This is a genomic window from Bacteroidia bacterium (assembly GCA_019695265.1).
Classification (GTDB): domain Bacteria; phylum Bacteroidota; class Bacteroidia; order JAIBAJ01; family JAIBAJ01; genus JAIBAJ01.
The window spans coordinates 1-57,671 of the sequence record JAIBAJ010000006.1 but is presented as its reverse complement, the minus strand read 5'-3'; the positions used below and the strand labels follow the sequence as shown (position 1 = coordinate 57,671).

General features: G+C 38.5%; 56 protein-coding genes. 29 read left to right on the top strand and 27 right to left on the bottom strand.

The features are described from left to right. Positions 1-243 precede the first annotated feature (243 nt). The 6 genes from K1X82_02195 to K1X82_02170 all read left to right on the top strand — a co-directional run bounded on the left by K1X82_02195 (position 244) and on the right by K1X82_02170 (position 6,651). Positions 244-1,185: a glucosaminidase domain-containing protein gene (locus K1X82_02195; GenBank protein MBX7180896.1), complete on the top strand. Its 942-nt coding sequence runs from the start codon at positions 244-246 to the stop codon at positions 1,183-1,185. Then, the gene (locus K1X82_02190; protein MBX7180895.1) at positions 1,182-2,477 is read left to right on the top strand and encodes a hypothetical protein; all 1,296 of its coding nucleotides are present in this window, start codon (positions 1,182-1,184) and stop codon (positions 2,475-2,477) included. The genes K1X82_02195 and K1X82_02190 overlap by 4 nt, the downstream gene beginning before the upstream one ends. A gap of 387 nt (positions 2,478-2,864) precedes the next feature. Further along, positions 2,865-3,653: a CDP-diacylglycerol--serine O-phosphatidyltransferase gene (gene pssA, locus K1X82_02185; protein MBX7180894.1), complete on the top strand. Its 789-nt coding sequence runs from the start codon at positions 2,865-2,867 to the stop codon at positions 3,651-3,653. Positions 3,654-3,789: 136 nt separating this feature from the next. Continuing rightward, positions 3,790-4,839, top strand: a complete 1,050-nt coding sequence (queA, locus tag K1X82_02180) for a tRNA preQ1(34) S-adenosylmethionine ribosyltransferase-isomerase QueA (protein MBX7180893.1) — start codon at positions 3,790-3,792, stop codon at positions 4,837-4,839. Position 4,840: 1 nt separating this feature from the next. After that, positions 4,841-5,518, top strand: a complete 678-nt coding sequence (gene ispD / locus K1X82_02175) for a 2-C-methyl-D-erythritol 4-phosphate cytidylyltransferase (GenBank protein MBX7180892.1) — start codon at positions 4,841-4,843, stop codon at positions 5,516-5,518. Positions 5,519-5,655: 137 nt separating this feature from the next. Further along, positions 5,656-6,651, top strand: coding sequence for a D-alanyl-D-alanine carboxypeptidase (locus K1X82_02170; GenBank protein MBX7180891.1), 996 nt, complete (start codon positions 5,656-5,658; stop codon positions 6,649-6,651). 98 nt (positions 6,652-6,749) lie between these two features. On the opposite strand, the gene K1X82_02165 is transcribed toward K1X82_02170, so the two are convergent. The 13 genes from K1X82_02165 to murQ form a co-directional block, all read right to left on the bottom strand. Continuing rightward, positions 6,750-7,166: a DoxX family protein gene (locus tag K1X82_02165; protein MBX7180890.1), complete on the bottom strand. Its 417-nt coding sequence runs from the start codon at positions 7,164-7,166 to the stop codon at positions 6,750-6,752. Positions 7,167-7,169: 3 nt separating this feature from the next. Further along, entirely contained in the window at positions 7,170-8,915 is a 1,746-nt protein-coding gene (locus K1X82_02160; protein MBX7180889.1) for a tetratricopeptide repeat protein, read from the bottom strand. A 57-nt stretch (positions 8,916-8,972) separates the two neighbouring features. Continuing rightward, positions 8,973-9,731, bottom strand: a complete 759-nt coding sequence (locus K1X82_02155) for a hypothetical protein (GenBank protein ID MBX7180888.1) — start codon at positions 9,729-9,731, stop codon at positions 8,973-8,975. Between the two features lie 122 nt (positions 9,732-9,853). After that, a complete protein-coding gene (locus tag K1X82_02150) occupies positions 9,854-11,023 on the bottom strand; it encodes a transglycosylase SLT domain-containing protein (protein ID MBX7180887.1) in 1,170 nt (389 codons plus the stop codon). Between the two features lie 30 nt (positions 11,024-11,053). Continuing rightward, positions 11,054-12,136: an undecaprenyl/decaprenyl-phosphate alpha-N-acetylglucosaminyl 1-phosphate transferase gene (locus K1X82_02145; GenBank protein ID MBX7180886.1), complete on the bottom strand. Its 1,083-nt coding sequence runs from the start codon at positions 12,134-12,136 to the stop codon at positions 11,054-11,056. Between the two features lie 60 nt (positions 12,137-12,196). Then, positions 12,197-12,739, bottom strand: a complete 543-nt coding sequence (rfbC, locus tag K1X82_02140; GenBank protein MBX7180885.1) for a dTDP-4-dehydrorhamnose 3,5-epimerase — start codon at positions 12,737-12,739, stop codon at positions 12,197-12,199. A gap of 10 nt (positions 12,740-12,749) precedes the next feature. Then, entirely contained in the window at positions 12,750-15,275 is a 2,526-nt protein-coding gene (locus K1X82_02135; protein MBX7180884.1) for a polysaccharide biosynthesis tyrosine autokinase, read from the bottom strand. Next, entirely contained in the window at positions 15,276-16,019 is a 744-nt protein-coding gene (locus tag K1X82_02130; GenBank protein MBX7180883.1) for a polysaccharide biosynthesis/export family protein, read from the bottom strand. Positions 16,020-16,716: 697 nt separating this feature from the next. Next, positions 16,717-18,330, bottom strand: a complete 1,614-nt coding sequence (locus K1X82_02125) for a hypothetical protein (GenBank protein MBX7180882.1) — start codon at positions 18,328-18,330, stop codon at positions 16,717-16,719. Beyond that, complete coding sequence (locus K1X82_02120; GenBank protein MBX7180881.1) at positions 18,331-18,729, bottom strand: hypothetical protein; 399 nt, start codon at positions 18,727-18,729, stop codon at positions 18,331-18,333. Continuing rightward, positions 18,713-19,075 carry a DUF2304 domain-containing protein gene (locus K1X82_02115; protein ID MBX7180880.1) on the bottom strand — a complete coding sequence of 121 codons (363 nt, stop codon included), beginning with the start codon at positions 19,073-19,075 and terminating at the stop codon, positions 18,713-18,715. Before K1X82_02115 ends, K1X82_02120 begins: the two co-directional genes overlap by 17 nt. 1 nt (position 19,076) lies before the next feature. Then, positions 19,077-20,345 carry a T9SS type A sorting domain-containing protein gene (locus tag K1X82_02110; protein MBX7180879.1) on the bottom strand — a complete coding sequence of 423 codons (1,269 nt, stop codon included), beginning with the start codon at positions 20,343-20,345 and terminating at the stop codon, positions 19,077-19,079. A gap of 69 nt (positions 20,346-20,414) precedes the next feature. Further along, the gene (murQ, locus tag K1X82_02105; protein ID MBX7180878.1) at positions 20,415-21,230 is read right to left on the bottom strand and encodes an N-acetylmuramic acid 6-phosphate etherase; all 816 of its coding nucleotides are present in this window, start codon (positions 21,228-21,230) and stop codon (positions 20,415-20,417) included. 124 nt (positions 21,231-21,354) lie between these two features. On the opposite strand from murQ, the gene K1X82_02100 reads away from it, so the two are divergent. The 6 genes from K1X82_02100 (at position 21,355) to K1X82_02075 (ending at position 27,817) form a co-directional block, all read left to right on the top strand. Further along, positions 21,355-23,481 (top strand): enoyl-CoA hydratase/isomerase family protein, encoded by a 2,127-nt coding sequence (locus K1X82_02100; GenBank protein MBX7180877.1) that lies wholly within the window; start codon positions 21,355-21,357, stop codon positions 23,479-23,481. Positions 23,482-23,575: 94 nt separating this feature from the next. Next, the gene (locus tag K1X82_02095) at positions 23,576-24,976 is read left to right on the top strand and encodes a tetratricopeptide repeat protein (protein MBX7180876.1); all 1,401 of its coding nucleotides are present in this window, start codon (positions 23,576-23,578) and stop codon (positions 24,974-24,976) included. Next, positions 24,973-25,767, top strand: a complete 795-nt coding sequence (locus tag K1X82_02090) for a phosphosulfolactate synthase (GenBank protein ID MBX7180875.1) — start codon at positions 24,973-24,975, stop codon at positions 25,765-25,767. Before K1X82_02095 ends, K1X82_02090 begins: the two co-directional genes overlap by 4 nt. Before the next feature lie 6 nt (positions 25,768-25,773). After that, positions 25,774-26,091: a rhodanese-like domain-containing protein gene (locus K1X82_02085; protein ID MBX7180874.1), complete on the top strand. Its 318-nt coding sequence runs from the start codon at positions 25,774-25,776 to the stop codon at positions 26,089-26,091. Positions 26,092-26,097: 6 nt separating this feature from the next. Continuing rightward, positions 26,098-26,730: a DedA family protein gene (locus tag K1X82_02080; GenBank protein MBX7180873.1), complete on the top strand. Its 633-nt coding sequence runs from the start codon at positions 26,098-26,100 to the stop codon at positions 26,728-26,730. A gap of 55 nt (positions 26,731-26,785) precedes the next feature. Continuing rightward, positions 26,786-27,817: a rhodanese-related sulfurtransferase gene (locus K1X82_02075; GenBank protein ID MBX7180872.1), complete on the top strand. Its 1,032-nt coding sequence runs from the start codon at positions 26,786-26,788 to the stop codon at positions 27,815-27,817. Positions 27,818-27,829: 12 nt separating this feature from the next. Here K1X82_02075 and K1X82_02070 read toward each other — a convergent pair whose 3' ends face one another. Together K1X82_02070 and coaD are read right to left on the bottom strand one after the other, a co-directional pair. Beyond that, positions 27,830-29,233: a TlpA family protein disulfide reductase gene (locus K1X82_02070; protein ID MBX7180871.1), complete on the bottom strand. Its 1,404-nt coding sequence runs from the start codon at positions 29,231-29,233 to the stop codon at positions 27,830-27,832. A 38-nt stretch (positions 29,234-29,271) separates the two neighbouring features. Next, positions 29,272-29,754 (bottom strand): pantetheine-phosphate adenylyltransferase, encoded by a 483-nt coding sequence (gene coaD, locus K1X82_02065; protein MBX7180870.1) that lies wholly within the window; start codon positions 29,752-29,754, stop codon positions 29,272-29,274. 163 nt (positions 29,755-29,917) lie between these two features. Here coaD and K1X82_02060 point away from each other — a divergent pair, with 163 nt between their 5' ends. The 4 genes from K1X82_02060 to K1X82_02045 are packed head-to-tail and all read left to right on the top strand — an operon-like array spanning position 29,918 to position 33,327. Then, a complete protein-coding gene (locus tag K1X82_02060) occupies positions 29,918-31,414 on the top strand; it encodes an ABC transporter permease (GenBank protein ID MBX7180869.1) in 1,497 nt (498 codons plus the stop codon). A gap of 23 nt (positions 31,415-31,437) precedes the next feature. Beyond that, positions 31,438-32,742, top strand: a complete 1,305-nt coding sequence (locus tag K1X82_02055) for an ABC transporter permease (protein ID MBX7180868.1) — start codon at positions 31,438-31,440, stop codon at positions 32,740-32,742. A 22-nt stretch (positions 32,743-32,764) separates the two neighbouring features. Then, positions 32,765-33,082 carry a thioredoxin family protein gene (locus tag K1X82_02050; protein ID MBX7180867.1) on the top strand — a complete coding sequence of 106 codons (318 nt, stop codon included), beginning with the start codon at positions 32,765-32,767 and terminating at the stop codon, positions 33,080-33,082. Between the two features lie 2 nt (positions 33,083-33,084). Beyond that, entirely contained in the window at positions 33,085-33,327 is a 243-nt protein-coding gene (locus K1X82_02045; GenBank protein ID MBX7180866.1) for a hypothetical protein, read from the top strand. 28 nt (positions 33,328-33,355) lie between these two features. On the opposite strand, the gene K1X82_02040 is transcribed toward K1X82_02045, so the two are convergent. The 3 genes from K1X82_02040 to mnmA all read right to left on the bottom strand — a co-directional run bounded on the left by K1X82_02040 (position 33,356) and on the right by mnmA (position 36,101). Next, positions 33,356-33,904, bottom strand: coding sequence for a hypothetical protein (locus K1X82_02040; GenBank protein MBX7180865.1), 549 nt, complete (start codon positions 33,902-33,904; stop codon positions 33,356-33,358). A 365-nt stretch (positions 33,905-34,269) separates the two neighbouring features. Further along, entirely contained in the window at positions 34,270-34,989 is a 720-nt protein-coding gene (locus K1X82_02035) for a hypothetical protein (GenBank protein ID MBX7180864.1), read from the bottom strand. An 11-nt stretch (positions 34,990-35,000) separates the two neighbouring features. After that, positions 35,001-36,101 (bottom strand): tRNA 2-thiouridine(34) synthase MnmA, encoded by a 1,101-nt coding sequence (gene mnmA / locus K1X82_02030; GenBank protein ID MBX7180863.1) that lies wholly within the window; start codon positions 36,099-36,101, stop codon positions 35,001-35,003. A 283-nt stretch (positions 36,102-36,384) separates the two neighbouring features. Here mnmA and K1X82_02025 point away from each other — a divergent pair, with 283 nt between their 5' ends. Then, entirely contained in the window at positions 36,385-37,926 is a 1,542-nt protein-coding gene (locus K1X82_02025) for a glycine--tRNA ligase (protein ID MBX7180862.1), read from the top strand. Positions 37,927-38,197: 271 nt separating this feature from the next. On the opposite strand, the gene K1X82_02020 is transcribed toward K1X82_02025, so the two are convergent. The 7 genes from K1X82_02020 to K1X82_01990 form a co-directional block, all read right to left on the bottom strand. Then, on the bottom strand, positions 38,198-38,965 hold the full coding sequence (locus tag K1X82_02020; protein MBX7180861.1) for a LytTR family DNA-binding domain-containing protein: 768 nt from the start codon (positions 38,963-38,965) through the stop codon (positions 38,198-38,200). Continuing rightward, the gene (locus K1X82_02015) at positions 38,962-40,017 is read right to left on the bottom strand and encodes a histidine kinase (GenBank protein ID MBX7180860.1); all 1,056 of its coding nucleotides are present in this window, start codon (positions 40,015-40,017) and stop codon (positions 38,962-38,964) included. The genes K1X82_02020 and K1X82_02015 overlap by 4 nt, the downstream gene beginning before the upstream one ends. Before the next feature lie 18 nt (positions 40,018-40,035). After that, entirely contained in the window at positions 40,036-42,393 is a 2,358-nt protein-coding gene (locus tag K1X82_02010; protein ID MBX7180859.1) for a TonB-dependent receptor, read from the bottom strand. 127 nt (positions 42,394-42,520) lie between these two features. Beyond that, entirely contained in the window at positions 42,521-43,315 is a 795-nt protein-coding gene (locus K1X82_02005; protein ID MBX7180858.1) for a mycofactocin-coupled SDR family oxidoreductase, read from the bottom strand. Further along, positions 43,312-43,845, bottom strand: coding sequence for a hypothetical protein (locus K1X82_02000; protein MBX7180857.1), 534 nt, complete (start codon positions 43,843-43,845; stop codon positions 43,312-43,314). Before K1X82_02000 ends, K1X82_02005 begins: the two co-directional genes overlap by 4 nt. A gap of 11 nt (positions 43,846-43,856) precedes the next feature. Next, positions 43,857-44,603, bottom strand: coding sequence for a glycosyltransferase family 2 protein (locus K1X82_01995; protein ID MBX7180856.1), 747 nt, complete (start codon positions 44,601-44,603; stop codon positions 43,857-43,859). 163 nt (positions 44,604-44,766) lie between these two features. Next, entirely contained in the window at positions 44,767-45,513 is a 747-nt protein-coding gene (locus K1X82_01990; GenBank protein MBX7180855.1) for a hypothetical protein, read from the bottom strand. A gap of 188 nt (positions 45,514-45,701) precedes the next feature. Here K1X82_01990 and K1X82_01985 point away from each other — a divergent pair, with 188 nt between their 5' ends. From K1X82_01985 to K1X82_01970, 4 genes are all read left to right on the top strand, one after another. Further along, the gene (locus tag K1X82_01985; protein ID MBX7180854.1) at positions 45,702-46,550 is read left to right on the top strand and encodes an MBL fold metallo-hydrolase; all 849 of its coding nucleotides are present in this window, start codon (positions 45,702-45,704) and stop codon (positions 46,548-46,550) included. Positions 46,551-46,630: 80 nt separating this feature from the next. After that, positions 46,631-47,176, top strand: a complete 546-nt coding sequence (locus tag K1X82_01980) for a 30S ribosomal protein S16 (GenBank protein MBX7180853.1) — start codon at positions 46,631-46,633, stop codon at positions 47,174-47,176. Continuing rightward, positions 47,176-47,700: a ribosome maturation factor RimM gene (gene rimM / locus K1X82_01975; GenBank protein MBX7180852.1), complete on the top strand. Its 525-nt coding sequence runs from the start codon at positions 47,176-47,178 to the stop codon at positions 47,698-47,700. The genes K1X82_01980 and rimM overlap by 1 nt, the downstream gene beginning before the upstream one ends. A 42-nt stretch (positions 47,701-47,742) precedes the next feature. Then, positions 47,743-48,645: a DUF3108 domain-containing protein gene (locus K1X82_01970; protein MBX7180851.1), complete on the top strand. Its 903-nt coding sequence runs from the start codon at positions 47,743-47,745 to the stop codon at positions 48,643-48,645. 281 nt (positions 48,646-48,926) lie between these two features. On the opposite strand, the gene hppD is transcribed toward K1X82_01970, so the two are convergent. Next, positions 48,927-50,066, bottom strand: a complete 1,140-nt coding sequence (gene hppD / locus K1X82_01965; GenBank protein ID MBX7180850.1) for a 4-hydroxyphenylpyruvate dioxygenase — start codon at positions 50,064-50,066, stop codon at positions 48,927-48,929. Between the two features lie 264 nt (positions 50,067-50,330). Between hppD and K1X82_01960 the strand changes: the two genes are divergently transcribed. The 7 genes from K1X82_01960 (at position 50,331) to dapA (ending at position 56,167) form a co-directional block, all read left to right on the top strand. After that, positions 50,331-50,570, top strand: a complete 240-nt coding sequence (locus K1X82_01960; protein MBX7180849.1) for a hypothetical protein — start codon at positions 50,331-50,333, stop codon at positions 50,568-50,570. A gap of 1,523 nt (positions 50,571-52,093) precedes the next feature. Continuing rightward, positions 52,094-52,474 carry a diacylglycerol kinase family protein gene (locus K1X82_01955; protein ID MBX7180848.1) on the top strand — a complete coding sequence of 127 codons (381 nt, stop codon included), beginning with the start codon at positions 52,094-52,096 and terminating at the stop codon, positions 52,472-52,474. A 121-nt stretch (positions 52,475-52,595) separates the two neighbouring features. Continuing rightward, on the top strand, positions 52,596-53,150 hold the full coding sequence (locus K1X82_01950) for a SiaB family protein kinase (GenBank protein MBX7180847.1): 555 nt from the start codon (positions 52,596-52,598) through the stop codon (positions 53,148-53,150). A 5-nt stretch (positions 53,151-53,155) separates the two neighbouring features. Next, complete coding sequence (locus K1X82_01945; GenBank protein ID MBX7180846.1) at positions 53,156-53,536, top strand: DUF1987 domain-containing protein; 381 nt, start codon at positions 53,156-53,158, stop codon at positions 53,534-53,536. Between the two features lie 108 nt (positions 53,537-53,644). After that, the gene (serC, locus tag K1X82_01940; protein MBX7180845.1) at positions 53,645-54,718 is read left to right on the top strand and encodes a 3-phosphoserine/phosphohydroxythreonine transaminase; all 1,074 of its coding nucleotides are present in this window, start codon (positions 53,645-53,647) and stop codon (positions 54,716-54,718) included. A gap of 23 nt (positions 54,719-54,741) precedes the next feature. Further along, on the top strand, positions 54,742-55,296 hold the full coding sequence (locus K1X82_01935) for a hypothetical protein (GenBank protein MBX7180844.1): 555 nt from the start codon (positions 54,742-54,744) through the stop codon (positions 55,294-55,296). Next, entirely contained in the window at positions 55,289-56,167 is an 879-nt protein-coding gene (gene dapA, locus K1X82_01930) for a 4-hydroxy-tetrahydrodipicolinate synthase (protein ID MBX7180843.1), read from the top strand. The genes K1X82_01935 and dapA overlap by 8 nt, the downstream gene beginning before the upstream one ends. Positions 56,168-56,196: 29 nt before the next feature. Here dapA and K1X82_01925 read toward each other — a convergent pair whose 3' ends face one another. Further along, complete coding sequence (locus K1X82_01925) at positions 56,197-56,601, bottom strand: hypothetical protein (GenBank protein ID MBX7180842.1); 405 nt, start codon at positions 56,599-56,601, stop codon at positions 56,197-56,199. An 83-nt stretch (positions 56,602-56,684) separates the two neighbouring features. Here K1X82_01925 and K1X82_01920 point away from each other — a divergent pair, with 83 nt between their 5' ends. Continuing rightward, positions 56,685-57,092, top strand: coding sequence for a GxxExxY protein (locus K1X82_01920; protein MBX7180841.1), 408 nt, complete (start codon positions 56,685-56,687; stop codon positions 57,090-57,092). Positions 57,093-57,671: the final 579 nt, after the last annotated feature.

The following is a 57,671-nucleotide window of genomic DNA, read 5'->3' as shown; positions in this document are numbered from 1 at the left end:
TAAAAAAGGTGGGCGGAGGGGGCCCGCATACCAAGTATTTTAAAATAAATAGATTCTTAAACCTAAGAAACCGGCAGAAACAAATTTGAAAAGCTATTCATTTTCTGAAAAGTCATACATTCCAAAAACAACTTGAACCTTCAATTGCACATACATCATCATCCAATTCGGTAAACAAACTCTTGTTGGAAAATTGAAAACATTTTACCCAAAGCCTATATACTTCCTTTCTTTCTTAGCAAGATGGTTAATCGGTTCTTCCTTTTTATTCTACTCCATTGCATTGGTGTAACTGCCTTTTCCCAACAAACAATTACAGAACAGGAATATATTAATACCTATAAATCTATTGCCGTTCGGGAAATGCTCCAATATGGAATTCCGGCAAGCATAACACTCGCCCAGGGAATGTTGGAATCAGGCAATGGAAATAGCAAATTAGCACGTGAAGCAAAAAATCATTTCGGTATCAAATGCCATGGTGAATGGGAGGGACCAACCTATCACCAAGATGATGATGCTAAAAATGAATGCTTTAGAAAATATAAACAAGCTGAAGAAAGTTACGAAGACCATTCCCAATTTCTAAAAACAAGAGAAAGATATGCCAGCCTGTTTAAACTCGATCGAAAAAACTACAAAGCTTGGGCTAAGGGACTCAAAGACGCAGGTTATGCCACCAACCCCAAATACCCCGAATTACTCATCCGTATTATTGAACAATGGTCCTTGCACGAATTGGACCTTTTAGACCAAATACCCAATACCCCAGACCAAACTCCAATATTATCCGACACACCTGCCAAGACTAAAAATGAAAAAGCATCAATTGCTTCCCGACAAGTTTATATTATCAACAATATCAAAGCAATAAAAGTAAAAAGCGGTGATACCTACGAAGCCATAACTCAAGAATTCGGAATGGGAAACTGGGAAATACCTCGTTATAACGAATTTCCCAAAGAGAAAAAACCAATTGAAGGAGAAATTATATATTTACAACCTAAACGTAGAAAATCCAATGTTGGATGCCATTCTGTACTCAGCGGAGAAACCATTTGGGATATCGCTCAACACTATGGAATTAAGACTAAATTTCTACTTAAATGGAATCAATTGGATACCCGACAACCGCTACAAGCCGGACAAAAAATTAAGTTAAAAAAGAAAGCCTGTAAGCCATGACCGAAAAGAGAAGACGGAGAACACGTTGGGAAAAATTCAAAGACTTTTGGGTAGACCTTTGGGAATCACAATTTCCTGAAAAGAAATTTGAAGGACAACCCAAGCGTCGGCGCAAATCCAAAGGCATATCCGGCTTCTTGAATGAAATGTTGGAAGATGTTAAAAGCAAAGATGACTTCAAAGCTAATCTTACCAAAAAAAGGAAAACCAAAATTAGCTTTAGGGAAAGATTAAAACGCTATTGGGAAGATTCCTTTGGAAAAACCGATCTCAATCAACCTAAAAAACGATTCAACCTTTCTAAATGGTTCCAAAAACAAGTTGAATTTTACTCCGAAGAAAACCAACTCGATAAAAAATTCAAGGTTGAAAAAACCCCATTTAAAGAAAGGGTCAAAGAATTCATTGAAGGTGTTAAAACGCTTCGTTTTCGACGCGACCTGTGGAAATTCGACCTTTTGCCCATGGTTAATTCAACCATGATGATGGTTACTTCTTACCTGTTACTTTTCTTTGCTCAAGAAATATTAACAGGATTAATTGCAACACACTACAACTTAAAGCCCACTGTTTTTCTCTACGCCATTAAATATGCCAATTACTACGAGCCCGGCATATGGAACCTTTGGTCCGTTACCAGAACTTATTCCGCCGGTCCTATTTTCTGCTTGTTTGTCGGAATTTTCGCCTTCCTATTCTTTCAAATTTTACAAGGTATTCGAAAAGATTTTCGCCTTTTCCTGCTTTGGGTAGCTTGCAATTCTCTAATCATTTTCTATTCCAAAGTAATTTTTATCCCCATCACGAGTATCAGTGGTTTAGGCACCTGGCAAGGATTAGGAATTGTTGCTGCATGGTTTTATATCGGTACTGCCAATAAATTCATCATGGCTTTCCTTGCAGCGGCCTTGCTATTTTTAACCGGATTTATTTTCACTGAACCTATCCTTAAAATGGCCGGTTCCAGATTACAGGTATCCAACAACGATGAAAAGGCCCGTTCTATTAACCAATTGGCATTGGGCCCCATGCTTATCGGCACCTTCATCGTCTTCCTGGTAAACAGAGAATTTAACATCTTTCAAAACGTTTTCACCCTTTCATCCGGTTTATTTATGTTGTTAATCGCATACTTCAACTCATTGGGTACCAAAGGTGTAATTGCAGTTCACAAATCAACAGGCAAGCTCGAAAAATTCAATTATCTGTACCTCATTCTCATGCTATTAGCCATTTCAGGCTTTATTTACGTGACCATAGTTGGTATCAAAATCACATTCCGATTACTTTAAAACCAGTGTTTTCAAGGAATAATTTCCTTTTTAAGACAATTTTTAGGCGGGTACCTTCGCATACCTTTTTCATTTTAACCAACCTTACGTGGGCTCAGGTCCGGGCTATCCGTTACAAGTCCTCGCCGCCCTTGGCTATCGCCGCGGTCGTCTGTGGGCTTTCCACTTCTATCCCTACCCGAGGTGCAAAACCCAAAAAACGCACTCTGTCCTTTCAGTAAGAAGCGCCTGATGATTTCATATTAGGTTAAACTACCCACAAACTTCCAATAGTTGCACCAATCAACTGCTTCAGGGTATTTCCTGCAGGCGTAAAACAAAGCAAAGTATAGTTTTAAGAAACCTTTTGACCTTTAACCGGTTCAAATATGTATCTTCGCCCCCGCTTTGGGAATTCGCAATCACATACCCAATATTTTAACCTGTTGCAACTTGCTGTGTGGATGCATGGCTATTGTAAAGGCTTTTGACGGACAATTAGCCGACGCTGCTATCTATGTTTATGTAGCAGCAATTATCGACTTCTTCGACGGATTTGCCGCACGTTTACTCAATGCCTCCAGTCCAATAGGTAAAGAACTCGACTCCTTGGCCGATGTGGTTTCCTTTGGTGTTACTCCCAGCGTTATTGTTTATCACCTGCTTCAACAAAGCATGAATTTTAATTGGTCAAGCTATTACGTCTTTACCCAATTTCCTTTCATGAAGTATTTCCCTTTCATTATTGCTGCATTTTCAGCATTACGATTGGCAAAATTCAATATAGATCCCAGACAAGCGCTAGATTTTATCGGTGTACCTACACCGGCAAATGCATTATTAGTTTGTTCGTTTCCACTACTTTTACATTTCCACTTACCAACATTAATTAAATTCTCAGAAAAATTAATCTACGTAGATATTATCTACCACCCGGCCTTTTTATGCGGATTAAGCTTGGTTATGAGCATTTTACTGGTTAGTGAAATTCGATTATTTTCTTTAAAATTTAAGGATTTCGGCTGGAGAACCAATTTAAACAGGTATGTATTTCTTGCCGTAGCAGCAATCATGGTTGCCATTTTCCACTTTAATGCTACTCCAATAATTATTGTATTCTATATCATTTGGTCGGTAATTTGGTACAACCTGATTGACCCTCGATTAAACCCGGTTTCTACCACAAAATCGGAATAAATTAAAATATTCTTAGCCGGTCATAAAAATTGACCTTGTTTGCTTTTGGAATAATTATATCTTTGCAAACTTTTTTGGGGATAATATACTTCCTCACTAATTAAGCTTAACTCATTCATTATTAGCACCTAAGCGCATGAAGCTTTCTCAATTTCGCTACAAACTTCCACAAGAATTAATCGCAGAATATCCAGCCGAAAACCGTGACGAATGCCGTTTGATGGTTTTGGATCGCAAGAAAAAAACCATTGAACACAAGGTTTTTAAAGATATATTATCCTATTTTGACGATGGGGATGTGATGATTTTGAACAATACCCGTGTTTTTCCTGCCAGAATGTATGGTAACAAAGAAAAAACAGGGGCAAAAATTGAAGTCTTTTTGTTACGTGAGCTTAACAGAGAAACCTTGCTTTGGGATGTTTTGGTAGATCCGGCTCGTAAAATTAGAATTGGTAACAAACTATACTTTGGCGATAACGACGAATTAGTGGCTGAGGTAATTGATAATACCACCTCTCGGGGCCGAACACTTCGCTTTCTTTTCGATGGAGGTTACGATGAATTCAAACGTCGTATCTACAAATTAGGAGAAACTCCACTTCCACGCTACATCAAGCGTCCGGTTGAACCGGAAGATGAATTTCGCTTTCAAACCATCTTTGCTAAACACGAAGGAGCAGTTGCTGCACCAACCTCCGGAATGCACTTTAGCCGTGAACTTTTAAAGCGCCTCGAAATCAAAGGGGTTCACCTGCCTGAAATTACCATGCACTTGGGATTAGGAACCTTTCGCCAGGTGGAAGTAGAAGATTTAACCAAACACAAAATGGATTCGGAACAATTAATCATTCCGGATGATATGGTTACCATCATTAATAAAGCCAAAGACGAACGCAAAAAAGTTTGCTCCATCGGAACGGCTACACTTCGTGCCTTGGAAACCAGCGTTTCTACAACCGGTCACTTAAAATCTTTCAATGGTTGGACCAATAAATTTATCTTCCCACCATACGATTTCCAGGTTTCGAATTGTTTAATAACTAATTTTCATCAACCGCAATCTACTTTGTTGATGAATGTTTGCGCCTTTGCCGGTTACGAATTTACTTTCGAAGCATACCGCGAAGCTATTAAGGAAGGTTATCAATTCCTTGCTTATGGTGACGCCATGTTAATCCTTTAATATGGAAAGGTGGGCCATTGTGGTGGCAGGAGGCTCCGGTCAACGGATGGGATCAGAGCTTCCTAAACAATTCCTCACCCTCGGAGGTAAACCCATTTTGGTACATACCCTCGAACTTTTCCTTCAATGCCTCTCTAGTCCGGAAAAAATCAGACTGGTTATACCTCCATCTCACTTCCCAACCTGGAATTCCCTGGCCCCTGACCATCTTAAACAAATACCACTCATTCCCGGAGGGTCCACCCGATACGAAAGCGTAAAAAACGGATTAAATTCCATTCCGGCTTCCGGTGTTGTAGCTATCCATGATGGGGTTAGACCAATGGCTAGTGAAAACCTAATCATGCTAGCCTATTCCCAGGCTGAAAATAAGGGGTCAGCTATTCCTCTGGTTCCTCTCAACGACTCTCTTCGGTGGTCAAACAATAATCATTGGGAAGCTTTTGACAGAAACTTAATTCGCGCAGTTCAAACACCACAAGTGTTTTCAACAAGTCTCCTTATGGAAGCCTATCAAAAAACTGCTTACTCCGAACATATAACCGACGACACCATGGTCTTTGAAAAAGCCGGATTTATACCCCATTTTATACCAGGTGAACGTGAAAATATCAAAATTACAACACCCATTGATTTAGTTACCGCTGAGGCAATTTTACAGGAAAACAAACGTTCCTAGAGGTTATTAACCACTAACAAAGTTTTGTTAATAACAACCTTTGCGGTTAATTTGCGTAAGAAAATCAATTAGTATCATTGCGACTGAACATTAATAAACTATCTAAACCTCTTTCCCACCAATCAATCAGGCAGAGAATGATAAGAAACATTTTTCAGTTTTTACTCTTTTGTACTTTAATTCTAATTTTCCCTAGTTACACACCGGGAAAAACAGGAGTTGGTGAAATTTCCTCCAATTCTTCCAATGAAAAATTCAATGAGGAAGAATCTATTCGGATGGACATTCGTCCTGAATTGGCTTATAAACCCGAAAACATTCGAGCAGGTTTGGTTTTCGATGTGAATGAAAATAAAATTGTTTGGGCTAAAGGTTTAACGAATAAATGCAACATTGCTTCACTTAGCAAAATGATGGTTGCTTTAATTACCTTAGAAGATATTGAAAGCGGCAGATTAAAATGGGATAGCCTGGTTTCTGTTACCAAAGAGGCTAGTTGGATTGGAGGATCCAAAGTTTATTTAAATCCAGGGATTAAAGTTACCATTGAAGAATTGTTGAATGCAGCTATGATAGCCTCAGGAAATGATGCTGCTTACTTACTTGCCCAGTTGAATGCCGGATCGGAACAAAAATTTGTTCAACGAATGAATTTGAAAGCATTTGATCTTGGTATGCTTGGAACTAAATTCTATAATTGTACAGGACTACCGGTTGGTAAAGGCCACGAAGACAATTATTCAACCCCTGCGGACCTTTTAGTATTGGCCAAAGAATTACTTAAACACGAAGAAATTCTTTCCATTACCAAAAAGAAAATGGAAAGTGTGCACAACGGACGTTCCCTCTTTGTGTATGAAAATAAAAATAAATTAGTTTCTACCTATTCCGAAGAAGTTGATGGCTTAAAAACCGGTTTCACACGCAGCGCTATGTTTTGCCTGTGTGCAACAAGCCACCGCTGCGATTACAGAGTGATTACCATCGTTTTGGGCGTTGAAAGTGGATGGTTACGTAACCAAATAGTAACCAATCTATTTAACAACTATTACAATTCCATTGGTTTAGGTCAATTGGGCGAATGCACAGACCCAACAGCTCAAGCCTTACTTCCAGGTAGTTCTGAAGAATAATTTTGGCAGATTCTTATTTACTTTCATTTCAAAATTACCTGAAAACCAGGCCTAGATTCGGATATACCCATTCCGGTAGTCACAATTCAATTATTGTATTAACTCAGGGTGCTTAGTAACCACAAATTAAAAACCGCTGCCAAAAAATACGGAACTAACGATGCAGCTCCCGCATAATCCTTGGCAATACGTTGACCTAAAAAAAGCATAATCAAGGCTATTCCGGACAACACTACCCCAATAAAAGAAAACAGATAATTTCCATATAAAACAATTGCGCCAATCCCTAGGAAAGAAGAAAAACCGGCTAAACACTCCGTCAACGTCAATAAGGCTAATAATACCTTTACCTGTCCGGAAAATATCGATTTCGAAAAATGCCCGGTTAACCAATCCAAATTCCCTTTCCAATCCTGAATTTTGTCTAATCCGGATTGCAAAAAAAGAATAGACCAAAAACAGGAAAACAAAACTGGCACTATAGGCCAATGAACTAAGGTTTCAAAACTTACCATAACTTACTTATCGAAGTATTTTCCTTCTTTTATTTTTTTGTCTATCCAATCCGAATGCTCTCCGGTACTTTTGGCCTTTTGCCATAACTCAACTGCTCTTGAAGCATTTCCCAGTTTGGATTCCACATCGCCCAAATGTTCTAACAAAGTACCATTGTTCTCCCCCCCATTTCCTATCGCTTTCTCAATCCAAATTTTTGCATTGGAATAATCACCCAACTGAAATAAAATCCAACCATAAGTGTCTTGGTATGATGAATTGTTTGGTTCCAATTCATTTGACTTTTGCGACATCTCCTTAGCCTTTTCCAAATCCATTTTTCGCAACGACAGGTAATAACTAAAGTTATTTAATACATTGGCATTATTGGGATCCAATTTTAAAGCTTGAATATAACAACTATCACTCTTACTATGTTCAGCCAATTCATTATAGGCATCTCCCATACTGGTCCAAAATTGCCCAAGTTCAGGCTTTTCAAACACCAGAGATTTTCCTGATTGTAAAGTTTCTATTGCTTGCTTAGGTCGCTTTAATTGAAGCTCTGCCACACCCTTCATTAAATAACTAAACGATTCTACAGGAAATAACTCAATGGCTTCTGCTGCAGCGGCAACCAAGGAATCAGTTTGCCCCAATTGGTTTAGAATTACAAAATACTGACTCCAAACAGGATACCTTTTTTTATCAAGTTGCAAACATTTCGAAAATTGGGTCCTGGCCTCCGCAAATCGGTCATCCCTCACTAAAAAATCCCCATAAACAGCATAAGATTTGGCATCGGTTGGATGGGTGGCAGTTAACACCTCCAACAATTCATAAGCTTGACCTTTTAAAATAGGGTTCTTTTCGGTAAGGGTATAATATGATATCAAAACTTTCATTTTGGTATCGATATCTAGGTTCTTATTAGCAAATGCCTTTTTCAAATATGAAAACGACTTCTCCTTTTCGCCCTTAATTCGATAATAATCGGCCAATTGCATATTAAGATAGGCATCTTCAGGTGCAATTTTCTCAACCTTCTGATAAACCTCAAAGGCCTTATCCGGCAAATTATTGGCCCTGTATAGCTCGGCCAAAATAGTATAATACCTTACTTCCCCGGGATACGCATCAATTAATTGGCGAATTTCAAACTCTGCCTTATCCAATTTATTCAGTTGCAACCAAATTTTTTCCTTCTGAATACTGAGTTGCTCATCAACTCCAACGATGGCTTCCACCTTGTTGTATCCTTCGATTGCCTTTTCATAACTACCTGATACCAACCAAGAATCAGCAATTTTATAAAGCACTTCCAAATTACTTGGCTGAATCTTAATTATTTTCTCATATACCTTGATTGACTCTTTCAATTTACCCAACTTACCTAGCAAATCACCTTTAAAATCCAAGTAAAATACATTCTGAGGATCGGTATCCAATGCCTGGTCAATTAATGCCAAAGATTCAGCGTGCAAGCCTTTCTCTTCTATTAACTTCGCCAATTCATACCTCGCAACCCCGTTTTTAGGATTAACACTTAATACCTCATAAAACTTCCTTGCAGCTTCTTCCTTATTCCCTAAAGACCTTTCCTTGCAGGCATCCATAAAGGCAATAAGCTCCTGTCGGGCACGCATATCCATTACAACTTCATTCCCATCAGAATCTTTCTCTTTCTGTTGTGCTTTGGCTTCCCATCCTGTCAACAGAAATACAACTGCAACAAATAGGTAAGATTTTATGCTAGTATATGTTCTCAAAAAAATAGCTTTGGACAAAAATAAGGATAGTTGTTACTCAAAAAGCAATTCCATACGTTAATACTTGCGAACTTCCATATATCGATCATACTTGCGCTTCACAGCAATAACAAGTTCATATTGAGTGCAACTTTTTACAAACTCATCATCGAAATTGCAATAATTAATAAAGTCATCGAACTCCCAATCCTCCAAATCCAATATTTCAGCAGTTACATAAATACGTAACAATTCTTTTAAGAGCTTTTTACGATTGCTTTCATTCTGAAGTCTGCGAGCCTCAGCCTTTTGCTTTTCAAAATGACTAAAACGCTCATACAATGCAGTTATAGGACTTTGCAAAACATCCGACACTTCTGGCGTTTCTTTATAAAGACGTTTATCCCCTAACTTTTCGATATCCTTTTGTATTTGGTCAAGGCTTCTGGGTGCAACATATACAATTTCATCCAATCGTATATTGAGTCTATACATTACAATTCTAACCTCAAAATCAGTTTTATTGGCTGAACTATCCTTGAAACAAATTCGGGAAGGTGAATAACCCAAGGCATGCACTGAAATGGTATCAGATCGTTTAACTGAAATGGTAAATTCACCTGTTAGGCTACCAAATACTCCGGTAGAAGTCCGCCTGTTTATCACCATAACCTTATTAAACTGCGACTCACCCAATAAATCAACTAAGGTGCCGTGAACCCTAATTTGGTCTGATTGAGAAAAACTAAATTCATAAAAAAACAGAAATAGAAAAACAAACCCCCATTTCGGAATGTTTGAAGATGAAAAAAAACGAAAACCTCGAATTTCTATCAATGAAATGAATCGATCACAAAACGACACTTTTATATTGATTTACAAGTATTTAAACAAAAAAACTAAAATACTTACTGGTTGTATCGGTTCTTCTTTTCAAATACTGTTCCAAGATACACATTTTAGCAAGCAATAATAAGTTCAGTATGGACTGCCGGCTGCTCAGAAGGTTTAAGCTTATTTCTTTCCCGAATTTGACTTGGCTCACAATCATACATTCTAGCTATGGATTCAACAGTTTCTCCTGATTTTACCTTGTGAACCTTTAAGGTAGCAAATTCATCCCGTTGAGGCCCCATTAATTCTTCATAATCAATCGCATAGGCAGAATCGATGGCCCTTGATTCAACTTCATCCAATAAATCATCGTAATTTTCATAACCCGGTAATGGTAGTTGTATCGAATAAACCTTACCTGTTTTATTCGTTAAGGTCTTATCGCGTAACCAAGGATTAAACAACTTAAGTATTTTGTAACTAACTGATTGTGACTTTGCAAAACTTGCTAAGTCACTTATGCTTGAATCAACGGCTAATTTCTTGGTCTTGATTGGAGGATAAAGATCCTTTTTCCGAATAAAAAAGCCATACTTCTTCGGATGTTCCATAATTTCCTTTATCGCCAAAATTCGAAAAACATAACGGGAGGTTTCCATGTTCAACATCAAGTCGTAATAATTCTGATTCCCTTGATATTCTATATGTTTACGAATTCCGCTCACTCCCATATTATAAGAAGCTGCGGCCATAGTCCAGGATCCTAACTTTTGCTTGGCTTCTACTAGATATTTGCAGGCTGCCTCTGTAGAAGCTTCAACGCTGTAACGCTCATCTACTTCCGGACTCACTTCCAAACCATGCCTTTTTCCTGTTTCTTCTAAAAATTGCCAAAATCCCACTGCATCAGAAGGTGAAACCACATTAACAAATCCGCTTTCAATTAAAGAAAGATACTTAAAATCCTCCGGAACCCCGTTTTTCTTTAAGATAGGTTCAATAACCGGAAACCACCTGGCCGCGCGCTTATGAAATAACAAAGTCTGAGATTGCCAGTAAACATTAACCAACATTTCTCTATCCAACCTTTCACGAACATCAAAACTATGCAAAGGAACATGCTCTCCACAAAAATCCAGTTTTTCCGGAAGTTGAACTGAAAATATACGGTAGTTATTATTAAATAAATCGCTGTATAGCTTATCGTCCTTGTGAGATGAAAAATTAAACAAGGAAAATATAAGCAAAGAAAAAAGCAATAAAACAAAGGCCAAAATGGGCTTATTGTTATTCATGGAATATGTAGCTAGGGTTAATTTCTAAAACTATTTCTTGGTGGGTTGTTTATAACGTTTGGTAATGTAAAACATTGTACCAAGCAGGCCTAAGAAATATAGGAAGAAAACTATTAGTTGGGTATATCCCCAGTCGGTAATGAAGAACTCAATCATCATTAAGCCTAAGAAGGAAATAAATGATAATCCGAAAAAAGTTAGGGCCACTTGCCTGTCGGTTAATCCCATGTATGACAAATGATGGGTTGTATGATCCCGTCCTCCAACCATTGGAGATTGACCTCTAAGAAGTCTGTTAACTGTTACAATGGTAGTATCAATAATGGGAATCATAAAAATTAACAATGGCTCAATAAACTGCTTGGTTTGAATTCGATATCCCTGAGCTTCATGTCCCATCCAAAAATAGTTAATTCCAATAGCAGCCAGAAATACGCCTAGAAACTGACTTCCGGTATCGCCCATATACATTTTTGAGGGATTCCAGTTATAAAACAGAAATCCAATTAAGGCACACAATACCCCTTCCAACAAAATAATATCAGGATTGTATAAATCGTTCTTCCAAAGCAAAATGAACAATGAAGACAAGATGATACTAATGGAAACCGTTGAAGTTATACCATCCATATTATCCAACATATTGATGGAATTCATAAGCCCGATTATCCAAAAAAATGTCAATCCTATATCTAAAATCTCGTTTCCAAAGAAGACAATTTTATTACCGCTAATCACCAAAATTACCGCACAAGCTAATTGTCCACCCAACTTTAAAATAGGTTTGGTATTGTAGGCATCATCCGCTAAACCTATTAAAAACCCCAATACCGATGCCGCTAAAAAACCAAGAAACTTAGGATTATATAGCAATTTATTCTCTTCAAAAAAGATAGAATAAGAAGCAATAGACAATAAAAACAAGATAAAAAATGAAACACCTCCAAGTGCAGGTTTCGTCGTAGAACTCCATCTGATAAGGTGATCAGAATTATTCCTCATCCCTAAATTGGAAGCAAATTGCAGAAACAATCCATTCACCAAGAATGAAAAAATTCCGGCAAGAAAGAAATATCCAATGTAAATAACGATGGTATAAGTATCTCTAGTCAAATCGTTTAAATAAAGGGGAACTACTACAAATATACTAATTCAAGATTCAAACAAAACGTTCTAAAACGGACTGCTAAAATTCTCAAATGATAATCCCACCTTATCCTTGTCAGAAAAGATAGGATTGCTTGTTTCCCAATCTATGTTTAATGTGGAGTCATTCCACTGAATTGTACGTTCTGATTCCTTGTTATAATAATTCGAACATTTGTATGAAAAAATGGTATCATCCTTCAAACAAGTAAAACCATGAGCAAACGATGGTGGCACATACAACGACAACTTATTCTCCTCGCTAAGCTCAACCTTCACATGTTTTCCGTAGGTCTTTGAGCCTTTTCTCAAATCAACAATTACATCAATTACTGCACCGGTTATTACTCTTACCAACTTGGTTTGACTGTAAGGCGGCAATTGAAAATGCAAGCCACGAACCACTCCTTTTTTGGACATGGACAAATTGTCTTGAACAAAAACATCGTTGATACCCATTTCCAAAAACTTCTGTTGGTTATGAGATTCCATGAAAAAACCTCTCGAATCTCCAAAAACATCGTGCTTGATGATAAACGCACCTTCAATTTCGGTTTTAATAATTTCCATTGATATCTAGCTATTCACTTGAATTTTCCTTGTTATTCTTCTTATTGAAAAGTCCTTTAAAAAAGCCCTCTTCTTTATCCTTACTGCTTTGGCTTTCTTCATAGTAACCATAACCTCCTCCATATCCATAGCCATACCCATAACCATAACCATACCCATAACCGTAGCCATAACCATACCCATAACCATACCCATAACCGTACGAAGCACGGGATGTATCTACACTGTTTAATACAATACTCAATGGCTTCACATTATTCTCATTGACCAAACGCTCAATATTCCCAATAAATGCTTTCTTAGAATAATTCGACCTAACCACATAAATAGGATAATCTGCCAACAAAATATTTGAAATACCATCGGTTACTATTCCAACCGGTGGGTTATCAATAATAATTACGTCGTATTCTTCCTTCAGAGTTTTAAGAAGATTCGTAAAATTGGTTGAAATAATTAACTCGGAAGGGTTTGGTGGTATAGGCCCTGCCGTAATAAAATCCAGATTCTCTAAACTACTTGATTGTATGCAATCTTTATACGAATCCTTTCCAATTAAAATGGTACTCATCCCTTTTAAGTTGGCAACGTCAAATCCAAGGTGAATCTTAGGTTTACGCATATCCGTATCGATAATAATTACCTTCTTCCCTGCATAGGCTATAATTCCACCCAAATTAATAGCTATAAAAGTTTTCCCCTCTCCCGATACTGTCGAAGTAATGGAAATAATCTTTGACCCGGGTTGATTGGATATGTATTGCAAATTGGTTCGCAGCGACCTAAATGCCTCCGAAATTCCCGACTTTGGACTTTTATCCACCAATAATTGAGAGTTGGGAATTTCCTTTTTATACTTCGGCACCATCCCCAAAATCGGAGTTTGGGTGTACCGAATTATATCGTTAATGGTGGTAATATCATTGTACAACAAATATCGAATCGTAATCAAAAATACACTTAACAATATGGATGCTACCATGGCTGCAAGTATCACTACCTTCTTGTCGGGCGAAATAGGTACCTCCGGAATAATTGCCCGTTCTAACAAGCGATTGTTTGGTGTATATCCGGCTTTTGTAATTGAATATTCAGCCTTTTTAGTTACCAAATCATTATAAAAGGTTTCTGTTACAGTGTAAATTCGGTTTAGTTTTGAATACTCTATCGCATCATAATCCAAACTCTGAGTTGTGTCTTTCTCTAACCTGATTTTCTCCTGGTATACTTTGTACTTAGACTTCAAATCAGACTTTTGCTTATCTCCCAGTTTAATCGCATTATCTATACCATCCAGAATCAGTTTGTTTTGAATCTTTATTTGATAATCCAATCGCCTGATAAGATCGTTATTGGCCGTAACATCAAACAGCAACTTTTCACGCTCCTGTTGCAATTGATTTAAGGTTTGAAGCTGATTAGTAAATGAATATTGCAATTTTGCCAAAGAAATGCCTGTTAAAGCTTTGCTAACATCCACCGATTCTAAATTAGAACCAATTTCATTTTTAACCTTTACCAATAAATCAATATCAAACTCTAAACTCAAGATTGCATCATTGATATCGTCAATCTTATTCAGGTATTCTAAACTTTTCGAATTAATTGGTATGGGTGTGCGTCCGGCACCATTCTCACCTTCATCCACTATCCCATACTGGGTTCTAAATTGATTCAATTGCTCTTCGGTCTCCATTAACTTGTCATACAACAAAGCCAATTGATCATCCAAAAACCTTAAAACATTATCTGCACTTTTTTCTTTGTTCTCTACATCGTATGAAATAAAATCATTGGCAATGGCATTCACCATATCCGCTGTCTTTTCAGGATTCTTACCCCTAAATGAAATTCGAATAGTTTTTGCTACCTCGTTTAAAACTTCCACCGTTAATGGAGTGGAAATATTCGCCATTTTTAAATTCGGATTGTTTAACTCAAAAAAGTACTGATTGCCATCATTCTGCATTTCTAAAATGCGATTCAAATTCGAAAACTCAAGCTTGAATTTCAAATGCTTTACATCAATACTATCCTTAATCGGAACCCTGGTATTGTATTGAACATCACCAACCCGGTATTTAACCTCTACCGTTCTGTCCTGAAAAAATTCCAAATAAATTGGTAGATTATAAATATCTCCATTCTTTAATCGGTATCCCACCCTGAATGGACATGATTTATAAACCTCATAATTCAAAACAGTGCCCTTTTTGTAATAAGAAATATCCAAATCCAAACTGGAAACGGCCCTTAACAGAAACTCCGAAGATTTTAATAACTCTATCTCTTTATAAATACTCTCATCATAAAAGTTCGAGACCTGCAATAGCTTGGTCGTTGTTTGACTCGAATTAAGCTGAATGATGGCTTTGGTTTCATATACCGGTTCCGTATACCTCAAATAAATGAAGGCTATGGTGGTACAAAACAAGAAAAACAGCAAAATCCATAACAAACTCTTCTTCGAAATAAGCAGAAATAATCCTAAATCGAAATTATCATTGAAATAAGAAATTTTCTTTGGAGGCGCCATCTATTTTGTTAAGGTCTTAATCAATGTAAAAGTTAACAAGAGAGTCGACAAAATCGACACCCATGGCGTAATTTGCTGTAAGGTCTGACCTGCAATGTTTCTGCGGGTTTCAATATAAATGATATCGTTGCCTTGCATTACTAAGTCGGCATTTTTAAGCCCTTTTAACTGACTTAAATCCACAATATACACCTTAGGATCGCTGAGGTTGCCTCGTATGATTTTAACCTTATATGCTTTTGCATTTTCCGGTAAACCTCCCGATGTTGCTAACACTTCAAACAAGGTGGTATTGTCGTACTTCAATTGAACCACCGAAGCTAAGCCTCCAATAAACAAAAAAACTCGCTTATTCGAAAATTGCAAAGTCACAAAAGGGTCATTTATATACTTGGAATATTCATCTTCCAACATCAATTCGGCCTGTCTAAAGGTTAAACCTTGCAAATAAACTCTTCCTACCGATGGCAATTTTACAAAACCATCTTCCTCCACCTTGGCCATAAAATTATTGTTCTCCTGAATTCGATTGGTTAACCCTGAAACATAGACCGATCCGCGGTTGGAAGTAACATTAAACTGAATCCAATCACCTGGGGTAAGACGGTAATTTTTGATAACCGCTGTAGTATCGAATACCGAATAAGGATAAAAATTATCCGTTCTTAACATGCGGTTCTGGTTGTAATATCTACACGAACCAAGCGTTAATCCAAGTAATACAAATAATATAAATCGTCTCAATGAATTCACCAATCGGCAAAGTTAGCAATATTTAGAGTTCATTTTCCAAACCTGTCTTTTTTAAGAAAAATCTTATCACTTTCGTTTAAAATCAGCCTTTTAGTTCAAAAAATAGCAGGCTCCCTTTTGGAATTATAAGTTGTAAAAAGCTCCAATTTTAAATTTCTTGGATGCGGGTGCCTTCGCATAACATTCCATTTTATCTCAGGCTTTAGAATGGCTCAGGCCCGGGCTATCCGTTCCAAGTCCTCGCCAACCTTGGCTAACGCCGCGGTTAGCTGTGGGCTTTCCACTTCTATCCCTACCCGAAAATACCGTGCAATTCCATAACTTTGGTTGTTTGTCAGAAAATAGAAAACAAGGTGGCAGAATAAGCCTGTTTACCTAAAAACTTCAATTCCATGCACCATACTTTAGGCTTGCACCTCGGGCAACGATTGAGGCAAGTAGCCCACAGGAGCATGCGGCGCTAGCCAAGTGCGACGAGGACTACAGCCGAAAGCGTGACCCGAACGCCCATGCAAGTTGCTCGAAGTTTAGCCAAACAATTGTTGGGCGGAGGGGGCCCGCATACAAGGTATTAAAAAAAAGTCAATCAAGAACGATGAAGGATTTTAAAATACCCTATACTAGTTGGAATGAAAACTTAACCTAAAAATACCTAGACGTATTTGCCCAAGGCTCACCTTGAAAAGCCCTAGTGCTCCATTGCCGCATTTGCTACTAAAAAAGCATTAGCCATCAGACTCAATGTTAACCCCTTAGCGGGAAGATAGCGGAAACCGGAACCGTCTCCTACAAATACCTTTTGAAATCCATTTAAACGTCCATTTCGTTGAATATGAAACGGTTGATCTGAATCAGAAAAAGGCAAAGTGCCGGCATAATGAATACTGCCTCCTTGCGGGGTTCGGATAGCTTTCAAAGGCAAACAACCCAGCTTGAACAAGGCTTTCTTATAGGCCTTCTCAGTTTCAAAAAAGCGATTCTCCTCTGCTTGCGAATGGCGATATTCACCTCTCAGAACATCGCCGGTCTGATAAGACTCAGCCCGAACCAATTCAATCCATTTTTCGCCTCCTGCCTGCTCGGGATGATGGATTCCTGCAATAATAAATGCTGACTCCAGTAATCGCATAATTTCTTTTGAAAAAGCAAATCCCAATGGAGCTTCTTTGGCAAGTTTAAACAATAACAACTGGCGGTATCCAAACAAGGCAGCCTGGGCCACTTCCTGTTGGTTAGCTCCGGTATCACGGAACAAAATTGCCTGACATAGACCGGATCGTTTGGTATCATAACCCAAACCTAAATTAGACCAATTTATGGTAGGCATATACGTATAGGCATTACAAAGCACAGGCAATTTATGTTGGTAAGCCTCTTGCGAACGCAATACCAGGCGGGCCGTAGATAAAACGCCTGCAGCAATTATCAATTTCTTAGCCTTAAATGCCTGAACTTCATTCGTTTCTAACGATTGAGCCCAAACCGTAACACCACCTTCATCCTCTTCGAACCGTATTGCCATCCACCCGGAAACTAAAGTAAAGTTGGGCTTGGAAAGTAGTTGGTCAATGGTCATCCAACTGCGGTAGGCACTGTAATCATTGTCGCCCCAAAACTCCATATCGTACCCTTGAGAAGCTTTTCTGCCATCTATTGGTTCGGAAAGCAAAGCCATACCGGAACGTCCAAGCCAAAAACCTTGCTTTTGAAGGGTTTCCTTATGTTTGTCATAGTTTGAAAAAATACCAAGCATAGAAGAGTCGAGAGGTAATGGAGTTTGCAGGTTCTTCAGATTTCCAATAGCAAAATTGGAACCATCATCCTGCTGTCCCGACATTCCAATCCATGATGCCACTTGGCGGTAGGCCTGCTCCATTGTTTTGGGATCCAGACCACATTGATCCAATTCCGGATTACTAAACACAAAGCATCCAGTTCCCCACCCCCCTCCTAGCCCACCTTTTGCCATACTTTCAAATGGAAAAAAAGAATTGGAAAGGAAGGGTAACCATTGTTCGGTTTTTTCTTTGAGGTAGGTACGAGGAGGGGTTAACTGTGAACCTACCCGACTTTCTTCCCAAACTATTCCTTCGAAATCATCCCCTAAGAAATAGGAATGCTGATTGGTATCGGTTTTCCGGATTTCCTCCCAGGAAAGATCGGGTATTTTTTTACGTTTTTCTTCGTTCCAAACTCCGGGATCAATAACCAAGGTTTCCTTACCTGCTTCAACTAATGTTTTTGCTGCAATAGCTCCGGTAGCACCAGAACCAATAACTATATATTCGTACTGCTTTTCCAATCAAATAAGTTTAACTAAAACCAATCCAAGCAAGCTGAAAAATACAGCCTTAACACCTTGCTGAAAGAGTTTAACCCAAACCACAAAAGGAGATTGAGCAGTGGGCAAAAAAAAGGAGGTATTTTCCACAGAGGCTTCCAGAATGGCCAGCATGGTAAATATTTTCCGTCTAATAGGACTTTTGGGCTGAACCAAGGCCAACCCGGAATCAATACAAGCCATCCAAAAACGTCCATTCAAAGCCCATTTCCAAAGCTTCACGTCTTTATGTTCCAGCTTAATCTCATGTTTTTGATGAGCCCGTATGTATCGTTCCACCAAAGTAGAAGAGCAAGGTTTACCCAAAAGGTAAATAGAAATGGCAATAGCCTCTTTTTCTAATTCAATTGCTGCTTTCACCTTGCTGGGCTTTGGCTTGTTGTTCCTGCTTCATTAATGCCAATTCCTGGGCCAGGGTTTTATTCTGCCTGGTGAGCTTAGAGACAGTAATTGAAAGGTGAAGCAAATAAATAAGAATGGCAAAAATAGCCCCGGTAAATACCATATTGGGCGGATCATAAATGCCCAACCAATGACTTACCACATCCAAACCCTTTCGCCAAAGAGAAAAAAGGATGAGAACAATTGTACAAACTATCCACACGAAAGCATACTCTTCGCGCAATTTACCTTTAACAATTAATCTGCTGATGTAGATTAAGAAACTCAGACTAACTGCAATGGCAATAAGCTGGATTCGACCCATTTTAGTTTTTTACAAATTTCTCTGAGTACACTTTCCCGTTAGCGGTCCACTGCACCAAATATATCCCATTGTTGAAAGCTGATACATCCACTGTATTATCATTTCCTCTGAAAATTACATTCCCGGAAATATCTGATATAGTCAATGTCTCGGTATTCTTTGCAAAATGTATAATAGAATTGCTTGGATTGGGATATACATGTTCTTTCACAGCACTCAGTTCTTCGGTACCAATGGTAATTCCGGCAGGATTGTAAAGAGTAAGGTTTCCATTTTCAGTACCGATAAACAAGGTATTGCTACCTTTATCTATAAAGATGCTATAGACTTTATTAGTTAGAAGACCGGAATTATTAAAGGTAAACTCATTTAAAAATAGCCCATTGTTATATTGAGAAAGACTATAGTTATTGGAAAAAATTACTGTATCTAAATCGGGTAAGGTATCCAGGTTAAATACCGAATCGATAGAAACATAAAATTTATCAAACCATAGGTTACCGGAATTATCTTCGATGATACGTCTGTTGTAAAAATTAGGCAATCCAAAGAAACCGGGTAAGGTATCCCATGCTCCGCCTTCGTATTTATAAACACCTTCGGCCATGCGAACAAGTGGTGTTGAACCAGAAAAACCCAGGGAAAAAACCTGATTACTTTGAAAATCACCGGAAGATTGGTTAAATACTTCCCATGTATTGTTACTGAACTTAGCTAATCCTTTGTTAAATGTTCCGATCCATAAATTGTTATCTTTGAAATCAATGGAAGTTACAATACTATCGGGCAAAGAAGAGTTGACCGGAGTGTAAGTTTGCCAAACATCACCATTAATCTTAACCAGTCCACCATTGGTGCCTACCCAAATAAAACCATTATCATCTTTACGAATAATATTGACCTTATTGCTAGGCAGCAAACTATTGGATTTTGTATAAACAGTTAATTCATCACCTACCATTTTAACCAGGCCCTTTTTGGTACCAAACCATTTGGTGCCACCATTGGCAATGGCAATAGCCCTTACCTCCTTATCCGGCATGAGCGAGTTGGTATCGGTATATTGAACCCAAAGGTTAAGCCAGGGATAAAAATGAGCGGCACCGCCATAAATGGTACCAATCCAAAGAGTTCCATCGGTATCAAATTCAACGGCAATCACTTCATTGGCCGGCAAACCTGAATTTTGGGTATTGTAAGTCCTCCAAATGGCGGAAAAAGACTGTATTGAAAGAATTACAAGGAAACTAAGGAGTATAAATTTCTTCATGCTAAACTGAAAATGGAGGGCAAAGTAAAGAAAATACCTCGAATAATGGGATTGAAGGGTAAAAATAACTTATTGGTCTTTATAGCCAACCAAGGCCTTACGTACACTGCCAAATTGAAGTAATAGAGATTGAGCCAAGGCATAATCAACACCTAACTCATTCATAACCATTAAAGTACCTCGATCAACCAATTTATTATTGCTTAATTGCATATCAACCATTCGATTCCCTTTCACCTTACCTAATTGAATCATAGCGGTGGTGGAAATCATATTTAGTACCATTTTTTGTGCTGTTCCACTTTTCATTCGGGTGCTACCGGTAACGAATTCAGGACCAACGGCAACTTCAACCGGATATCGAGCTACTGTCGCAACCGGGCTTCCCGGATTACAGGTAATACACCCCGTGAGGATTCCATTATTATTACATTCAACTAGGGCTGCAATTACATAAGGAGTTGTTCCGGAGGCGGCAATACCTATAACGGAATCCAGATCATTTATCATAAACTCTTGCAAATCTTGCCAGCCTTGGGTAAGCGAATCTTCGGCAAACTCTACCGCTTTTCGAATAGCTGCATCACCGCCTGCAATTAACCCTACCACAACACCTTGTTCAACTCCAAAGGTTGGAGGACATTCTGAAGCATCAACTACGCCTAGTCGACCGCTTGTACCGGCACCGATATAAAACAAACGTCCACCTTTTTTCATTCTTTCAACAACTTGCTCCACCAACACCTTTATTTGAGGGATTGACTTTTCAACTGAATCCGCAACTTTTTTATCTTCCCCGTTAATGCCAAGAAGCAGTTCCTCAACAGTTTTCTTTTCCAGGTCTTGGTGATTGGATGCCTGTTCGGTAATTTTTGAAAAAGTCATTTGAATGAATTTGGGGCAAAAATGCTTCAAAAGAGTATTTAAAATGCTAATGAAGAGTAATATTTCCCTGAATTTGTTTTCTTTACAGCCCAAAGTTTAATAACTCACCCTATTTCGCAATAAAATGAACTACGCTACCTTAGAAAAGCAAGGAGAATTCGCCATTGTTTGGTTAGACCAAGAAGGAGAAAAAGTAAACAAAGTTTCACCAGAGCTCATTCAAGCCTTTGATGGCATTTTTAGCCAAATTGACGCCGATAGCTCTATCAAGGCGGTTATATTGGCCAGTAAGAAAAAGGATTTCATTGCCGGTGCGGATATTGAAATGTTTCAAAAGGTTACCAAAAAGGGAGATTTTGAACCAATAACAAGGAGAGGACATGCCTCCTTATCTAAACTAGAGAAGAGTAAAAAACCAATCATAGCAGCCATTCATGGATCGTGCATGGGTGCGGGACTGGAAATTGCATTAGCTTGCCATGGAAGGGTTGTTGCAGATGAAGGAACTGTATTAGCTTTACCTGAAATTAAATTAGGTTTATTGCCTGGCGGTGGAGGAACCCAACGATTGCCAAGGTTAATTGGAATCCAGAAAGCATTGGATATTATGCTAACCGGCAAAAATGTTTATGGCAAGCAGGCCTATAAAATGGGATTAGCAGATAGGGTAACCAATAAGGCCCAACTAGTTGAAGCGGCCAAGTATTTAGCAAAAGATATTTTAAGTGGAAAATTTGAGCGTAAGAGAAAAATAACCGCATTGGAATGGGCATTGGAAGGAAACCCATTGGGAAGAAGTGTTTTATTCAAAAAGGCAAAGGAAATGACCTTGAGACAAACAAGGGGAAATTATCCTGCAGCGGAACGAATTTTAGAATGTGTTGAAATTGGAATGAACCAAGGTATAGAGAAAGGTTACGATGCTGAAGCTATTAAATTTGAGGAATTGATATTAACGAATGTTAGCCGTCAGCTAATCAATATATTCTTTGCAATGACGGAAATGAAGAAAAACCCATGGAAGGAACTTGTTAGACCGGTGCGTACCCTGGGAATGTTAGGAGCAGGCTTTATGGGTGCAGGAATAGCAGAAGTATCGGCAGCAAAGGGCGTTAATGTATTACTGAAAGATTTAAAGGAAGAAGCTGTTGCTAAAGGGAAGAAGACCATTTGGGATAATTATGCAAAAAAAGTAAAGAGAAAAGCAATGACCTTACCTGAAGCAGAAGCTGTAATTAACAGGGTAAGCGGAACCACCACCTACGACAATTTCGACAAGGTGGATGTAATTATTGAAGCGGTTTTAGAGGATTTAGATTTAAAAAAGAAAGTAGTAAAGGAAGTGGAAGATATGGTTCGTCCAGACTGTATTTTTGCTTCAAACACATCTGCCTTGCCAATTAAAGCCATTGCAGAAGCAAGCCAAAGACCTGAATTAGTTATTGGTATGCATTATTTCTCACCTGTTCCCAAAATGCCATTGCTTGAAATTATAGTGACGGACAAAACAGCAGATTGGGTAACAGCTACTTGTTTGGATTTAGGAATTAAACAAGGAAAAACATGCATTGTAGTAAAGGATGGACCCGGCTTTTACACCACCCGAATTTTAAGTCCGTTTTTAAATGAAGCCTTGTTATTATTGGAAGAAGGTGCAGACGCATTGCAATTAGATGAAGTGATGAAAGATTATGGTTTCCCTGTTGGACCTATAACTTTAATGGACGAAGTTGGAATCGATGTGGGGGCACACATTTATAAAGGCAAAATGACCCAGGAGTTTATTCAATCCAGACAAGGTGCTAAAATCACTGATGCTATGGTGCGAATGTATGAGGGAGGCTTTCATGGAAGAAAGAATAAAAAGGGTTTTTATGTGTATGATGAAAAGGGTAAAAAAGTGCGTGGAAAAATAAATTCAGAAGCCTACCGGTTTTTCGGAGGTGAAAACCGCAAAAAAATGGACAAAACTGAAATTCAGCAACGAATGGGAATGATTATGATGAACGAGGCTGCCATGTGTTTGCAGGAAGGAATTCTTTTATCGGCTAGAGACGGAGATATTGGGGCAGTGTTTGGATTGGGATTTCCTCCATTTAGTGGTGGACCATTCCGAATGATGGACTTCCTAGGATTAAAAAATGTAGAAGGAATTATGAAGGAATTATCATCAAAACACGGCGCAAGGTTTACCCCAGCGCCTATTATTAGTGAATTAGCAAAGGATTCCAAGACTTTTCATATTAGTTAAAAAGAACATTTTCGACAAAGACCGGGATTTGGTTCAAAACTAATTGAATCAGTGTTGGATACTTCTTTTTAATTTTGCATAAAATAAGATTGAAATGGAGGAGCGCGGCGAAGGCTTCAATTTTGAGGAGGCCAAAAAACTAACAGAAAAGTTTGAAAAGGCTATTTCGGCTGGGGTTACCGGATATTTCGAATCTGACCAGTTGGAACTGATTATTGACTATTGTATTGAAGAAAACAAATTAGCTACTGCCGCAATAGCTGCTGATAGAGGTTTGTCCCAGTATCCCTATTCTGAGTTTTTCTTATTACGGAAAGCTCAGCTTTTGGCAGCAGAAAGCAAGTATCATCCTGCTTTGGAAATTTTAGCTAAAATTGAGGCGATTGACCCAACCAATGCAGATGTATTAATCACAAAAGGCACTATTTACAGTCAAATGGGCATGAACAAAAATGCCTTACAGTGTTTTAATCAAGCTGTTCAGGTCTCCGAAAATCCGGATGAGGTATACATGTTCATTGCCTTTGAATATGAGAACTTAGGTTCATATGAAATGGCTTTAAAAAATTTGAAAAAGGCAGCAGAAATAAATTTGGAAAACGATGCTGTTCTTTTTGAAATTGGTTTTTGCTTTGAAACATTAGAAAAAACAACAGAAGCCATAGAATACTTTGAATCGGTAGTGGATAAGCATCCTTATTCTATGTCGGGTTGGTATAGCTTAGGTCTGTTCTTAAACAAGAATTTGGAGTATGACAAGGCATTGGAAGCCTATGACTTCGCTATTGCAATCGATGACGAATTTCCATCTGCTCATTTTAACAGAGGAAATACCCTAGCCAATTTATTTAAATTCAGAGAGGCTATTTCAAGTTACCACGAAGCATTAAAACTGGAAGACCCCGACCCTATTACCTATTTTTATATTGGGGAGTGCCATGAACAATTAGGCGAAGCTGACAAGGCTTTATCTAATTATGAAAAAGCTATTAAGCTAGACGAGCGTTATGCAGATCCCTGGTATGGTATTGCAATGATTTTAGAAAATCAAGGCAGATTTCACGAAGCGTATCATTATATTAAAAAAGCCACGGAATTATCTTCCAATTCGGATTATTATTACTTGCAGGGTGATATTGAAAAAGCACTGGGGTACCATGAAGAGGCTATCGAAAGTTATCGCTATGTTTCTAACCACGACCCTGAATTAATTGATATTTGGATTGACTTATCGGATCTACTTTTTAAACAAGAGGAAAGATTAGAAGCCTTAGAAGTAATTACAGAAGGAATTAAAAATCATCCTGACGAAGCAGAATTCTACTATAAAATGGTAGCTTTTCTTTTGGAATTAGGGATGAAACAAAACGCGATTGAAGTATTTCAAACTGCGTTGGAGCTCAACTACGAAAAGCATGAAAGTCTTTTCGAGTTCTATCCTCCCGCTCAAATGATGTCTGAAATACAGGATTTAATCGAAATGCACAAAAAATGAACTTTGAATTTTCACATTTGCCCAATCGCCCCGGCAAGCCAAGAGAAGTTGGATTAACCATGATGATGGATAAGGGGATTTCACTTCGTCAAGCAGAAGATTTCATTTCTTCTTCTGCAGACTACACGGATTTAATTAAGCTAGGTTTCGGAACTTCTTATTTGACAAAGAACCTGAAAGAAAAGATTAAACTATATCAGGAAGCTAATTTGAAGGTTTACTTAGGAGGTACACTATTTGAAGCCTTTTTTGTACGGAATAAATTTGAGGATTACATGCGTCTTTTGGACAACCTAGGTTTAGATACCGCAGAAGTATCCGATGGATGTATTGTTGTGAACCATGACAAAAAATGCGAGTTGATTTCCAAGCTATCTAAAAACTACCGGGTTTTATCGGAAGTTGGATCCAAAGAAGCGGGTATATTAATTCATCCACAACGTTGGAAAAGTATGATGTTAAACGAATTGCAAGCAGGTAGCTGGAAGGTAATTGCAGAGGCAAGAGAAAGTGGAAATGTTGGAATTTATCGTCCGAATGGTACTGCTCACGTTGCCTTGGTCAATCGCATATTGGAAAAGATTCCGCAAGATAAAATTATATGGGAAGCACCTCAGAAATCACAACAAGTTTGGTTTATTAAACAAATTGGTGCTAATGTCAATTTGGGGAATATTGGGGTAGATGAAGTTATTCCATTAGAAACCTTAAGGTTGGGATTAAGAGGAGATACCTTTTTTACCTTTTTACCTGACGAAGTAAAGAGTAACTTTGCACACCAAACTAATTAATGGTATATGAAAGAATTAACAGCCCAGGAATTAAAAACCTGGATGGACGAAGGAAAAACCTTTCAACTAATTGATATTCGGGAAGACTATGAACGAGAGGTTTCCAATATTGGAGGAAACCATATTCCTATGGGTCAGGTTTTGTCCAGAACAGAAGAAATAGACCGCGATAAAGAAGTCGTTATTTATTGTAGAAGCGGAGGAAGATCCGGTGTAATTGTTCAACAACTTTCCACCGTTTTAGGTTTGGAAAATCTTAATAATTTAAAAGGAGGAATGCAAGGTTGGAAAGCAAGCATTGATCCAACTATTGAAGTTGCCTAAAAGAATATTGACTTGAACCAGCTAATTGATTTTATACTTCACATAGATAAACATCTATTTGAAATTGTACAGGATTACCAAAATTGGACCTACGGAATATTGTTCCTAATTGTTTTTGCAGAAACAGGTTTGATTGTAACTCCATTTCTACCCGGAGATAGCTTGCTTTTTGCAGCAGGCACTTTGGCAGGGGCAGGACATTTAAGTCCGGCTATTCTGGTATTACTGCTCTTTATTGCTGCTTTTATCGGAGACCAAACCAATTATTTTGTTGGAAACTACATCGGACCTAAAGTGTTTGACATGAATATTCGCTTTTTAAAGAAGGAATACCTCATTCAAACCCACGAATTTTATGAAAAGCATGGAGGCAAAACGGTTATTATTGCTCGGTTCATGCCCATTATTCGCACTTTTGCGCCCTTTGTGGCCGGGGTGGGTAGTATGACCTATAAGAAATTTATCAGTTTTAGTATTTTGGGAAATCTACTCTGGATTAATCTCTTTGTTTGGCTAGGTTTCTTGTTTGGAAATCTGGAATTTGTTAAGAATAATTTTTCCTTGTTTACACTTGGAATTATTGGATTATCCCTAATGCCTATGGTAATTGGAATTATCAAATCTAAACTAGGCAAATAGCTTAGTCCGGTTTTATGACCGGATAGTATTAATTGTTTATTTCTTCGTTTGAAGCATGCAACTTCACAACAAAATTAATAAGGATGTTTTAAAAGAGCTTCTCAGGAAAGAGGCTTTTAAACGTCGTACCCTTTCCTTTTACAGATATGTAATTATTCAAAATCCTGTTGAAATGCGAGATCGCTTATACCTTCAGTGGAATAAGTTAAGTATTTTTGGAAGGGTTTACATTGCAAAAGAAGGAATTAATGCCCAAATATCTGTACCTGAACATCATTGGGACACCTTTGTTGAGGAACTGTATGCACTAGAGGAATTCAACCAGGTTCCTTTTAAAATTGCAGTGGAAGATGATGGGAAATCATTCTATAAACTAATAGTCCGGATAAAAGAAAGAATCGTGGCAGATGGATTGCCGGAAAACAGCTACGATGTGACCAATGTAGGCACACACCTTGATGCAGAAAATTGGAATAAAGCAATGGAAACTCCGGGAACAGTAGTAGTTGATATGCGAAACCACTATGAAAGCGAGGTTGGACATTTTGAAGGTGCCATTTTACCGGATGCAGATACTTTTAAGCAAGAATTGGAAATGGTAACAGAATTGTTGAAAGGAAAGGAGTCTGATAAAGTATTGTTGTATTGTACCGGAGGAATTCGGTGTGAAAAAGCAAGTGCATATTTAAGACATCAGGGATTCCAGGATGTTAATCAATTGCATGGAGGAATTATAGCCTATGCTCAACAAATTAAAGAAAAAGGGTTAGAATCCAAATTCCATGGAAAAAACTTTGTATTTGATGAGCGATTGGGAGAACGAATAACTGATGAAATCATTAGCAAGTGTCATCAATGCGGAGAACCTTGCGACACGCATACAAACTGTGCCAATTCCGATTGCCACTTACTGTTTATTCAATGCCCCCAATGCGCTGAAAAATTCCAGGGTTGTTGCACAAAAGAATGTCAGAACATCTTGAACTTACCTTTAGAAAAGCAAATTGCTTTGCGCAAAGGAAAAACGAAAGAACATGCACATGCTGTTTACAAAAGCAGATTGAGGCCTAAATTATTGGGTCAATAAAGCTATTTTCGATTAATATTTGAATTTAATATCCGAAAAGTCCTTTTCAGCATTGTGGCTAGGTTTTTCAGCCGGGGAACGAAAGAATTTACCATCCGGACCAATAATAAAATATTGAGGTACTGATTTTATGTCGTAAAGCTCGGAGAAATCGCTTCCACTTGGGGCAAACAACACCTCCCAATCAAACTTATTCATCTCTTTAAAAGCCTTAGCCCTCGACTGTGAACTTTTTAATAACACGGTTATAAAGCGAATTTTATCACCATATTTTTTACGATAAATAGGTATTACTTTGGATTCTGATAAACAAGAAGAACAATTGGGGTCTGTAACCTCCAAATAAACAAACTTCCCCTTTAATTCATCCAAACTTACTTGTTCACCTTCACTATTTTCTAAAACAAATGCCGGAGCCTTAGTACCTTGAACCAAGTTCTGTGATTGCCGCAGCAAGTTACCTGCCATGATTCTGATAAACTCCATGGGTGATTCCCTTTCGATCAATTTGAACATCTTCTTAACTGACTCCTTCTGAATTCCACTTACTCCCAACAAACTTCGAAGATTGATTAGGGTAACTAGAGCACGAACACTATCATTGGCCAGAAAAGGTATGTTTTTCAATTCATTATCCAGATTTATCCAAGGACCTCCTGCATTCAGTATCTTATAAATTTGAGGATTCTTTTTTGAAAGTACATAATTGTGTAGGTATTTCTCAAAAAACTGAGCAAAAAAATCCATGTACATTAGATCATAAGGTCTAACCGGTTTTGTTTTTATATAAGCCGAATAAATTACTTCCTTACGAACAGGGGTAATTTGCTCTACAATAGCCAAATTATAGTCGACATAATTGCGAAATGCCGGATCAGTTATATTACCAAACTGCGTGTAGGCTGCCCTTCTTAAGGCCTTTATCAACTCAGCTGAACGTCCTCTAACTAGCAAACTTGCGGCATTTTTTTCAAGAAATTGATCATAATAGCTATTGAATCGATTAATACTGGCATTCAAATCCAGACTATCCAAATTTTGAAAAATAACTTTTTTGAATTGCCTATCAAAATAGGGCCTTGCTTCATCCGGTTTTTTGGTAAAATCGGGCCAAATAATAGAGTAGGACTTTCCTGGTTGAATAAAAAAATCGGAATAGTTGGTTCCGGACTTTAGAAAACAATAAGTTGTTCTTTGAACTTTTAAATCAATCACAAAATTGCCCGTATTAGACACTTCCACTTCGGCAAGCTTCTTCTCTTCAAAGCTTATAAAATCCGAATAGGTATAAAGCCCAATTTTCTTTCCGGCCAAAGTTTTCGCAACGCCTTGAATATGCTGAGCATATAAAGGCAAACTACTTTGAAATACTACTATTAAGACTAGTGAACTAAAACACAATTTGGAAATTCTCATTCAATGGCTTTGCAATAGGTAACGTTGGTAAACTTCACTTAGTACCCGTAAGATTGTAAATTTAGACTTTGAGGAATAAAGGCTTGAACATCGCCCCCGTTTTTTAAAATATCTCTAATAATGGTTGAATTGATAGCGCTTAGACCGGGTTCTGTGAGGTAGAAAACCGTCTCTAATTCCGGATACATGGCTTTATTCATTTGTCCTATGGCCCTTTCAAATTCAAAATCCGGAGAAGTTCGTAACCCACGAATGATGTAACGAATATCCTTTGAACGACAATAATCGACGGTTAATCCGGTAAAAGTGTCCACCTTTACCCGGGTATCACCGGCAAAAACTTCCTGTATCATTGCCAACCGCTGTTCCAGGGTAAACATATAATTCTTGGCCGAATTGGTTCCAATTGCCACCACTACTTCATCAAAAAGGCTCAATGATCTTCTAATAATATCTTCATGACCAAGTGTAATTGGATCGAAGGAACCCGGAAAAACACCGACACGTTTAAAATTTGCCATTGTTCGATTATTTAAACAAAGAAACAAGAAAATCAAGTGTCATGAAATAGTAAAACCGGAATAAAAGTCACATTCCAATGTTCATTTGTTAGAAATTGTCCGGATTTCAAATTTTTCTTATAAAAAATGGGAGTTTGAATGTATTTTCGCCACTTCCAAACCTATGTTAAAATACATTTTCAAAAGAATCCTGGTTTTCATTCCCACCTTAGTGGCTATAACCCTTATTTCTTTTGTTATCATTATCAATGCGCCGGGTGACCCCGTTGAAAGAATGGTTGTTGCCGCACAATCTGGCGGGGAGGTAGGTAGCCAAAGTGCCAACCAAGCCGAGCAAAAAAGATTTTGGAAGCAAAAGCTAGGACTGGATCTTCCTATATTTTATTTCTCCCTAAGTTCATTAGCAGACCCGGATACCTTGTACAAAGTTTTTGACAAGAATGAAAAAAATGCCTTGGGCAGATTAAGTTCAAGCTACGGAAATTGGGAAGCTATTTCGGCCTATTATCAGGCCTTAATTAGTCTTAATCAAGAGCACTCTCTAATTAAGGTCGATAGTTTAAGTTGCTTACCACATTCCATCAACGAGGTAAAGGAGCAACTGAACACTGCCTATTTTGAAAGTTTGGCCTTGAGAAGCTGTTACGATGAAACCATTATCCAATCTAAATTTGAAAAATTAGAAGCAATCTACCAACAATACGCTTTATTTAAACCCTTGCAACCTCAGCTCCGGATGGCCAAAGAAAAATATGGCCTCATGAAATCAAATGCAACAGGTTGGAAAAATTATATACCCAAAATTGTGTTTTATCCAAAAAACCAATACCACCGTTGGATATTTGGAGATGGAAATTGGTTAACAGGTGAAGGCGCCGTTTTTACCAAAGGTGTAATTCGAGGCGATTTTGGGACTTCCTACAAAACCAAACAACCTATTTCTGATGTAATAAGTTCTAAAATTGGTTGGTCATTATTCTTTTCCATGATGGCTGTTTTATTAGGTTACCTGGTATCGATTCCTTTAGGTATTCAAAGCGCGGTAAAAAGAGGAACCTGGTTTGACCGTAGCTCCACTGTTTTTCTATTTATTTTGTATTCCATGCCAAGCTTTTGGTTAGCAACCATGCTCTTAATGTTGTTTGCCAATCCGGATGTACTTTTTATTTTCCCGGCAAGCGGTGTGCAACCCATTGAAGGCTTTGGTGCTGATGCAGGACTGTGGGAAAAAATAGTTGGGACTTTGCCCTATATTGCCTTACCCTTAATTTGTTATACCTATGGTTCTTTTGCCTTTTTAAGCAGAACCATGCGTGTGAGTATGCTTGAAATTTCAGGAATGGATTATATCCGCACCGCCAGGGCAAAAGGATTACCTGAACGAACCGTTATTTATAAACATGGTTTGAGAAATGCCTTATTGCCAATCATTACTGTTTTTGCCAATGTTTTTCCAGCTGCAATTGGTGGTTCAGTAATTTTAGAGACCATTTTTACAATTCCCGGTATGGGTTATGAGGCCTTTACTGCCATTGCAGATCAGAATTATCCTATGATTATCGCTATTTTAACCATTACCGGAATTTTAACCCTGGTTGGTTATTTAATTTCAGATATTCTTTACGCAATTGTAGACCCTCGAATTTCATTTGGAAAGTAATTAACCCTAGCAGCCTTCAACAAGTGAGTAACCCAAACCAGTCTTTTAGTTTTAGTGCCTATGCTTGGAGCCAGTTTAAGAAAAACAAACCGGCCTATCTTTCCTTATATATTTTCTTGGTCTTAGCAGGAATTGCTTTATTCGCTCCTTTCCTGGCCAACGACCAACCCCTCTATGCCAAGTACAAAGGCCATACTCTTTTTCCAGCTTTTTCTTTTCAAAAGGTTTATGAATTGGATGGAACAACCATTCAATTGGATATAGCGGATTGGAAGAAAATGGAGTTGGATCAGGTAATTTGGGCTCCGGTTCCTTATAGTCCGGGCAAAAGCGATTTACTGAATATTTATGCCGGTCCGGGAAGCGACCAACTTTTTAACGGACCTTCCGGAGCTGAAGAAATGCCGGGTAGATTCAGACATTTTCTTGGCACCAGCAAACGGGGCGAAGATTTATTATCCGGACTAATCCATGGAACACGGATATCATTAACAATTGGTATTTTTTCTATGGGCATTGCCACCATTTTGGGTTTAATACTTGGTGCGATGGCCGGTTATTTTGGAGATGATAAACTAAAAACCAAACGGGGTATTTTTTGGCTTACCCTACTAGGTTTGATAGTTGCTTATTTTTATGGTTTTATGACCCGTGGTTTTGAATTGGCTGATGGATTGGCTAATTCAGCATTTGGGGCATTCTTTATCCAATTTCTAATCAGTTTACTCATTTTTATTTCCATTATTTTCCTTTTTAACCGCCTGGGAAAACTTCTTTCAAACTTACCCTTTTTTAAAGAATCGGTTTCTATTCCGGTAGACAGCCTTGTTTCTCGTTTTATTGAAATTTTGATTTCCACTCCGAGATTGGTATTAATCATTTCAATAGCCGCCATAGCCAAACCTTCCATTTTGATTTTAATGGTGATTATTGGTTCAACCAGTTGGACCGAAATTGCCAGGTTTACCCGTGCTGAATTCCTAAAAATTAAAAACCTGGAGTATATTCAGGCAGGACAAGCCCTTGGTTTTAATGAAGTGAGAATAATTTTCAAACATGCATTACCCAATGGAATTGCACCAGCCTTAGTTGCTATCGCATTTGGAATTGCCTCAGCCATTCTGGTTGAATCCGGTTTGTCGTTTTTGGGAATTGGTGTCCCTCCGGATGTAGTTACCTGGGGATCACTGGTAAATGCCGGAAGAGAAAACTTTCAAGCCTGGTGGTTAGTTATTTATCCGGGTTTGGCAATATTTATTACAGTAACCATTTACAATTTATTGGGGGAAGGATTGCGAGATGCGCTTGACCCAAGACTAAAAAAATAAATAAAATTCTAAGCCTTATCTTATGGTACATTCTATTACAGACACAGAATTTGAAAAACAACTACAGGAAAACAATCTGGTTATTGTAAAATACTATGCCGATTGGTGTGGAACCTGTAAACTTTTTGCTCCAAAATATAAAAGACTGAGTAATGATGAACGGTTTACAAGTGTACACTTTATTGAAGTAAACGCCGAAGAAAATGAAAACGCCCGAAAAGCAGCAGGAGTAGACAACTTACCATTTTTTGCCAGTTTTAAAAATGGAGTTCTTTTGGAAGCTTCTGCTACCAGCAAAGAAGAAAATGTGGTTCAACTACTAGATAACTTAATGAAATAGAAATGCAAATAGCTGAGATAAAACGATTGGTTGAAGTATATTCATTAGCTGAATTAGCCTTGGCTGAAGAAGCTATTTTGGAAGAAAGAAAACCAGAAATTGAAATTAATGGGGATGATGAAGGGGAAATGCTTACCCATGTTATGGCTGCATCCTGGATAAAGGCTGATATGGAAAAGAACGGTTCGGATATAAGAACTTCCTTAAGAAATTACACCCAAAAGGTTAGAAAATCAATTTCCTAAATTTATTTCAGACCGATTTAGCTCCTTCCTACTTAGTAAATTCGTAGCTATTTAATATTCCTGAACCAACTTCGCTATAGCTAGCGTATTTATCCTTTTCAGCCGTAAAGGTTAACACATAAGCCTTTTCATTTTTCACCCAATAATACTGGACAAAATGAAGCTTAAACTCTCCCTGATCTCCGGTATAAGCCATGTGATAATAATTTCCTTTAGGTGATTTTACCTCTTGACTCAGTAGTAGATTGGAATTGGTAATCATGGTTTTTACCTGAGCTTCTGACATTTGAGCATACTTTTTCAAATCAATATTATACCCTGCCAAATCCTGAATAAGCAAATTAACATTCTCCCTGAATTTGTCTTGACTGGATTCCAATGGGGAAAATAAAAAAAACTCAGTTCCCATTTGTTTGCTTTGATTCAATTCCCAATCGGAAGGAAATTGGATGGTATAGTTAGGACCATTAAAGGTTTTCCAGTTTAAACGTATCGTTTCGAATTGATTTAAACAGAAAGAAGAACCCATACCAATTGAAACAAAAAAACAGAACAAAACAGTGGTAATTTTTCTCATTTATTCTAGCATTTAGTGCTCTAAAATTAACTAAAAAAACACATCCTATACACAAGATTTAGGTTTTACTACAATCGATACTAATTCTTAACACAACTAATCCAATATAGCAAACCTAAATACACCGATTTGGATGGTTAAAAAAATGAATGATTGGGTTTGCACCTCGGGCAACGATAGAGGCAAGTAGCTCCAAGAACACGCAGCGCTAGCGGAGGGGGCTTGGACTACAGCCGATAGCGTGACCCGAACGCCCAAAAGCAATCAGATTGGGCCTTGCAGACATTACATTGGGCGGAGGGGGCCCGCCAAAATCCAATTAAAAAAAGTAAGAAAATCTACCAAAACTCTTGCCCATTTAGGCCTTATTGTACACCAAAATTAATGGCTCTGTACTCGTATTCTGTGCCCAAAACCGAATCTTGTCCGCCGGGAAAAACCTGGTATTTGACATACTTTTTATAAACAAGTCCAACATGTTTAGCCCAAACCTCCTTACCATACAGGCGTTGCACCAAATTTACCGAATCAATTTGCTCGATGGTAACAGTAGAATCAAAATGCAACCCGTTGATATCAAAGGGCTGATGTAACTTGGTAACTTTGTAATTCCAGGCATCCTCAAAATTGAACAAATTACCATCCCAACGCAGGCCTTCAGAAAGCGGAAATTTAAGCTTAACAAATCGAATATTCTCTTCGACCCGTTCGGCGGAAGTTAGGGATTTAGACTGAAACCAAACATCTTTTAAGGTCCAGGTATCGGCGATTCCGGCTTTCTTATATCGTTCAATTCGCTGAATCAAGGTATCGCGGGTTGAAACAATATTACTTTCTATCAAATCACGTCGATAAAACCGAAAGGTATCCCTGACGTTAACAGGTGCATCCTGCCAAATGCTATCACATTCAAACTCAACCCAAGTGCCCAATTGGGTGGGGAAATAGTCACGTCCTTCTTCCGGTATAGGTTGAACTTCTTCGGTACAAGAAAATAAACCCAAGGCCACAAAAACCAACAAAAGCTTGTGGAGGTAAGGATTTTTTCGAGATTTATTTGGGTAAAAATGCGGATTATTTATCATGCCGAATGGTATTAGGCAAGCACTTGTTTGTCAATAAATCCACCACCGACCAAGTCGTTGCCATCATAAAAAACGGCACTTTGACCCGGAGCAATGCCTGAAACCTTATTAAAAAATTCCACTTTTACCTTTTCACCAACCATACGGATTTCGCCAAGTGTACCTTTATCTTTGTAACGGATTTTGGTTAAAACCTCCAATTTGCCTGGGAGATCGGGAATTTTAATGAAGTTTGGATTTCGAACAATCATGTCTTGCTTTTCCAAGTCTTCCTTTTTACCCAAAACCACCGTATTTGTTTCAGGAATTATTTGGGTTACAAACATAGGTTCACCCAGGGCAATTTCAAGACCTTTGCGTTGTCCTATGGTATAAAAGGGATATCCATGATGTTGACCTAAAACTTGACCTGAGAGATTTACAAAATTTCCACCATCCAGTTTTTCTTCCAACCCTTCCACTTTGCGCTTTAGAAAGCCTCTGTAGTCGTTGTCTGGCACGAAACAAATTTCATAGCTTTCGTTCTTTTTGGCCAATTCTTCGTATCCGGCATCAGCGGCCATTTGTCTAATTTCAGACTTTCTAAACCCACCTAAAGGAAATTTGGTACGCTTTAAACTATCTTGGGACAGCCCCCACAAAACATAACTTTGGTCTTTGTTTTCATCCAAACCTTTTGAAATAACGTAACGGTTATTTTCTGAACGAACCTGGGCATAATGTCCGGTGGCAATAAATTCACAATCCAATTTATCGGCCCGTTTAAGTAATGCTTCCCATTTGATGTGGGTATTGCATAAAACACAAGGATTGGGGGTCCGACCGGCCAGGTATTCATCTACAAAATTGTCGATGATATAATCTCCAAATTCATTTCGGATATCCAAAATATAGTGAGGAAAACCCAAATTTACTGCCAATGTTCTGGCATCGTTAATACTATCGAGGGAGCAACAACCGGTTTCTTTCTTACTTCCTCCACTACTGGCATAATCCCATGTTTTCATAGTGATGCCAATTACCTGGTAGCCTTGCTCATGAAGCATCAATGCAGTTACGCTGCTATCAATACCTCCGCTCATGGCCACTAAAACTTTTCCATTTTTACTCATTGTTTCCAATTTTCAGGGTTAAAAGCCCTGTGTTTATAATTCTGTGGCTGGTGCAAAAGTACCTAAATCCTGCATCCTTCCGGTGTAAATTTGGAGGTTAAAAAAACTAATTGCATTCCTGTAAGAAAATCCAAGCAGAATTAAGCGGTGTTCCATAAACGTTCAACCCTCCTTCTTCCTTTCAAATATTCTGGAACAATTCTAATCTCAACACTAAAAATTATCCTTTTCTACCCCTTTCATTCCCATTTTAAAATTGGGCATTTCTTCTACCTTTGCGGCCATGAATCAAGACGAACTTTTCAAGAATATTATCAGCCACGCCAAGGAATACGGTTATATTTTTCCATCTTCCGAAATTTACGACGGACTAAGTGCCGTATATGATTATGGCCAATACGGAGCCGAATTAAAAAAGAACATTCGCGAATATTGGTGGAAATCGATGGTGCAAATGCATGAGAACATTGTTGGAATTGATGCCGCCATATTTATGCATCCAACCACCTGGAAAGCCAGTGGCCACGTTGATGCTTTCAATGACCCCTTGATTGACAATAAAGATAGCAAAAAACGCTACCGGGCCGATGTTTTAATCGAAGAACATGTTGCCAAAATCGAAGCAAAAATTGAAAAAGAAGTAGGCAAAGCAAAGGATAGATTTGGCGAAAGTTTTAATGAAGAACTATACCGACAAACCAATGCCAGAGTAGTGGAATATGCCAACGAAGTTTCCGCTATCAATACTCGTTTTAAAAATGCGTTGGAAGCCGGTGACCTGGCCGAGGTAAAACAAATTATTTTAGACCTTCAAATTGTTTGTCCAATATCCGGAAGCAGAAACTGGACCGATGTCAGACAATTTAATTTGATGTTTAGCACCGCCATGGGATCGGTTAGTGAAGATGCTAATGAAATTTATTTGCGTCCTGAAACGGCTCAAGGAATTTTCGTCAACTTTCTCAATGTTCAAAAAACCGGTCGTATGAAAATCCCATTCGGAATTGCCCAAACCGGTAAAGCATTCCGAAATGAAATTGTAGCTCGTCAATTCATTTTTCGCATGCGGGAGTTTGAACAAATGGAAATGCAATTTTTTGTTCGCCCCGGTGAAGAAATGAAATGGTACGACTATTGGAAAAAAGCCCGCTTAAACTGGCACAAAGCCCTTGGGATTTCTGATTCCAAATACCGCTACCACGACCATCTGAAACTCGCCCATTACGCCAATGCGGCTTGCGATATCGAATTCGAATTTCCGTTTGGATTTAAGGAATTGGAAGGCATTCACAGTCGTACGGATTTTGACTTAAAACAACATGAAAAGTATTCCGGTAAAAAATTGCAGTACTTCGATCCGGAATTGAACCAAAACTATGTGCCTTATGTCATTGAAACCTCTATTGGTTTAGACCGGATGTTCCTGGCAATGCTTTCTTCGGCCTTGAAAAATGAAAAATTAGAGGATGGTAGCGAACGTACAGTTTTAAACCTCCCTCCTGCCCTTGCCCCAATTAAAGTTGCCGTGTTGCCACTGCTTAAAAAAGATGGTTTGCCTGAACTTGCACGAGAAATTTTAGACGATTTAAAATTCGATTTCTTATGCCAGTACGACGAAAAAGATGCCATCGGAAAAAGATACCGCCGCCAGGATGCCATCGGAACCCCAATTTGCGTAACCATTGACCACGATAGTTTGAACGATGCTTCGGTTACCATTCGCTACCGTGATACCATGCAACAGGAACGTATCGCCATCAAGGATTTAAAAGCCAAAGTGGAAGGAATTGTAGGAATGAAAGAGCTACTGAAACAAATTAAATAAGGTCCAAATTCAACCAATTAAGGTAAGGACTTTCTTTTTTACGGTTTAGAGTCGTTTAAATTGTAATAGTATGCGGGCCCCCTTCCGCCTTCATCTATCCTGCGCACACCGGATGTAAGCACGGGCGTTCGGGTCACGCTTTCGGCTGTAGTCCTCGGCCCACTTGGCTAGCGCCGCGTGTTCCTGTGGGCTACTTGCCTCAATCGTTGCCCGGGGGTGCAAGCCCAAATTGCAGCGATTCTAACAAGCTTTGTTGCTGGCAAAAATTGAATTAGGCCAATTTGCCTTCCAACCACTTATTGAAATCTGAAACTCGTTCCCGGCTAACAATAACTTCACCATCGGGAGGTGGATTCACTTCGAGTTTATACCTCCTTGTAAACCATTGGTTAATTTTTTGGATGGAATCAAGTCCAACCAGGAGGCTACGATTAATTCGGAAAAAATGAGCTGGATTCAATTCATCTTCCAACTGATCGAGTGTAAAATCAATAATCAATTTCTTTCCATCTTTGGTTGCCAGGGTAGTTATTCCCGATTTGGATTCTATCCAGGACAATTCCTTGCTGGTTATTAGCTTCAGTTGATCCCCAACCGGAATTAGAAATCGTTCACGAAAAACCTTTTTCTCCTTCGATCCTGCTATTAACAAGGCAATCTCTTCCATTCGTAACGTCGGTGTAAGAGAATAGTGAATAACCTTTTGCAAGGCTTTTTCCAAATCCATAATTTGAATCGGTTTCAACAAATAATCGAAACCATTACACTTAAATGCCCGAATAGCGTATTGGTCATATGCCGTAGTAAAAATAACAGGAGCAGTTACATTGACCTTATTAAATACTTCAAAGCTCAAATCATCAGCCAGGTGAATATCCATAAATACCACATCCGGCATGGGATTAGAGGAAAACCATTGTACAGCATCCTCTACAGATTCCAAACAAGCAAGCACTTCTACTCCCATGCCAAGTTGCATCAAGGATTTCTTTAAAAATTGTGCTGCATGAAACTCATCTTCTAAGACCAAGGCTTTCATGATATCTCGATTTCAATAAAAGGCAGTTTAACTTCAAACTTCTCGTTGGTTTTTATCAATTCTATCTCTTTGCCGCCCAACATACGATAACGCTCACTAATATTGCTTAAACCGATTCCTGTTCCTGTATCCGGATTAGGCCTGGTTTGCAAGTTATTCGCAATAGATATCCAATCTTCCCCTTGGTCGCTGATACGAATACTTAATGGTTGCTTATGACTGATAATATTGTGTTTAATCGCATTTTCAATCAATAACTGAAATGAAAGGGGTAATACCTTTTTGTTAAGGTTTTGGGGACTAATTTGAATATCAAAACTGAGATTCTGTGGGTAACGGATTTGAAGCATGAAAATGTAAGACCGTATGAAATCCAATTCTTCCTTTACGGTGATTAAAGGCCTTTCTCGAATTTCAAGTACATAGCGATAAACTTTAGAAAGATTCTGAACAAATTCAACTGCTACCTCCGGTTGATCTGGAATAATGGCAACCAGGGTATTCAGGCTATTGAAAAGAAAATGTGGGTTTACCTGACTTTTTAAACTTTCCAATTGGGTTTCAAGATTAATCTTCTTCAGATTTTCTGCTTCAAATCTAGCCTGGTTCCAACGAGTCACCACATAAACTATTTCATAAATGGCAGCAATGGAATTGGAAGCTACCAAACTAACCACAGTCATGCGCAATTCGGAAGCCCCGTTCAAAGCCACAGGTTCAACCTTAAATACCAGTTTAGGAATCAGGCATAACAAGATACTTGCTAAATAGGTGTAGGCAATCACCGAGACCATTTGTGCAACAATGCGCAAATTCACCTGCTCAGGTAAAGGAAATTTTCGCCGAAAAAAAATGATAATCTGACGATTGGTAAGCCAAAAGAAAGTGGTATATAAACAAGAAAAAAGGTAATTCTCTAAAAAATCAAGCGGAAATTCAAACGGATTAACTTCATGCAAACTTAAGGTAATGACGAAACCCGCCATTGGAATTCCAAATCCAAGGATGCGGGTATCGTCAATTCCTAAATAATTGATTGTAGATGCTTTCATACTAACTTAAACCGAGGTCTAAAAGTAAATTTTGTATTGAACATCCGGAAAAAAACCTCGTTGATAAACCGTTCCAATTCGTCCGGTGGATGGATTAAACCCTTGAGCAAAAACATTTTTACTACCAGTTAGGTTTTGTAAATCTACTGCAAACATTTGAGAGGTCTTTTTTCCATTGTATCGGAAAGTAATTTTAAAATCAAATCTGAAATAGTCCTTGTATTGCTCGGAATAAGCCAGTTTCTCATCTCTGATTTCCGTGCGGTAGGTTTGCGACAGAGACAAATCAATTGGAGTATAACGCTTTCCTCCTGCATAGGTAATTTTAGTATCGAAGCTTAAGGCCGTTTTCTTTCCAAGTTTAAACTCTTTTCCTCCCAGTGCATTCAGCACATAATTACCATTGAATGCCGTGTTTCGTTCAATACCATCGCTACCTTTATACTTGGATTGAAAAAGGCTGTTGGTTACAAGAAAGTAATAACCGCTGCTATAAAATTTTTCAATGGTTAGTTCCAATCCGTAATTATATCCAGTGCCTTCATTTACCAGGTTGGTATTGGTTGGAAAGGCAAAATCGGCACCTTGATTAATCATGGAAAAGGATGATGAACTATTCTCTACCGGAATGCTAAAAAGGTATTGATAATAAGCTTCAGCCTTTAAACGCAATTGCTGTGAAACAAACCATTCATAACCTAACACTGTTTGTAAACTTTTACTAAAATCCAATGATTTATTGGGTGTCGATTTATTTCCCAGACTATCTGCTTTTTCTACAAAATATATCGTAATCGGTTGTATTTGGCTATGTAAACCGGCCCCTAGCGTTAAACTATGATTGGAGGTTATAATGTATTTCATACCAATACGAGGTTCTATCACATTTGATTTGCTTAATAAAAAATGTTGGGAATGAACGCCTATATTCACTGAAAGCTGGTCCATTGGCCTCCATTGCCAATTAACAAAGGATTGAATTAATAAAGCAGTTTGATTCATATCACTGATGGTTCTGAAGGACAATGAATCTGCACGAACTGAATCAAGAATATGAATCTGATAAATATCTCCGAAAACCCCGGCAGTTAAGTTATGCTTGGCATTAAATTTATGATTGAGTTTATAGTTGAAAGAATATTTATTCTGGCGGCGGTTAAAAGCAGTAATATGCCAAATAGAATTGTTTTCAGAAGAAATGGAATCAATGGAGCCATCACTAATGGCAGTGCTGGCTGCAATACTTAGTTTTTGATAGGTTTTAGGGTTGAAAAATAAGGTATTAGAAGCTCCTACAATACCGGTGGTACTTCCAAATTTCGAGTTTTGATTTCCTCCGGAATACAAATTGGTGGTATCGTTTGGATCAGCATCAAAGTCAATGTGCGAAATTCCTCCAATGCCCCACAGGGTGAAACGTCCAAACTTTTTTGTTGGGATATTCATTTTGAAGGTTAAATCCTGATACTGAGGAACAGCAGCCCCGGTGCCCAAACTAATTCCCATCAAAGAGATTAGCCCCAGAGTAGAATACCGATAATTTATCAGATAGGAGGCCCCACTGCCTTTTTTGAAAGGCCCTTCGGCACCTAATTCAAAGCCATTAAACCCAATTTGTCCAAGGTATTCCCTTTTGTCAGCATTACCATTTCGTAAATTTAAGTCAAATACTCCCGATAGGGCATTTCCGTAGTTTGGACTCCATGCGCCTGTCATAAAATCAGAATTACTCAAGTTGTTGATGTTCAACATACTAACCGGACCACCAGTACTTCCCAAAGAAGCAAAATGATTAGGGCTTGGAATATCAATACCATCCATTCTCCAAAGCACGCCAATCGGGGAATTACCCCGGATTATAATATCGTTTCTACTATCGTTTGCTCCACTAACACCGGCGAAATTTTGCGCCATTTTAGAAGGATCCTGCAAACTACCTGAATACCTGGCAGCTTCTTCAACTGAAAATGTTCGAATACTAACAGTACCCATAGAATTTATGGCATTCCGTTTGTCGTCCTGAGCCCGAACCACCACTTCATCCAATTTTTTTATACTTTCTTGAAGTTCAATTTTCAGATCAAGTTCTTTGGCCGAGTTAACCAAAAGGTTACCTAGCGTAACTGTTTCATAACCCATATAACTAATTTGAAGCGCATTTCGACCAATTGGAACACCAACTAACTTAAAATTTCCATCCAAATCGGTAGTAGTACCAAGCAATGGGTTACTTCCTACCAAAACAATAGCAACTCCCGGAAGGGTTGATTGGGATTGTTTATCTACCACCGTACCTTTGATTGTCTGGGTAAGCACATTCTGTGCCTGATTTTGCAATGAAAAGCCTATCAGCAAAAAGAGAATAATTTTCTTCATCGTTTGAATTTTAGGCAAAGGTGTGGACTAGCTTTCTTTGCCACCTTCGAAATAAGTATGAGTTGTACAAATTACCAGATGAACCGGCAAAAATTTGATCCAATCACCAATCCAGTCAAAACAAGGGCTATCTAGTTAGCAATCCGGCATCTATTACGAACTCCGAACCGGTAATAAACCTTGCCTTCTCCGAACAAAGGAATACAACGGCATTGGCAACATCCTGAGGTTCAATCCAGGGAACTGGCAGAAGGTTTCCGGCACTACGTTCAGCAATTTCCTTGGCAGTTGTTCCTTCCATAGCAGCTAACCCATCATTCATAGGAGTATTGACTCCTGTAGGATGAATGGATATTACACGAATTCCAAATGGAGCCAGCTCAATTGCCCATGATTTACTTAATCCGGTTAATCCCCATTTGGAAGCAGCATAATGGCTCAATCGGTTCATTCCCCGAAGTCCGGCTATGGATGAATTATTTAAAATTATCCCTTGCTTTTGTTCACGCATTATGGGTATTATTCGCCTTCCAACCATCCATGCCCCTTTCAAATTGATATCCAACATGGAATCCCATTCCTCTTCACTTAATTCATCTGATAAACCATATGCACAAATCCCGGCATTATTAAACAAGATATCAATTCTTCCAAATTCCTGCATAGCCTGATTTACAGCAGATTGAATAGCTACATCATCCCGAACATCCCCTGAACAAGTTAAACAGGCAACTCCCAAGGCTTGGCATTCCAAACCCAAGGACTCCAACTCCTTGGAATTTCCAAAACTATAATTTGGATACTCCAATTGTTTTGCCACATCAAAAGCAACAATTGAAACTCCTTCTTTCGCAAGGGCTAAGGCAGTAGCTCGTCCTTGTCCGTGCGCAGCACCTGTTATAAATGCAACCTTTTTAGTCATGGCATTGGTTTTAAGTAAGGAATCAAATACTCATCGATCTCCGTTTCAATTACATTATTAAACACATTGGTAGCAATCATCTGACCGGCAAAAGCTATTAGAATTACCATTTCCCTGGTAGAATACCTACCTGCCGTTCTTTCGAATAATTCATCCGATACTATACCCTTATTTTGAGCAATGGCTGAGCCAAAGTCCAATAGTTCCTGTTCTGAAGTTTGCAAGTGAAGTGAATCAGGCTGCTCTCCTGCTTCTATCAAAATCCTCCTAAAAAAGGTTGAACATAGTGGACAATCAGAACCAGTTGAAATGGCGTAAGCAAACAAATAGGCACCACGCTTCCCCACAATTTTTTCCACCTCCTGATACAAGGGATACCATTGCATATACACTTCAAAAGCCAATAAGGAATGGCCCAAACTGGCCTTCATATTGGTAATTCGGGCTTGGTATTCCTGTACATGCTTTTGAAAAGCAAGTTGAATATCGGGTGAATATTCTTCTGATCGAAGTGGCTGTATGCGTGGCATGTTTACTTAATTTATTTTTTCAAGGCTAAATGGTACTTTAACCAGGTTTCATGAAAGGCTTGCCTTGCTATAAACAAACCATCCGAACCATCTAAAAACCCTAAATTTAGGACAAAAATTTTGAAAAACTTCCAAGGGGGATTTATCAATTGTTTAATAAGAAGTCCTTTAGCCTTCCTTTTTTTCAAGGCCTCAGCACCAATTTTACCATAGTGTATGGTTCGATTAATGTGTTCGGAACGAGAATAGTAACTATAGTGCAACAAATCACCTTGAAGAAAACCGATTGGTTTATTTGTTTCAAACAATTCAAACTTATCATGCGGATTATCTCCACCCCATTTTCCTTTTCGACTATCCCATAATCTTGCTTTGGTATCCGGATACCATCCACTGTGCCTAATCCAGTGACCACAGTAATTGGTAAGTCGATTCATGGAATAAGCATCAAACTGCCAATTGGACTTTACTTCCAAAATAGATTCCTTTAGTTTCGGAGAAAGCGCTTCATCTGCATCTAAAGATAAAACATGTGGAAATTTTGCTTGGGAAAGTGCCCAATTCTTCTGTTCAATATGTCCATCAAAACCATGTTCTATAAATCTTGCACCTTTCTGCAAGGCTATTTGTTTGGTATTGTCTGTAGAATAGGAATCAACCACCAGAACTTCGTCAGCAACGCCTTGCAAGGAATCTAAACAACGTGCAATATTGCGTTCCTCATTAAAAGTAATAATTACAGCAGATATTTTTGGCATGCAGGGGCACAAGTTTAGGGATTTTCCTAGATCAACAGAACTTTTACCCAAATTAATACATGGTGAGATTGCAAATCCCTGCAGCCAGATTGAGCCTTAATTAAACCGAAAAAGGATTTGTTTTTAATGAAGACTATAAAATTAAATTACAACCTTAATTCGGTCAGGGATTCCATAAAGTTAATTGGGGTTTAAGGTAACTTTTTATCTCTTGCCATGAAAATCTAAGTTCCCAAAAGGGACCTTCATTGTGCATAAAATGTGGGAACTCGCAGTTTTTTCGGATAATAAAATGAGTGGGGGTTAAGGAATAGGCCTGAATCTTGAAATCATTCCTACAATTTTCTAATTCTTCCATTATAATTGGTAGGTAAGAACTGTCGGTTTGAAGGGTATCCAATTTGTATCTGCTTCTTACTTCTGCCACACTGGCTTGGTAGGTTGAATCTAACCTGGAGTATATAAGTTCCCGAAGAAACCCGGTGGTATCAACCAGTTCCTCAATGGTATAAAACTTTCCGTTGGCTAAATTAACTGTGTGATATTGATTAAAACTACTGCAATAAGCTCCACAAAATTCCCCATAAACCTCTAGCGATACCCATTGATTTTGATTAAGGAATACTTCAAATCCTATGGAAGAGAAATATTGTGCCCAATCTCTGTAGCTTTGGTCAATTGCCTTTCCTTCAAACTCCCTTCCTGTAATTTGTTCTTTCAATTCCATATTTACCTTGTTCTCCATGGACTTCTTTTTTAAAATAAATTTCGGAAAATTTAATACTGCTTCGGAATTATCAGCAAAACTGGAAACCAACCGAATTTTCAAGGTATCGATCTGATTCAATTGAGCATCGGCTCTTAAGGAAAAGAATAAGAAACAAAGCAACCAAAGAAGGAGTCGAGGCATTCGGCAAATTTAGATGCTATCTTAATTGAAAAAATTAGCCCTGTATACAATTTTTACCTGTAAAACATGTTTCTGACTTTTAATCATTATATCCATTTTTGCGACTAAGTTTTAACATAAGGTTCAAAGCCTTTACCCTATTTTTGCCACCGCTTTTTGGATTTTAGACTTTTATAAAAATACGATCGATGAAACTGCATGTAATTGACACAGGGTTTTTCAAATTAGACGGAGGTGCAATGTTTGGAGTAGTTCCCAAATCCATTTGGCAAAAAACAAATCCGGCCGATTCCAACAACATGTGTAATTGGGCTATGCGCTGTTTATTGCTGGAATTCGATAACCGTTTAATGCTTATCGACAACGGAATTGGGGATAAACAAGACGCCAAATTCTTTTCTCATTATTATTTAAATGGCGATGATTCCTTACAAAAGTCATTGCATAAATTAGGCATAGATTTTCCGGACATTACAGATATGTTCTTGTCTCATTTGCATTTCGACCATTGTGGAGGCAGCATTAAATACAACAAAGACAAAACCGGATTCGAAACCGTTTTCCCTAACGCTAGTTATTGGACTAACAAAGAACATTGGCGTTGGGCAACTCAACCCAATAAAAGAGAAAAAGCATCCTTCCTTTCAGAAAACATATTACCTATATCCACCAGCGGACAACTCAAATTTGTAAAAGGAGAAGGTCGATTTACCAATAAAATTCTGATTAAATACATGAGAGGTCATACCGATGCACTCATGGTTCCTATGATAAAAATTAATCGGAAAGTGGTTTGTTTTGTATCTGATCTCTTGCCTTCGGTTGGGCATATTCCATTGCCTTATGTGATGGGTTATGATACCAGACCGCTTATCACCCTGGAAGAAAAAGAAAAATTCCTTATCGAGGCCGCAGAAGGTAATTACATTTTATTCTTGGAACATGACCCCCTTTATGAAGCTTGTACCGTAGAAAAAACTGAAAAAGGTATACGTCTGAAAGAAGCAGGCAAACTCAGCGATTTTATCGGAAACTGATTTTTTGTACAGGAATTTCAAAAAGCTGTTGTAAGGTATACAAAAATAATTACCTTTGCACCCCTTAAAAATTAATTACAATGGCAGTTAAAATTAGATTGCAAAGACAAGGTAAGAAAGACGCAGCGTTCTTTCATATCGTTGTAGCGGACGGTCGTGCACCGCGTGATGGAAGGTTCATTGAGAAACTTGGAACTTACAACCCAAACACCAATCCGGCCACTATCGATATCAACTTCGATAAAGCCGTAACCTGGTTAGAAAATGGTGCTCAACCTACGGATACAGCTCGCGCTATCCTTTCCTATCGTGGTATTCTTTACAAACGTCACCTTAATGTAGGTGTTAGAAAAGGAGCTATGACTATTGAACAGGCTGAAGCTAAATTTGAAGCTTGGTTGGCTCAAAAAGAAGGTAAAATCTCCGGAAAAGTTGATCGCTTAGCCGGTGAAAAAGCTAAATCTTTGTCAGCTCGCTTGGCTAAAGAATCTGAAGTTAAAGACAAAAAAGCCGCTGCTATAGCCGCTAAACTTGCTCCTCCGGTTGAAGAAGCTCCGGCAGAAGAAGTAGAAGCTACAGAAGCTCCGGCCGTTGAAGCCGAAGGAGATGCTCCTGCTGCTGAATAATGCTAGCCTATACCAAACCATTTATTAGTCTCGGTAAAATTATTTCTACCCACGGCTATAAAGGTGAGGTAAAAATTGAATTCTTAGGGAATTTCCTCCCTAAATCAAAAAAAATGGAACTGTTGTTTGTGGATTTTCCACCTGCTCCGGTTCCATTTTTTATTGCTAAATACACCCAAAATTCAAACTCCCAATTTACCGTCCTCTTCAAAAACTTTTCCAACCCGGAACAAGCCAAAGAATTGGTAGGTAAAACATTTCTTCTTCCCCAAAACCTGGTCAAGGAAGTTAAACAAGAAGAAACCTTAGACGATTTACTTGTAGGATTCCAAGTTATTGATTTAAAATTGGGTATATTGGGTAAGGTTATCTCAGTTGAAGAAGGTGTGCAAGATTTATTGGTGGTTGAAACGCCCAATCAAGAAGAAATTCTAATTCCGGCCGTAGAAGCTTTCATACTTCAAATCGACCCAAAAAAGAAACAAATATCAACCCAAATCCCACCCGGGTTAGTCGATTTGTAAGCTCCTTCCAATTCCGTTCATTTCACCTTCTACCAAAGGTAAATGTCCTCAATCTATACAATTACCTACCCTCCATTTTTCTTTCTTTTTTACCTTCGGCATGATTTTAGCCTTGCCGGTTTTATGAACAAAGCCATTCTTATTACCTTCCTGGTTGGCACAACCCTTTGCCTGCAATCCTTTGGACCCGGCATTTCCGGTTGTAAGGTTAGCAATTCTGCCTTCAAACCCGGCGAAAAAGCAACCTATGTAGCCTACTATCAGCTTGGACCGGTTTGGGTAGATGCCGGCGAAGTAGAATTCGAAACAACCCTGGAAAAATTTGGCAATAAACCTTGCTACCACTTCAAAGGAACTGGTAAAACCTTCCCTAGTTACGATAATTTCTTTAAAGTAAGAGATCGCTTCGAAGCTTGGGTAGATACCGCCACCTTAAAACCTTTCCGCTACGTCCGCGATACCGACGACGGGGGATTTAAAAACTACAACGATAACTACTTCAATTATAAAACCGGCTGGGTGAAAACCTACCGAAAACTAAACAACGATCCTTCTAAAAAAGATAGCTCTTCCATCCTGGATTGCACCTTCGATGTACTAAGTATGATTTATGCCTCCAGAAACGTTGACTTCGCTTCCATGAAAGTAAATGACTCCATTCCTATTTCTTTGTTCCTGGATGACAAAGCCTATAACCTTTCGGTAAAATACCTGGGCAAAACAATCTTAAAAACTGAACATGGCAAATTCCGCTGCATTCTATTCAGTCCAAGACTAGTAGCAGGTACCATTTTCTCCGAAGGGCAACGGATGAAGGTTTGGATGACCGATGATGCAAACAAAGTTCCAATGCTAGTTGAATCGCCGGTAGTAGTAGGAAAAGTAAAAGGTCGCATAAAAAACTGGAGCGGACTCAGAAACCCAATGAGTTCCAAAGTAGAATAGACCCAGGTTAGGCATTAGAAATGCATAAACGAGTTAAGAATTTGCAAATCAATTTGTTTGTTCAAATTGATAACAACTTCTTCCCGAAATGCTTCGGGAGGGGTAAACCCAACTAAATCAAGTAGTTCGGATAAGGAATCCTCCTTTTGATTAAGTAGGGATAAAAAAAGTTCAAACTGAATTGGACCAAAACAAAAAAGTGGTTGAAGATTTAACCTTCAACCACTTTCACAGTAAATATTACTTCTGCGTTTTGAAACAAATACCCTTCAGGTAAAACATTACAAGGTTCCTCTACGGGCTTGTTCTCTTTCAATCGATTCAAACAAAGCCTTAAAATTCCCTTTACCAAAAGATTTTGCTCCTTTACGTTGTATAATTTCATAAAACACCGTCGGACGATCTTCTACAGGCTTCGAAAACAACTGAAGCAAATATCCTTCCTCATCTCTGTCTACCAAAATATTCAAACGTTTTAAGGTTTCAACATCCTCATCGATTAAACCTACTCTTTCCACTAAATCATCATAATAACTGGCAGGAACTTCCAAAAATTCAATTCCACGATTACGCAATTCCGTGATAGTGTGAATGATATCATTTGTTGCAAGCGCCAAATGCTGACATCCTGCTCCCTTATAAAAATCATAATATTCCTCTATTTGACTTTTCTTCTTACCTTCTGCAGGTTCATTGATTGGAAATTTAATGTAACCGTTTCCATTGGTAACTACTTTACTCATCAATGCAGTATATTCCGTACTGATATCTTTATCATCAAAGGTTAACAGCACTTTGAAACCCATTACATCTTCATAAAATTTCACCCATTTATTCATTTCTCCCCATCCAACATTACCAACACAATGGTCGATATACTCTAATCCAATTGGAGTTGTTTTCAAACTGCTTTTCCAAGGTTTGTAACCAGGCAAAAACACACCGGTATAATTTTTCCGCTCCACAAAGGTATGCCAGGTATCTCCATACGTTTTTATACTGGCCATTTTCACCTCTCCCCACTCATCTGAAATAGTTTGTACACCCGAAGCCGCTTCCGCACCGCGTTTGGTAGTTTCATAAAACGACTTGGAAGCATCATCTACCCAAAGCGCCAAAACTTTAACACCATCCCCATGCCTACGTACATGGTGCGAAATCTCACTTTCAGGATCAAAAGAAGTTGTTAGTACCAGCCTAACTTTTCCTTGTTGAAGTACATAACTGGCGCGGTCTTTAACACCGGTTTCAGGGCCGGCATATGCCACTAGTTCAAAACCAAATCCGGCTTGATAAAAATAAGCGGATTGCTTGGCATTTCCAACATAAAATTCTACATAATCTGTTCCGTTAATCGGAAGGAAATCTTCGCCTGCATTGGCGTGTAGCTTTTCAAGTGGAGATAATTCGGTTGCTAACATTGAAGTAATTATTGGTGTGCAAATTTAAGGAATAGTGTCATTGCTTGTGTAGCTATTTCGGGGTAGTTTTAGGTAACTGATTAATATCATTTTGTAATAGCTCTGCTCTCGAAGGTTTATTGTAATTTGCTTCCTATTTAAATTTTGTTTTGGCGGGCCCCCTTCCGCCTTCAATGTTGGTGCAAATCTTAAGGTATCAAACACGGCGTTCGGGTCACGCTTTCGGCGGTAGTCCTCAGTCTGCTTCGTTAACACTGCGCATCCTTGTGGGCTACACTGCCTCAATCGTTGCCCGGGGTGCAAGCCCATCCTTCCTTACTACTGCCATCCTTTATTGAATTCATTTTCATAACTTCCATCGAAAACAAATTACTTACAACCCAATTCTCCATTTTGGTTCCATTATGGAATTATTCGTATTTACTATTCCCACGGCTTCTTGAAGAAAAGTCCAAAACCATGTTTCAAATTACGGTGGCAAGTAACGAAGTAAACGCAATTTAATACAATTATAGTTGGACTATTTTAGATTTACTATTGGCACGAACATGGGCTGCTGAAAAAAAATATCCAAGCCATTTATTTTCAATTGTTTAACAACTTATCCCCCCTGGTTGGTTGCACATTTATAATACCGAATGGATAATAAGTATTGGCCCATTTTATCCCGAAATTGTCATTTGAAACGAAGTGAACAAATGGCAATTTCGGTGGGATGTGGGAAGATTCGGGTTAACCCCGAGCTAGTGTTAGTTAGTGCCGAGGTTACATTATGTTAGACCTAATTTTACCAATAAGGCTAATTCTTAAATAGGTCTTGCATAATGTTTTCTCGGTAAAAATTACTTGAAAACCATCCTAACACTTGTCTCAAAACGAAGTTTAAAATTTCTTATGACAATTTCCATCTAACTAGAATTTAAGTCATTGTATTTCAGGAATTTGAAAAAAAAATTGAATTTTCTTTTTGAAGAAAGATTAAATAATGGAATAATGATTTTTATAACCGTATAAGCCCTTGCACAAAAGCCTGTTAGAACGCCGTGCGTTGGCCTGGCTCAGCACGGGGCGCGCCGCGGCTGTGAATTGATGTTCCCTTGAAAAACTTGCAATGTCGTAGGCCTTCCGAGTACAAAAGATTGAACATTGCGATTCAGATTTTCCGGAAGGACCGATTTAAAAGATGGACATGTGCGAATGGATAAGTGGGTCAGCGTCCATCTTTGACCCATTGCTTAGTTTTTCAGGGAACAGCAAGAGCGGGTGGACGTTTGCTGAGCCTAGACCTTTTTGGTTACTTTTTGGGGCAATGCCTACTCACGAAGTGACCTCTTGGATACCTTTAAAAACAAACAATCCATCCAAAAAAAGTGACATAAATTAAATTCCTTTGAATTTCAAAAAGCTAAACCTTTAACTAAACGTCATTTCCCTGACCAGAATTTCTACGTTTTATAGAGCTTATTCCTATCAAAAATATCTTTGGTCAAAGGAAGGTCAGCCATTAGTTAGCTGTTTTATTCTAGAAGTTTCACTTCTTTTGGAATTTGGGTTTATATTCAAATTTTCTTGAAAAATTGGCCTAACCTATTGCATCCTAGGCATTTGCCATTGTATTTTCTAAGTCGATTCGGGCTATTTCTCAAAAAACATGGGTATAATGGCAATGCACATGCTAGTACAATTTGCTATCATTTGGGACTTGCACCCTCGGGCAACGATAGAGGCAAGTAGCCCACAGGACCACTACGGCTTTAGCCTAGGGGGACGAGGACTACAGCCGAAAGCGTGACCCGAACGCCCGTGCAGGTTGTTTTGGATATAATAAAAAGCTAATTGGGCGGAGGGGGCCCGCATAAAAAGAATTAAAAAAGGAGTCCTTTCCTGCAAATTAACATCTTCAACCTACCATTATAAAAGCAGTTGAGCATTTCCTTCGGCGCAAACAATCTTCGGTGGAATTAACGCTCCATTTGATTTATTTATTCGATTGAAAAGGATGTATTTTAAAAATATACTTTTGGAAAATGAACTATTGGGAAAAAAGAAAAAAGGCTTTTACCTATGCAGGACAAGGCATTGGGCGATTTTTCAAGGAAGAGGCTCATGCCCAAATCCACCTGATATTGGCTGTTCTAGTTCTAATTTCAGGCTTCATTTTTAAACTTAATCGCTTGGAATGGCTTATAGTACTGCTTTGCATTGGTATAGTTATGATGGCCGAAATGATCAACTCGGCCATCGAAAATGTAGTGGATTTGGTTTCACCCGAAAAAAAAGAACTTGCCGGAAAGGCAAAAGACCTGGCAGCCGGCGCAGTTCTTGTTGCAAGTATCATAGCTGCTTGCATAGGTTTAATTTTGTTTGTACCTAAGGCTTTACTCCTAATTTCCTCCATTGTTAATTAATACGTTCATAACATCTCGAAAAAACTTTGGGTAATTTATCGAAATATTTTTTCATTTGTTGTAACCAAAGTTTGTTCATCACGTTTTAGGTCAGTCCTTATTACAAGCCCGTAAGAAGTTTATGATAGATATCTTTGATTTATATAATCGAATGGAGGCCAACAATATCATGTTGTCCTTTAAAGGTGATATTACGGACGACCTGATGAGTTCAATCCTCCAAATTATGGAATCGAGGATGAACGATAAAAACGAAGAACCTAAGCTTAGGAAAAAGGTTTACAATGTTTTGGTTGAATGTCTGCAAAATTTATATCACCACATAGATGAAGTTGAACTGACGGGTAGCAAAAGCGAACGCTCAGCCATATTCATGATTGGTTTGGGTGAAAATAGCTACAGCATTTTAACAGGAAATTACATTAAAACTGAAAAAGTAGCGGGTTTTAAATCCAGGTTGGAAAAGATTAATTCCTTAAGTCCGGAAGAATTAAAAACCTACTACAAAGAAATGTTGAACAATGAGCAATTAAGCGAGAAAGGCGGCGCCGGACTCGGAATGATTGACATTGCCAGAAAAACAGGACAAAAATTAAATTACGACTTTTTTGAAGTTAAAGACGGCTATTCCTTTTTTAGCCTTAATATTAAAGTAGAATCACACCATAATATTTGATTAAAATGGAAAAAATTCATTACGACGGAACACCAAAAACACCAGGGGTAGAATTTGATGGAGACAAAGGCGAATTGCGTTTGAAAGGGCGTTCGATTCCTGAAAATTCCATTGAGTTTTATAAACCATTAATTGAATGGCTTGATGATTATGTGAACAAGCCCCAAAGCAAAACCATGGTTAATATCCAATTGGAATATTTTAACACCAGCAGCAGCAAATGCCTTTTGGATTTGTTTAAAAAACTTGAGCATCTTTCTAAAAAAGGAAATGAAGTGGTAGTTAATTGGTACTATGAAGAAGACGATGAAGATATGCTGGAAGCCGGTGAAGATTACCAAAGTATTATCGGAGTTCCATTCAAAATGATTGAAATCCAAGAATAATCGTTAACATCTATTTTCAAAAGCCCTTCGGAAAACCGAGGGGCTTTTTTATTTTTGCACCGGAATTGAATCGTTTTTATTCTTTTCCGCTATCAATACCTCCAGCCAATGAGCAAACCACATAACTTTTCTGCCGGTCCGGGAATTCTTCCTCAAGTTGTACTAGAACAAGCCGCATCTGCCATTTTAAATTACCACCAAAGCGGACTTTCCATTTTAGAAGTATCGCACCGCGGTAAAGACTTCGTTGCCGATATGGAAAAGGCTCAACAATTGGTAAAAGACCTGCTCAACTTACCTAGCGGTTATTCAGTATTATACCTTCAAGGTGGTGCAAGCCTTCAATTCCTAATGGTTCCTTACAATCTGATGAAACTTGGCGGAAAAGCAGCTTATGCCAATACCGGAGTTTGGGCTTCCAAGGCCATAAAAGAAGCTAAACTTCTTGGTGAAGTAGTGGAAGTTGCCTCTTCAAAAGACAAGAACTTCTCCTACATCCCCAAAGGCTTTACCATTCCAACCGATGTAGACTATTTCCATTTCACGAGCAATAATACTATTTACGGAACTCAATTCCGTCAATTTCCCGAAACAAAAGTTCCTTTGGTATGCGATATGTCTTCCGACATTTTTTCCCGCCAATTCGATGCTTCGAAATTTGACCTGATTTACGCCGGAGCCCAAAAAAACATGGGTCCAGCAGGAACAACCATGGTCATAGTTAAAGATGAATTACTTGGTAAAACAGGAAGAACTATCCCATCTATGCTCGATTACAAGGTACACATCGACGGCGAAAGCATGTACAATACTCCATCTGTTTATGCAGTATATGTTTCCATGCTTACTCTGCAATGGCTAAAAGACAATGGTGGTGTGGCCTGGATTGAAGAAATAAACAATAAAAAGCAATCGTTGTTTTACCAGGAATTGGATGCTAACCCGGCCTTCATTGGCACGGCTGCTAAAGAAGACCGCTCCTGGATGAATGCAACCTTTTTGCTTAAGAATGAATCACTGGATGCAGAATTTTCAAAACTTTTGAAAGAAGCCAATATCAGTGGATTAAAAGGTCACCGCAGTGTAGGAGGGTACAGAGCTTCTATGTACAATGCCTTGCCACTCGAAAGTGTTCAAGTTTTGGTTGATGTTATGCGCGAATTCGGTCGCAAATTTGCTTAAGTCCACTACCCTACCCTCTGCCTTTGGAATTTATCGAAAACATAAAAAGAAAAATCGGGTTTTACCTGCTAAGGCAGGAACAAGTCCCAACCCGGCCAATTAAAGTTTCCAACTTGGCGGATGCCAAAAACATTGGCATCCTTTACGATGCAACTCAAATGGAAACCCATAACGTTGTTAGGGAATTTGTGCGCCAACTTCGAGAAGAAAAAAAAACAGTAAAAGCCTTGGGATTTGTCGATACCAAAGAGGCACGAGATTTCCAGGTAGCTAAGCTGGAATTCGATTTCTTCTTGAAAACTGATTTAAATTGGTATTACATGCCAGGTCACCACGTGGTGGATAATTTCTGCAACGAATCTTACGACCTCTTAATTGACCTTACCCTGGAACCGGTTCTACCTCAATTGTATGTGCTAACCTGGTCTAAAGCCAAATGCAAAGTTGGACGACAAGATGCCAACTTTGAAAAGTTATACGATATCATGATCAATGTGGAAAAGAAACCCGACCTCAAGTTCCTTATCCAACAAGTAAAACATTATTTAACCATTATCAACAACCCTCGCAATGCTTAAATTTTTAAATGGAACAGGCGTAGCCCTTGTTACTCCCTTTACACAAAGTGGTCAGGTTGACTTAAACGGATTAGCCAATTTGGTAGAACACGTTATTGGAGGAGGAGTTGAATACTTAGTAGTTTTAGGAACAACCGGAGAAACAGCTACTCTCACTGCAGCCGAAAAGGAAGTAGTGGTATCGAAAGTAATTGAAGTAAATAACTCTAGGGTGCCGGTAGTTCTAGGAATAGGCGGAAACAATACTGCCGAGGTATTAAATCAATTGGAAGAATATAACCTCAACGAAATTTCGGCCATTCTCTCGGTTTCTCCTTACTATAACAAACCCAGCCAGGAAGGAATTTTTCAGCATTACAAAGCGATATCCCAGGCTTCACCAAAACCTGTAATTATTTACAATGTTCCAGGTAGAACTGCTAGCAATATTAGCGCAGAAACAACCTTAAGAATCGCTCGCGAATTACCTAATGTAGTGGCAACCAAAGAAGCATCCGGAAGCCTGGAACAAATTATGCAAATCATCAACCATAAACCGGAAGGCTTTCGGGTGATTTCCGGAGATGATAATCTAACTCTACCTATAATTGCTGCAGGAGGTTCAGGTGTAATTTCGGTAGTAGCCAATAGTTTCCCTGCCAAATTTTCTGAAATGGTTCGTTTTTCCTTAAAAGGCGACTTTGCCTCAGCTCGTAAATTGCATTACGCCTTGCTTGACCTCATGGGCTTGCATTTTGCAGAAGGAAATCCGGTGGGAGTAAAAGCAATTTTGCACGAACTTGGAGTTTGTGGCTCTCATGTTAGACTTCCTTTAGTGCATGCTAGCGAAGGGCTAAAAGCAAAAATAAGGGAAACCATTCACCACCACTAATACTAAAGATAATCGACATAGGCTTTTACCTATAAAATCATCACTCCTTTCTTTTGAAGTATTGGAAGTACAATAAAATTCTCTTCCCGAATGGACTCGGGGAGAAAGATGTACTTTTTATCATAAATCTGCTTGTCAAGGTAAAAACTTAACCAATATTGGTTCGTGATTCCAAAAACATCTTCAACAATAGCTTCAACCTTTGAAGCTGAACGAGCAGGCACAGTTTCTAAAAAATGCCTTAATTCAGACGTTTTAACTTCCTTTTCTTGAATAATACCATATCCTGATGACGAAACTAAAACAGCTTCCAAATCACGGTTCTTGAGGTTAATTACATAAACGTTATAAACCTCCTCACCCTCCATATTTTGCTCTTTTACTACTGCCAAAGCTACATCTTCAACAAGCAAATTTGGAATATCCTTTAACATTCTAATATCTAATTTTATTTTCCAAAATTAATAGGAACTTAGATTAAAATCGACTAATTTAGCCTAATATATACATTATTTTTATGGAATCCATTTTGTATAAGACAGAATCCTCTGAAATTATCAATTGCTGCTACGAAGTTTTTAACCACCTAGGTCCAGGTTTCCTTGAATCTTTATATAAAGACGCCTTGATGGAAGAATTCAAGATCAGGAAAATTCCGTTTGAAAGGGAAAAGCAATTTATCGTAAAATATAAAAACCAGTTGCTAAGACATTACTACTATGCAGATTTTGTAGTTTGGGATAAAATAATTCTTGAATTAAAAACTGTGTCGGCTATCAATGATCAATTATTAGCTCAAGGAATTAATTATTTAAAAGTTTCAGGAAATCAACTTGCACTAATTGTAAATTTTGGAGAAAACCCTATAAAAATTAAAAGGGTGGTTTTGACTAAGAATTATGGTGAAACCATTATTATTAGATAACTACCTAATAAAACACATCCCAACCGCAGATTTTCTGGCAATTAGGGATGTAAAATTTTCACATCTTACAATATTCTTTCGATTTGATGACCTTTAATATTCCGCGGAGTTCGCGGTTAGTTTCATTCCGCGGAGTTCGCGGCTAATATCATTCCGCGGAGTTCGCGGTTAGTTTCTTTCCGCGGATTTCGCGGTTAGTTTCTTTCCGCGGATTTCGCTGTTAATCCCATTCCGCGGAGTTCGCGGTTAGTTTCCTTCCGCGGAGTTCGTGGTTTATTTCATTCCGCGGATTTCGCGGTTTGTTTCTTTCCGCAGATTGCGCGGTTTGTTTCTTTCCGCGGAGTTCGCGGTTTGTTTCTTTCCGCGGAGTTCGCGGTTTGTTTCTTTCCGCGGAGTTCGCGGTTTGTTTCTTTCCGCGGAGTTCGCGGTTTGTTTCTTTCCGCGGAGTTCGCGGTTAATCTCATTCCGCGGAGTTCGCGGTTAATCTCATTCCGCGGAGTTCGCGGTTTATTTCATTCCTCGGATTTCGCGGTTTGTTTCTTTCCGCAGATTGCGCGGTTTGTTTCTTTCCGCGTAGTT

Excerpts from the sequence above, each read along its gene's own strand:
- K1X82_02195 (MBX7180896.1), top strand. The coding sequence starts at position 244 with ATGGTTAATCGGTTCTTCCTTTTTATTCTACTCCATTGCATTGGTGTA.
- K1X82_02015 (MBX7180860.1), bottom strand. The coding sequence starts at position 40,017 with ATGAAAGCATCTACAATCAATTATTTAGGAATTGACGATACCCGCATC.
- K1X82_02060 (MBX7180869.1), top strand. The coding sequence starts at position 29,918 with ATGTTAAAATACATTTTCAAAAGAATCCTGGTTTTCATTCCCACCTTA.
- serC (MBX7180845.1), top strand. The coding sequence starts at position 53,645 with ATGAGCAAACCACATAACTTTTCTGCCGGTCCGGGAATTCTTCCTCAA.
- K1X82_02170 (MBX7180891.1), top strand. The coding sequence starts at position 5,656 with ATGATAAGAAACATTTTTCAGTTTTTACTCTTTTGTACTTTAATTCTA.
- K1X82_02045 (MBX7180866.1), top strand. The coding sequence starts at position 33,085 with ATGCAAATAGCTGAGATAAAACGATTGGTTGAAGTATATTCATTAGCT.
- K1X82_02070 (MBX7180871.1), bottom strand. The coding sequence starts at position 29,233 with ATGAGAATTTCCAAATTGTGTTTTAGTTCACTAGTCTTAATAGTAGTA.
- K1X82_02050 (MBX7180867.1), top strand. The coding sequence starts at position 32,765 with ATGGTACATTCTATTACAGACACAGAATTTGAAAAACAACTACAGGAA.
- K1X82_02165 (MBX7180890.1), bottom strand. The coding sequence starts at position 7,166 with ATGGTAAGTTTTGAAACCTTAGTTCATTGGCCTATAGTGCCAGTTTTG.
- K1X82_02085 (MBX7180874.1), top strand. The coding sequence starts at position 25,774 with ATGAAAGAATTAACAGCCCAGGAATTAAAAACCTGGATGGACGAAGGA.
- K1X82_02035 (MBX7180864.1), bottom strand. The coding sequence starts at position 34,989 with ATGATAAATAATCCGCATTTTTACCCAAATAAATCTCGAAAAAATCCT.
- K1X82_01995 (MBX7180856.1), bottom strand. The coding sequence starts at position 44,603 with ATGCCAAAAATATCTGCTGTAATTATTACTTTTAATGAGGAACGCAAT.
- K1X82_01950 (MBX7180847.1), top strand. The coding sequence starts at position 52,596 with ATGATAGATATCTTTGATTTATATAATCGAATGGAGGCCAACAATATC.
- queA (MBX7180893.1), top strand. The coding sequence starts at position 3,790 with ATGAAGCTTTCTCAATTTCGCTACAAACTTCCACAAGAATTAATCGCA.
- K1X82_01980 (MBX7180853.1), top strand. The coding sequence starts at position 46,631 with ATGGCAGTTAAAATTAGATTGCAAAGACAAGGTAAGAAAGACGCAGCG.
- hppD (MBX7180850.1), bottom strand. The coding sequence starts at position 50,066 with ATGTTAGCAACCGAATTATCTCCACTTGAAAAGCTACACGCCAATGCA.
- K1X82_02010 (MBX7180859.1), bottom strand. The coding sequence starts at position 42,393 with ATGAAGAAAATTATTCTCTTTTTGCTGATAGGCTTTTCATTGCAAAAT.
- rimM (MBX7180852.1), top strand. The coding sequence starts at position 47,176 with ATGCTAGCCTATACCAAACCATTTATTAGTCTCGGTAAAATTATTTCT.
- K1X82_02005 (MBX7180858.1), bottom strand. The coding sequence starts at position 43,315 with ATGACTAAAAAGGTTGCATTTATAACAGGTGCTGCGCACGGACAAGGA.
- K1X82_02150 (MBX7180887.1), bottom strand. The coding sequence starts at position 11,023 with ATGAATAACAATAAGCCCATTTTGGCCTTTGTTTTATTGCTTTTTTCT.
- K1X82_02095 (MBX7180876.1), top strand. The coding sequence starts at position 23,576 with ATGGAGGAGCGCGGCGAAGGCTTCAATTTTGAGGAGGCCAAAAAACTA.
- murQ (MBX7180878.1), bottom strand. The coding sequence starts at position 21,230 with ATGACTTTTTCAAAAATTACCGAACAGGCATCCAATCACCAAGACCTG.
- K1X82_02190 (MBX7180895.1), top strand. The coding sequence starts at position 1,182 with ATGACCGAAAAGAGAAGACGGAGAACACGTTGGGAAAAATTCAAAGAC.
- K1X82_01985 (MBX7180854.1), top strand. The coding sequence starts at position 45,702 with ATGAAACTGCATGTAATTGACACAGGGTTTTTCAAATTAGACGGAGGT.
- K1X82_02090 (MBX7180875.1), top strand. The coding sequence starts at position 24,973 with ATGAACTTTGAATTTTCACATTTGCCCAATCGCCCCGGCAAGCCAAGA.
- K1X82_01920 (MBX7180841.1), top strand. The coding sequence starts at position 56,685 with ATGGAATCCATTTTGTATAAGACAGAATCCTCTGAAATTATCAATTGC.
- ispD (MBX7180892.1), top strand. The coding sequence starts at position 4,841 with ATGGAAAGGTGGGCCATTGTGGTGGCAGGAGGCTCCGGTCAACGGATG.
- K1X82_02020 (MBX7180861.1), bottom strand. The coding sequence starts at position 38,965 with ATGAAAGCCTTGGTCTTAGAAGATGAGTTTCATGCAGCACAATTTTTA.
- dapA (MBX7180843.1), top strand. The coding sequence starts at position 55,289 with ATGCTTAAATTTTTAAATGGAACAGGCGTAGCCCTTGTTACTCCCTTT.
- K1X82_02135 (MBX7180884.1), bottom strand. The coding sequence starts at position 15,275 with ATGGCGCCTCCAAAGAAAATTTCTTATTTCAATGATAATTTCGATTTA.
- K1X82_01945 (MBX7180846.1), top strand. The coding sequence starts at position 53,156 with ATGGAAAAAATTCATTACGACGGAACACCAAAAACACCAGGGGTAGAA.
- K1X82_01925 (MBX7180842.1), bottom strand. The coding sequence starts at position 56,601 with ATGTTAAAGGATATTCCAAATTTGCTTGTTGAAGATGTAGCTTTGGCA.
- K1X82_02040 (MBX7180865.1), bottom strand. The coding sequence starts at position 33,904 with ATGAGAAAAATTACCACTGTTTTGTTCTGTTTTTTTGTTTCAATTGGT.
- K1X82_02000 (MBX7180857.1), bottom strand. The coding sequence starts at position 43,845 with ATGCCACGCATACAGCCACTTCGATCAGAAGAATATTCACCCGATATT.
- coaD (MBX7180870.1), bottom strand. The coding sequence starts at position 29,754 with ATGGCAAATTTTAAACGTGTCGGTGTTTTTCCGGGTTCCTTCGATCCA.
- K1X82_02025 (MBX7180862.1), top strand. The coding sequence starts at position 36,385 with ATGAATCAAGACGAACTTTTCAAGAATATTATCAGCCACGCCAAGGAA.
- K1X82_01970 (MBX7180851.1), top strand. The coding sequence starts at position 47,743 with ATGTCCTCAATCTATACAATTACCTACCCTCCATTTTTCTTTCTTTTT.
- K1X82_02115 (MBX7180880.1), bottom strand. The coding sequence starts at position 19,075 with ATGGGTCGAATCCAGCTTATTGCCATTGCAGTTAGTCTGAGTTTCTTA.
- K1X82_01990 (MBX7180855.1), bottom strand. The coding sequence starts at position 45,513 with ATGCCTCGACTCCTTCTTTGGTTGCTTTGTTTCTTATTCTTTTCCTTA.
- mnmA (MBX7180863.1), bottom strand. The coding sequence starts at position 36,101 with ATGAGTAAAAATGGAAAAGTTTTAGTGGCCATGAGCGGAGGTATTGAT.
- K1X82_02100 (MBX7180877.1), top strand. The coding sequence starts at position 21,355 with ATGAACTACGCTACCTTAGAAAAGCAAGGAGAATTCGCCATTGTTTGG.
- rfbC (MBX7180885.1), bottom strand. The coding sequence starts at position 12,739 with ATGGAAATTATTAAAACCGAAATTGAAGGTGCGTTTATCATCAAGCAC.
- K1X82_02075 (MBX7180872.1), top strand. The coding sequence starts at position 26,786 with ATGCAACTTCACAACAAAATTAATAAGGATGTTTTAAAAGAGCTTCTC.
- K1X82_01955 (MBX7180848.1), top strand. The coding sequence starts at position 52,094 with ATGAACTATTGGGAAAAAAGAAAAAAGGCTTTTACCTATGCAGGACAA.
- K1X82_02110 (MBX7180879.1), bottom strand. The coding sequence starts at position 20,345 with ATGAAGAAATTTATACTCCTTAGTTTCCTTGTAATTCTTTCAATACAG.